61 protein-coding genes (2 of these 61 only partly in view) are annotated in these 56,752 nt (G+C 58.2%); 24 read left to right on the plus strand and 37 right to left on the minus strand.

Features of this window, described 5'->3' with window-relative positions; all coding sequences use genetic code 11:
- The 8 genes from GH663_RS14425 to GH663_RS14460 all read left to right on the plus strand — a co-directional run.
- Positions 1–306, plus strand: partial view of a flagellin N-terminal helical domain-containing protein gene (locus tag GH663_RS14425; protein ID WP_153132418.1) — the 3' portion only. The gene continues 507 nt to the left of window position 1, outside the view; only the last 306 of its 813 coding nucleotides appear in the window; its start codon lies off the left edge, out of view; the stop codon is at positions 304–306.
- A gap of 93 nt (positions 307–399) precedes the next feature.
- A complete protein-coding gene (locus GH663_RS14430; protein WP_153132419.1) occupies positions 400–777 on the plus strand; it encodes a flagellar protein FlaG in 378 nt (125 codons plus the stop codon).
- Between the two features lie 32 nt (positions 778–809).
- Complete coding sequence (gene fliD / locus GH663_RS14435) at positions 810–2,216, plus strand: flagellar filament capping protein FliD (RefSeq protein ID WP_153132420.1); 1,407 nt, start codon at positions 810–812, stop codon at positions 2,214–2,216.
- 3 nt (positions 2,217–2,219) lie between these two features.
- A complete protein-coding gene (fliS, locus tag GH663_RS14440; RefSeq protein WP_153132421.1) occupies positions 2,220–2,624 on the plus strand; it encodes a flagellar export chaperone FliS in 405 nt (134 codons plus the stop codon).
- Positions 2,625–2,627: 3 nt separating this feature from the next.
- Complete coding sequence (locus GH663_RS14445; RefSeq protein ID WP_153132422.1) at positions 2,628–2,906, plus strand: flagellar protein FliT; 279 nt, start codon at positions 2,628–2,630, stop codon at positions 2,904–2,906.
- 3 nt (positions 2,907–2,909) lie between these two features.
- On the plus strand, positions 2,910–3,986 hold the full coding sequence (fliK, locus tag GH663_RS14450; protein WP_153132423.1) for a flagellar hook-length control protein FliK: 1,077 nt from the start codon (positions 2,910–2,912) through the stop codon (positions 3,984–3,986).
- Positions 3,967–4,260: an EscU/YscU/HrcU family type III secretion system export apparatus switch protein gene (locus tag GH663_RS14455; RefSeq protein WP_153132424.1), complete on the plus strand. Its 294-nt coding sequence runs from the start codon at positions 3,967–3,969 to the stop codon at positions 4,258–4,260. Before fliK ends, GH663_RS14455 begins: the two co-directional genes overlap by 20 nt.
- 103 nt (positions 4,261–4,363) lie before the next feature.
- Positions 4,364–5,149, plus strand: coding sequence for a flagellar brake protein (locus GH663_RS14460; protein WP_153132425.1), 786 nt, complete (start codon positions 4,364–4,366; stop codon positions 5,147–5,149).
- A 58-nt stretch (positions 5,150–5,207) separates the two neighbouring features.
- Here GH663_RS14460 and fliE read toward each other — a convergent pair whose 3' ends face one another.
- The 3 genes from fliE to GH663_RS14475 are packed head-to-tail and all read right to left on the minus strand — an operon-like array spanning position 5,208 to position 8,077.
- Positions 5,208–5,528, minus strand: a complete 321-nt coding sequence (fliE, locus tag GH663_RS14465) for a flagellar hook-basal body complex protein FliE (protein WP_066884114.1) — start codon at positions 5,526–5,528, stop codon at positions 5,208–5,210.
- A gap of 55 nt (positions 5,529–5,583) precedes the next feature.
- Positions 5,584–6,954, minus strand: a complete 1,371-nt coding sequence (locus GH663_RS14470; protein ID WP_153132426.1) for a sigma-54-dependent transcriptional regulator — start codon at positions 6,952–6,954, stop codon at positions 5,584–5,586.
- Positions 6,947–8,077 (minus strand): ATP-binding protein, encoded by a 1,131-nt coding sequence (locus GH663_RS14475; RefSeq protein WP_246181593.1) that lies wholly within the window; start codon positions 8,075–8,077, stop codon positions 6,947–6,949. Before GH663_RS14475 ends, GH663_RS14470 begins: the two co-directional genes overlap by 8 nt.
- 247 nt (positions 8,078–8,324) lie before the next feature.
- On the opposite strand from GH663_RS14475, the gene fliF reads away from it, so the two are divergent.
- The 13 genes from fliF (at position 8,325) to fliR (ending at position 19,002) form a co-directional block, all read left to right on the plus strand.
- Positions 8,325–10,004, plus strand: coding sequence for a flagellar basal-body MS-ring/collar protein FliF (fliF, locus tag GH663_RS14480; RefSeq protein ID WP_246181594.1), 1,680 nt, complete (start codon positions 8,325–8,327; stop codon positions 10,002–10,004).
- A complete protein-coding gene (gene fliG / locus GH663_RS14485; protein WP_153132429.1) occupies positions 9,997–10,998 on the plus strand; it encodes a flagellar motor switch protein FliG in 1,002 nt (333 codons plus the stop codon). Before fliF ends, fliG begins: the two co-directional genes overlap by 8 nt.
- A gap of 15 nt (positions 10,999–11,013) precedes the next feature.
- The gene (locus tag GH663_RS14490; protein WP_153132430.1) at positions 11,014–11,721 is read left to right on the plus strand and encodes a flagellar assembly protein FliH; all 708 of its coding nucleotides are present in this window, start codon (positions 11,014–11,016) and stop codon (positions 11,719–11,721) included.
- Positions 11,718–13,121, plus strand: coding sequence for a flagellar protein export ATPase FliI (gene fliI / locus GH663_RS14495; protein WP_281349785.1), 1,404 nt, complete (start codon positions 11,718–11,720; stop codon positions 13,119–13,121). The genes GH663_RS14490 and fliI overlap by 4 nt, the downstream gene beginning before the upstream one ends.
- Positions 13,122–13,127: 6 nt before the next feature.
- On the plus strand, positions 13,128–13,580 hold the full coding sequence (fliJ, locus tag GH663_RS14500; protein ID WP_153132432.1) for a flagellar export protein FliJ: 453 nt from the start codon (positions 13,128–13,130) through the stop codon (positions 13,578–13,580).
- A 60-nt stretch (positions 13,581–13,640) separates the two neighbouring features.
- Complete coding sequence (locus tag GH663_RS14505) at positions 13,641–14,654, plus strand: flagellar hook-length control protein FliK (protein WP_153132433.1); 1,014 nt, start codon at positions 13,641–13,643, stop codon at positions 14,652–14,654.
- Positions 14,655–14,685: 31 nt separating this feature from the next.
- Positions 14,686–15,249, plus strand: a complete 564-nt coding sequence (locus GH663_RS14510; RefSeq protein ID WP_153132434.1) for a flagellar basal body-associated FliL family protein — start codon at positions 14,686–14,688, stop codon at positions 15,247–15,249.
- A 6-nt stretch (positions 15,250–15,255) separates the two neighbouring features.
- Entirely contained in the window at positions 15,256–16,272 is a 1,017-nt protein-coding gene (fliM, locus tag GH663_RS14515) for a flagellar motor switch protein FliM (protein WP_153132435.1), read from the plus strand.
- Positions 16,265–16,708 carry a flagellar motor switch protein FliN gene (gene fliN, locus GH663_RS14520; protein WP_369334272.1) on the plus strand — a complete coding sequence of 148 codons (444 nt, stop codon included), beginning with the start codon at positions 16,265–16,267 and terminating at the stop codon, positions 16,706–16,708. Before fliM ends, fliN begins: the two co-directional genes overlap by 8 nt.
- Before the next feature lie 97 nt (positions 16,709–16,805).
- Positions 16,806–17,213: a flagellar biosynthetic protein FliO gene (gene fliO / locus GH663_RS14525; RefSeq protein ID WP_153132436.1), complete on the plus strand. Its 408-nt coding sequence runs from the start codon at positions 16,806–16,808 to the stop codon at positions 17,211–17,213.
- Positions 17,206–17,949, plus strand: a complete 744-nt coding sequence (fliP, locus tag GH663_RS14530; protein WP_153132437.1) for a flagellar type III secretion system pore protein FliP — start codon at positions 17,206–17,208, stop codon at positions 17,947–17,949. The genes fliO and fliP overlap by 8 nt, the downstream gene beginning before the upstream one ends.
- Positions 17,946–18,215 carry a flagellar biosynthesis protein FliQ gene (gene fliQ / locus GH663_RS14535; protein WP_153132438.1) on the plus strand — a complete coding sequence of 90 codons (270 nt, stop codon included), beginning with the start codon at positions 17,946–17,948 and terminating at the stop codon, positions 18,213–18,215. Before fliP ends, fliQ begins: the two co-directional genes overlap by 4 nt.
- A 1-nt stretch (position 18,216) precedes the next feature.
- On the plus strand, positions 18,217–19,002 hold the full coding sequence (gene fliR, locus GH663_RS14540; protein ID WP_153132439.1) for a flagellar biosynthetic protein FliR: 786 nt from the start codon (positions 18,217–18,219) through the stop codon (positions 19,000–19,002).
- Here the strand turns inward: fliR and GH663_RS14545 are convergent.
- The 12 genes from GH663_RS14545 to flgB all read right to left on the minus strand — a co-directional run bounded on the left by GH663_RS14545 (position 18,996) and on the right by flgB (position 29,341).
- Positions 18,996–19,478: a hypothetical protein gene (locus tag GH663_RS14545; RefSeq protein WP_066884143.1), complete on the minus strand. Its 483-nt coding sequence runs from the start codon at positions 19,476–19,478 to the stop codon at positions 18,996–18,998. The genes fliR and GH663_RS14545 overlap by 7 nt on opposite strands.
- Positions 19,475–20,422, minus strand: coding sequence for a flagellar hook-associated protein FlgL (flgL, locus tag GH663_RS14550; RefSeq protein ID WP_153132440.1), 948 nt, complete (start codon positions 20,420–20,422; stop codon positions 19,475–19,477). Before flgL ends, GH663_RS14545 begins: the two co-directional genes overlap by 4 nt.
- A 22-nt stretch (positions 20,423–20,444) precedes the next feature.
- Positions 20,445–22,121 (minus strand): flagellar hook-associated protein FlgK, encoded by a 1,677-nt coding sequence (gene flgK / locus GH663_RS14555; RefSeq protein ID WP_170291432.1) that lies wholly within the window; start codon positions 22,119–22,121, stop codon positions 20,445–20,447.
- 51 nt (positions 22,122–22,172) lie between these two features.
- Positions 22,173–23,084, minus strand: a complete 912-nt coding sequence (flgJ, locus tag GH663_RS14560) for a flagellar assembly peptidoglycan hydrolase FlgJ (protein WP_246181595.1) — start codon at positions 23,082–23,084, stop codon at positions 22,173–22,175.
- A 69-nt stretch (positions 23,085–23,153) separates the two neighbouring features.
- Entirely contained in the window at positions 23,154–24,248 is a 1,095-nt protein-coding gene (locus GH663_RS14565; RefSeq protein WP_153132443.1) for a flagellar basal body P-ring protein FlgI, read from the minus strand.
- 23 nt (positions 24,249–24,271) lie between these two features.
- The gene (locus tag GH663_RS14570) at positions 24,272–24,928 is read right to left on the minus strand and encodes a flagellar basal body L-ring protein FlgH (protein WP_153132444.1); all 657 of its coding nucleotides are present in this window, start codon (positions 24,926–24,928) and stop codon (positions 24,272–24,274) included.
- A 9-nt stretch (positions 24,929–24,937) separates the two neighbouring features.
- The gene (gene flgG, locus GH663_RS14575; protein ID WP_153132445.1) at positions 24,938–25,720 is read right to left on the minus strand and encodes a flagellar basal-body rod protein FlgG; all 783 of its coding nucleotides are present in this window, start codon (positions 25,718–25,720) and stop codon (positions 24,938–24,940) included.
- Between the two features lie 13 nt (positions 25,721–25,733).
- Complete coding sequence (locus GH663_RS14580; protein ID WP_153132446.1) at positions 25,734–26,477, minus strand: flagellar basal body rod protein FlgF; 744 nt, start codon at positions 26,475–26,477, stop codon at positions 25,734–25,736.
- Positions 26,478–26,496: 19 nt separating this feature from the next.
- Complete coding sequence (gene flgE / locus GH663_RS14585; RefSeq protein WP_153132447.1) at positions 26,497–27,807, minus strand: flagellar hook protein FlgE; 1,311 nt, start codon at positions 27,805–27,807, stop codon at positions 26,497–26,499.
- 15 nt (positions 27,808–27,822) lie between these two features.
- The gene (locus GH663_RS14590) at positions 27,823–28,497 is read right to left on the minus strand and encodes a flagellar hook assembly protein FlgD (protein ID WP_153132448.1); all 675 of its coding nucleotides are present in this window, start codon (positions 28,495–28,497) and stop codon (positions 27,823–27,825) included.
- Positions 28,498–28,509: 12 nt separating this feature from the next.
- On the minus strand, positions 28,510–28,923 hold the full coding sequence (gene flgC, locus GH663_RS14595; protein WP_066884162.1) for a flagellar basal body rod protein FlgC: 414 nt from the start codon (positions 28,921–28,923) through the stop codon (positions 28,510–28,512).
- Positions 28,924–28,933: 10 nt separating this feature from the next.
- Complete coding sequence (flgB, locus tag GH663_RS14600) at positions 28,934–29,341, minus strand: flagellar basal body rod protein FlgB (RefSeq protein WP_153132449.1); 408 nt, start codon at positions 29,339–29,341, stop codon at positions 28,934–28,936.
- A 16-nt stretch (positions 29,342–29,357) separates the two neighbouring features.
- Here flgB and flgA point away from each other — a divergent pair, with 16 nt between their 5' ends.
- The 3 genes from flgA to GH663_RS14615 all read left to right on the plus strand — a co-directional run bounded on the left by flgA (position 29,358) and on the right by GH663_RS14615 (position 30,999).
- A complete protein-coding gene (gene flgA, locus GH663_RS14605) occupies positions 29,358–30,188 on the plus strand; it encodes a flagellar basal body P-ring formation chaperone FlgA (protein ID WP_246181596.1) in 831 nt (276 codons plus the stop codon).
- 62 nt (positions 30,189–30,250) lie between these two features.
- Positions 30,251–30,535, plus strand: a complete 285-nt coding sequence (gene flgM, locus GH663_RS14610) for a flagellar biosynthesis anti-sigma factor FlgM (protein WP_066884168.1) — start codon at positions 30,251–30,253, stop codon at positions 30,533–30,535.
- The gene (locus tag GH663_RS14615) at positions 30,535–30,999 is read left to right on the plus strand and encodes a flagella synthesis protein FlgN (RefSeq protein WP_153132450.1); all 465 of its coding nucleotides are present in this window, start codon (positions 30,535–30,537) and stop codon (positions 30,997–30,999) included. The genes flgM and GH663_RS14615 overlap by 1 nt, the downstream gene beginning before the upstream one ends.
- A 43-nt stretch (positions 31,000–31,042) precedes the next feature.
- Here the strand turns inward: GH663_RS14615 and motD are convergent, their stop codons facing one another.
- The 22 genes from motD to motB all read right to left on the minus strand — a co-directional run.
- Positions 31,043–31,825 carry a flagellar motor protein MotD gene (gene motD / locus GH663_RS14620; protein WP_153132451.1) on the minus strand — a complete coding sequence of 261 codons (783 nt, stop codon included), beginning with the start codon at positions 31,823–31,825 and terminating at the stop codon, positions 31,043–31,045.
- Positions 31,825–32,565 carry a flagellar motor protein gene (locus GH663_RS14625; protein WP_153132452.1) on the minus strand — a complete coding sequence of 247 codons (741 nt, stop codon included), beginning with the start codon at positions 32,563–32,565 and terminating at the stop codon, positions 31,825–31,827. The genes motD and GH663_RS14625 overlap by 1 nt, the downstream gene beginning before the upstream one ends.
- Positions 32,558–33,310 (minus strand): RNA polymerase sigma factor FliA, encoded by a 753-nt coding sequence (locus GH663_RS14630; RefSeq protein ID WP_153132453.1) that lies wholly within the window; start codon positions 33,308–33,310, stop codon positions 32,558–32,560. The genes GH663_RS14625 and GH663_RS14630 overlap by 8 nt, the downstream gene beginning before the upstream one ends.
- The gene (locus GH663_RS14635) at positions 33,310–34,197 is read right to left on the minus strand and encodes a MinD/ParA family ATP-binding protein (RefSeq protein ID WP_153132454.1); all 888 of its coding nucleotides are present in this window, start codon (positions 34,195–34,197) and stop codon (positions 33,310–33,312) included. The genes GH663_RS14630 and GH663_RS14635 overlap by 1 nt, the downstream gene beginning before the upstream one ends.
- On the minus strand, positions 34,190–35,656 hold the full coding sequence (gene flhF, locus GH663_RS14640; RefSeq protein WP_153132455.1) for a flagellar biosynthesis GTPase FlhF: 1,467 nt from the start codon (positions 35,654–35,656) through the stop codon (positions 34,190–34,192). Before flhF ends, GH663_RS14635 begins: the two co-directional genes overlap by 8 nt.
- The gene (flhA, locus tag GH663_RS14645) at positions 35,653–37,737 is read right to left on the minus strand and encodes a flagellar biosynthesis protein FlhA (RefSeq protein ID WP_153132456.1); all 2,085 of its coding nucleotides are present in this window, start codon (positions 37,735–37,737) and stop codon (positions 35,653–35,655) included. The genes flhF and flhA overlap by 4 nt, the downstream gene beginning before the upstream one ends.
- Positions 37,738–38,871, minus strand: coding sequence for a flagellar biosynthesis protein FlhB (gene flhB, locus GH663_RS14650; RefSeq protein ID WP_153132457.1), 1,134 nt, complete (start codon positions 38,869–38,871; stop codon positions 37,738–37,740).
- A gap of 177 nt (positions 38,872–39,048) precedes the next feature.
- The gene (locus tag GH663_RS14655; protein ID WP_211371162.1) at positions 39,049–40,971 is read right to left on the minus strand and encodes a chemotaxis protein CheA; all 1,923 of its coding nucleotides are present in this window, start codon (positions 40,969–40,971) and stop codon (positions 39,049–39,051) included.
- 12 nt (positions 40,972–40,983) lie between these two features.
- Positions 40,984–41,826 (minus strand): protein phosphatase CheZ, encoded by an 843-nt coding sequence (gene cheZ / locus GH663_RS14660; RefSeq protein ID WP_153132458.1) that lies wholly within the window; start codon positions 41,824–41,826, stop codon positions 40,984–40,986.
- Between the two features lie 5 nt (positions 41,827–41,831).
- Positions 41,832–42,227, minus strand: a complete 396-nt coding sequence (gene cheY, locus GH663_RS14665; RefSeq protein ID WP_066884186.1) for a chemotaxis response regulator CheY — start codon at positions 42,225–42,227, stop codon at positions 41,832–41,834.
- A 25-nt stretch (positions 42,228–42,252) separates the two neighbouring features.
- The gene (locus tag GH663_RS14670) at positions 42,253–43,191 is read right to left on the minus strand and encodes a chemotaxis protein (protein WP_066884188.1); all 939 of its coding nucleotides are present in this window, start codon (positions 43,189–43,191) and stop codon (positions 42,253–42,255) included.
- Positions 43,192–43,210: 19 nt separating this feature from the next.
- On the minus strand, positions 43,211–44,182 hold the full coding sequence (locus GH663_RS14675; protein ID WP_153132459.1) for a chemotaxis protein: 972 nt from the start codon (positions 44,180–44,182) through the stop codon (positions 43,211–43,213).
- Positions 44,183–44,354: 172 nt separating this feature from the next.
- Complete coding sequence (locus GH663_RS14680; protein WP_153132460.1) at positions 44,355–44,660, minus strand: STAS domain-containing protein; 306 nt, start codon at positions 44,658–44,660, stop codon at positions 44,355–44,357.
- 80 nt (positions 44,661–44,740) lie between these two features.
- Positions 44,741–45,793 (minus strand): protein-glutamate methylesterase/protein-glutamine glutaminase, encoded by a 1,053-nt coding sequence (locus GH663_RS14685; protein ID WP_153132461.1) that lies wholly within the window; start codon positions 45,791–45,793, stop codon positions 44,741–44,743.
- Positions 45,794–45,848: 55 nt separating this feature from the next.
- On the minus strand, positions 45,849–46,454 hold the full coding sequence (gene cheD / locus GH663_RS14690) for a chemoreceptor glutamine deamidase CheD (protein WP_066884197.1): 606 nt from the start codon (positions 46,452–46,454) through the stop codon (positions 45,849–45,851).
- A 20-nt stretch (positions 46,455–46,474) separates the two neighbouring features.
- Positions 46,475–47,380: a CheR family methyltransferase gene (locus GH663_RS14695; protein WP_153132462.1), complete on the minus strand. Its 906-nt coding sequence runs from the start codon at positions 47,378–47,380 to the stop codon at positions 46,475–46,477.
- A gap of 2 nt (positions 47,381–47,382) precedes the next feature.
- A complete protein-coding gene (locus tag GH663_RS21375; protein ID WP_281349786.1) occupies positions 47,383–50,226 on the minus strand; it encodes a methyl-accepting chemotaxis protein in 2,844 nt (947 codons plus the stop codon).
- A 28-nt stretch (positions 50,227–50,254) separates the two neighbouring features.
- Complete coding sequence (locus tag GH663_RS21380) at positions 50,255–52,654, minus strand: methyl-accepting chemotaxis protein (protein WP_153132463.1); 2,400 nt, start codon at positions 52,652–52,654, stop codon at positions 50,255–50,257.
- 25 nt (positions 52,655–52,679) lie between these two features.
- Positions 52,680–53,180 carry a chemotaxis protein CheW gene (locus tag GH663_RS14710; protein WP_153132464.1) on the minus strand — a complete coding sequence of 167 codons (501 nt, stop codon included), beginning with the start codon at positions 53,178–53,180 and terminating at the stop codon, positions 52,680–52,682.
- 22 nt (positions 53,181–53,202) lie between these two features.
- Positions 53,203–55,536, minus strand: a complete 2,334-nt coding sequence (locus GH663_RS14715) for a chemotaxis protein CheW (RefSeq protein WP_246181597.1) — start codon at positions 55,534–55,536, stop codon at positions 53,203–53,205.
- A 99-nt stretch (positions 55,537–55,635) separates the two neighbouring features.
- Positions 55,636–56,001, minus strand: a complete 366-nt coding sequence (locus GH663_RS14720) for a response regulator (protein WP_066884208.1) — start codon at positions 55,999–56,001, stop codon at positions 55,636–55,638.
- A 218-nt stretch (positions 56,002–56,219) separates the two neighbouring features.
- Positions 56,220–56,752, minus strand: the 3' portion of a protein-coding gene (gene motB / locus GH663_RS14725; RefSeq protein ID WP_066884210.1) for a flagellar motor protein MotB. The gene runs 415 nt beyond the window's last position; the window shows 533 of its 948 coding nt (coding positions 416–948); its start codon lies off the right edge, out of view — the gene reads right to left on this strand; the stop codon is at positions 56,220–56,222.

Consider the following 56,752-nt stretch of genomic DNA (forward strand, 5'->3'; position numbering starts at 1 on the left):
TCCTTCGGCAGCATCAGCTCCGCTGCAGGTGCAACCGGTGCCATGTCGGCCCTGGACACCGCTATCGACAGCGTCAGCTCCTCCCGCGCCGACCTGGGTGCTCTCCAGTCCCGCTTCGAGGGTGTACTGTCCCAACTGTCCTCGGCCAAGGAAAACACCGAAGCAGCCCGCAGCCGCATCATGGATACCGACTACGCTGCAGAAACGGCCAACCTGAGCCGCTCGCAGATTCTGCAACAAGCCGGTACTGCAATGCTGGCCCAAGCCAACGCGCTGCCGCAGAACGTTTTGTCACTGCTGCAATAAGCTTCAGCAACTCCCAGAGTTAGCTAAAGCCAAGGGGCGCGTCAGCGGTAACGCTAACGCGCCCGCTTCCACATTAGGAAGGAGCGTTTGATCATGAGTATTTCGTCTTTAGGCATGAGCCCCGGCGCAGCCGCCCCCCCCTTGACTTCACCCTCCGATAAATCGGTGGCATCAGGAAAAGGCTCGCAAGCAGCATCTTTTGGCACGCAACAATCCGCTGCAGGTCAAACGAAAAATGAAGAACCGTCATCCAAAGATGTTCAGGATGCCGTGAAGAGCATGAATGACTTTGTTGGCACTATTAATAACAGCTTGAAATTTAGCGTTGACGACGAGACCGGCAAAACGATCGTCAAGGTCATGGATATCGAGACAAAAGAGGTCATCAAACAGATTCCCTCCGAAGAAATGATCGCCATCGCCAAAGCGGTAGATCAGCTAAAAGGATTGCTAGTACAGCAAAAGGCGTAAGATAAGGCAGTTAAGCAGCAAGGAGGCAGAAAATGGCCACAATTACATCATTGGGCACCGGCTCGGGGCTTGAACTCGAATCATTGGTTACAAAGCTGATGGCCGCGGAGAGCGTGGCACTGACCACGCTTCAGACCAAGCAATCCTCCTATGAAACAAAGATTTCTGCCATGGGGTCTTTAAGGAGCGTGCTGGCCTCTCTGCAAACGGCAGCCAAGTCAATGAGTACAGACCCCTTGCAGACGGCTACTGACAAGTTCGCCTCCTACACAGCCGCTGTTACAGATACCAAAATTGCCAGCGCAACAGCTTCGACTGGTGCCGTGGCGGGTAAATATTCCCTTGAAGTCACTACGCTGGCTGAAAGCCAACGCCTGACCAGTTCTTCCTTTGCCAGCAGCGCCACCAGCATCACCGCGAGTGGCGGCTCGATCACATTGGATCTGGGCACCCTTAGCGGAGGCACATACACTGCCGACAGCAGCCGGAGTTACACGCTCAACCTTGCAGCAGGTGCCACGCTGGCAGACCTCCGTGATGCCATTAACGAGTCGGATGCAGACGTTACCGCAACGATCATCAACGGAACAAGTGGCGCTCAACTAGTCCTGTCCGGAGCGGAGGGAACAAATAATGTAATGCGCCTCTCCAGCGGCGACATTACCGGCTTCAACTTCAACCCAGAAACAGCCGGCACCCAGGACTGGTCGGAAGATCAGCCAGCCGTCGATGCTGCATTCAAGCTCAACGGAATCTCCGCTACCAGCCACTCCAATACGGTAACGGGCGCCCTTGATGGCGTGACGCTTGAACTGACTGCCACCAACACTGGTAGCCCAACCACACTGAAAATTACGGAAGATTTGTCGACCAACGTCACGAAGGCACTCCAGTCCTTTGTTTCGGCCTATAACAGTGCATCTTCAGCAATGACCGCCTTGGGCGCCTACAACCCCGACACCAAGGTTATCGGCAACCTGCAGGGCAACAGCACCCTCCGGTATGCGATGGGCCAGGTTCGCCAAACTGTTTTTGGCACGACATCCGACAACGCCTCATCGCCCTACCAGACTCTGTCAAACATTGGTGTAACGATCAATGCCAGCGGTCAATTATCAATTGACACAACCAAGCTGAATGCCGCAATCAAGGCCGATCCATCGACAGTTTCCAACTTGGTCACCAAAGTTGGCGACGCCTTTGACACAACCGTCGAGAACCTGATCGGCACAACCGGTTCGGTTACAATTGCCACCAGTGGCCTGACAAAAACTGTCAGCGACCTGGAAAGTCGACAGGAAAAACTTCAGGACCGCCTTGATGCGATCGAAAAGCGATACAGATCCCAGTTCGGCGCACTGGATACGCTGATTTCCTCTCTCTCCAGTACTGGCGACTTTTTAACCAGCTTCATCTCAAGCCTTTCGAGTAACAAATAGCCCATGTTTGGAAGAAATCTGAATCCGGTTGCCGCCTATGCTGAGGTTGGTATTGGTGCAAAAGTTAAATCGGCCACGCCACATCAACTAATCCTCCTCTTATTTGAGGGTGCGGCATCGGCGATTACCGTGGCAAAACTCCATATTGAGCGCGGTGAAGTGGCGCAAAAGGGAAAATTGATTTCCCAGGCCATTGACATCATCACCAATGGCCTAAAGGCCAGCCTGAATCTGGAAGCCGGCGGCAAACTGGCTGAACAACTGGCTGCTCTTTACGACTATATGGCGAGACGTCTGTTGTCTGCAAATCTAGAAAACAATGTTGCCGCACTTGATGAAGTAAGCAAACTGCTGGATGAAATCCACACCGCCTGGATTGAGATCACCCCCAAAAGCGGCCAGCCCTGAAGCATGCAAACAAACAGCGTATTAAGCGAGATCGATCGCCTAACCCAAAAAATGCATGACCTCGCTCGCTCCGAGGATTGGGATGGGCTGACCAGCCTTGAAAATGCTCGTCGTACGCTGTTAGTCAAAATTGATGCGAAAGCAGCACGAGCGCCTAACAATCAAGCGCTTGTACAAAAGATCGTAAGCAACAACGAAATAATCATGCACCTTGCCCAAAACCGCAAAGAGGATATTGGACTCTTGCTGGGTGCCTTTGGTGGCCCAAACGCTGAGAATTGATTCATGATTCCGGTTGACGTCGCCAGCCGTCTAAAACTGGCGGTTCCGGATCAACCCGCTGCTACGCAGCCGGTCACCCCATTAAAAAACCTTCCTGACGTACTATCCGACCTTGTTCCCGGCCAGCGGGTCATGGCAGAGATTCAGGCACTTTTGCCCAACGGATCGTACCGAGCCGTCGTCGCCCAACGCGACATTACGCTGGCCTTGCCGTTTTCGGCCAAAAAAGGGGACAGCCTCGAACTGGAGGTGGTCGAATCCGATGGCAAACTGACGCTGGCGGTCGTAAATAGCCGCTCAGGCAGCACCCCGGCCGGCAACATGCCGGAGTCTGTCTCAACAAGTTTGAGCAATACCGGGAAACTGATTGGCGATCTTCTCGGCGGAGTTGGTGACCAAGGAAGACGTGCTGCGCCGGCATCATTGAATGGCAACCAACCCCTTGTGGACGATCTACCCGGCAGTGCACCTCTACTCGCGCCAATTCTTAAGGATGCACTGAGCAAGAGCGGCGTTTTCTACGAGGCGCACCAAGCCCGATGGGTGGCAGGCGAACTACCTACTGACGCGCTAAGACAGGAGCCGCAGGGAAAGCTATCGTCGGCAACGCCCAATGCAACAATCGACTCTAAAAACACCGATCCGGCACTAACCTCCGTCGCAGCACGAGCGGAATCATCCCCCCAAGCCGGCACCGTAATTCCTCGCGATCTGACACCGATCGTCCAGCAGCAACTAGATGCACTGGCCACCCAGAACTACGCTTGGCAAGGCCAAATCTGGCCAGGGCAGCAAATGCAGTGGGAAATCACCGAGAATCCCGAGAATGCCCGCTCCACCGATAGCGAAGCCGCAGGCCGCTGGCAAACCCGCCTGAAACTGACTCTACCGATGCTGGGCGGCATCGACACCGTTCTTCGCTTGCGACCGAACGGAGAAGTCGACATCTTGATGACCACCGATTCAAAAAATAGTGAAAGCCGTCTGCGTGATGGCTCGACAGCACTACGTAATCAAATGGAAGCAGCCGGCCTCAACCTCACCCAACTGCTGGTCCAGCATGGCGAAGCGACCGGCTGACTCGACTCGCGAGGCGATCGCCCTTGCCTATGGCCAAACCGATGCCGCGCCCCGTGTGGTCGCCAAAGGCAAGGGACTAATTGCCGAGCAAATTATCGCTCGCGCTCGTGAACATGGCGTATATGTACATGAGTCACCGGAACTGGTCGCTTTGCTGACTCAGGTCGATATCGACGAACATATCCCCCCCCAGTTGTACATGGCAGTTGCCGAATTACTGGCCTGGCTTTACCGAATAGAGCATGGCGGCACGACTGCTGAGCCACCACTCTAGTGGAATGAAACCCAACGCCTCTTTCCGATCCAAATCCAATCGAATGGCATTTTTCTGGCGATGACCTACCATTGCGTAGCCTGCCCATGCCCGAGAATTATCCATGACCGAAGAATCTTCCATCCCCGACTTTGAAATTGACCGCCACGACGAATTTGCCCAGTTCTTTCTGAGCAATCGGAGTGAAATTCTCCTTTACCTGAGCCTACTCGCCCGGCGACATTGTCTTGTGACGGCTTATATAGACGAGGGCAGAAAATTCTTTCAGACGTCGGTCATTGCACTCGATGAAGCGGCAGGCGCCTTGCTCTTGGCACCACCGCAAACATTGCCCCCCAGCCCTGAGCTGACAAACGCCAGCCGGATAACACTGATGACCAATCTTGATAGTGTCAAAATCCAGATTCGGCTGCCCCAGGTTTCATCGGCGATATACCAAGGCCAAGACGTCCTGCTATCAACCATTCCTGAAGCTGTTCTACGTCTGCAACGACGCGACTTCTTCCGCCTTGAGCCCCCCGCCTCCACCCCGATTCACTGCAAACTGGCCGCACTCTCGCCAGACGGAACGACGAGAGTCTTCGAGTTGCCGCTTTCCGACATCAGTGGCGGCGGCGTCAGCCTGATCGCATCAACCGAAATTGCCGCTTATTTTCCGGGGGACGCCCTGTTTCGACAATGCCGCCTGGAGATCCCCAACGATGGCGTCGTTCAGGTCAATTTGCGCGTCAGGAAGACCGTTGAAATGTCATCTATCAATGGTTTGCACAGCCTGCGTATCGGCTGTGAATTCGTCAATTTGCCCGGCAGCAGCCAAAGCTTTATTGAACGGTATATCGCACGCATTGAGCGCGAGAGAAAAGCAAGGGATTCTGGTCTGGTGGACTGAGACCAATTGCCGTACCTGACTATTGCAGAGTAAACGAGGCCTCGGGTTTGGATGCAGCTTAAACCTGCATATTCATCACGTCCTGATAGGCCGTGACGAGCTTGTTGCGCACCTGCACCATTTCCTGGAAGGAAACGCTGGCCGTCTGCAGTGCGATCATCACTTCATGCAGATTCTGGCTCGTATCGCCGGCGGCAAGTTTTTCCGCCATCTGATCGGCCTGCTGTTGCGTCTGGTTCACCTTGTCGATGGAGCCTTTGAGAATATCGGCAAAATCGGGCGCCCCGGCCGCAGGCGTGCTCTCCGCCGCTTTGCCGGTAGCCTGTGCGGCGGTGGACCGCAGCACGCTCAACATTTGTTCGATTCCTTGGGTGTCCATTTTCAGCTCCTAAAACATCAGCCATTTACAAGCAATTCCCAGGCCAGAAATCGGCCTATTCCTTGAAATAGCCTTCATCCCGATATTGCTGCAACTTGTAACGCAAAGTCCGTTCGGAAATTCCAAGTCGCTCAATCGCTTGCTTGCGGGAACCGCCGACTTCGGCCAGCGTACGAAGAATATGTTCGCGCTCCAAGTCTTTCATATTATCGGCCCTTTTTTCGACTTCGGGCAGTGCAACGTTCTCCGCAAACGACACCTGCGGCGCGGGGACAAGAGGTGCGCCGGCCAAGGGACGCGGCACCAGGTTCAGGTGCTCCGGCCCGATGCTGCTGCCGCTAGAGAGAATCAGGGCGCGCTGGATAACGTTCTCAAGCTCCCGCACATTGCCCGGCCAGGCATGGGCGATCAGCGCTGCTTCGGCCGCCGGCGAAAGCGAAACACCGGAGCGCCCAAGGCGCCCGCCATGCTCGACCACGAAATGCCGGGCAATGGCGACGACATCCTGCGGCCGCTGCCGCAAAGCCGGGATGGCCACCGGGAAAACGTTGAGCCGGTAGAAAAGATCCTCGCGAAAGACTCCTTTGGCGACTGCTTCGGCCATGTCACGATTCGAGGTGGCAACGACGCGGATATTCAGCGCCACCGGCTTTTTGCCGCCAACCCGCTCCACCTCGCGCTCCTGCAAAACACGCAACAACTTGGCCTGCAGCCCCATCGGCATCTCGGTGACTTCGTCGAGCAGCAGCGTGCCATCCTGAGCCTGTTCGAACTTGCCGGCCTGGGCTTGCTGGGCACCGGTAAAGGCGCCCTTTTCGTAACCGAACAGGGTGGCCTCAAGCAGGCTATCCGGGATCGCCGCACAGTTGATCGCCACAAACGGGCCGTCCTTGCGCCCGGAATTACGGTGAATGTAACGCGCCACCACCTCTTTGCCGACACCTGATTCGCCGGTCAACAGCACGGTAGCATCGGTTTGCGCGACCCGCTTCGCCATCGCGAACATGTCGCGACTGACCGGGTCGTTGGCGACCACCCCGGCCGACTCGCCCGTCTCCGGCAATTCATATTTGTTGATATGGGCCAGCAAAGCCCGTGGCTCAAACGGCTTGAGCAGAAAATCACAAGCCCCCGAGCGCATCGCATCGACCGCCTTATCAACTTCGGCGTAGGCCGTCATCAAGACCACCGGCAAATGCGGCAAACGGACACGAATCTCCTTGAGCAGGCTGATGCCATCCATCGGCATCATCCGTACGTCGCTGACGACAATCGAAAAGGCCTGCTCGCCGAGCACCTTGAGCGCCGCCTCGCCCCCATCGACTGCCACGTAGGGGCGGCCGGCCAGTTCCAGCGTATCGCCAATCGCCTCGCGCAGGCTCGGATCATCTTCAACCACCAGAATCGGCAAACTATGCTCAGCCATTACTTTCCATTTCGCTAAATTCGCTATCCACCGGCCCGACCGGCAATGTAATGACAAACTCGGCCCCGGCACCAGGCTCGGAGAACAACTCGATCCCGCCGCCATGCGCCCGCGCCACACCGAGGGCAATCGCCAGACCTAGACCGGTGCCCTGCCCCTTGGTCGTAAAGAATGGCTCGAATACTCGCGACTGGGTCTCGCGGCTAATCCCCGGGCCGCTATCACGGACACCGATCGCCAACAAATCGCCGCGCCGTTTGCCGGACAGGCAAATTTTGCCGCCTGCCGGCGTTGCCTGCATGGCGTTTTCCAGCAAATTGACCAGCGCGCCAAAGAGCGCCTTGCGGCTGCCGATGATTTTTGCCCCTTCGCAGCCGTCGACCGCAGCAAATTCCAGGCCGTGCTCGCGCATCAGCGGCTCGACTGTCTGCGCCGCCTCCAGCAACAGGTCGCCGGCTGGAATCACATCACGGCCGATACTTTCACCGCGGGCAAACAGCAGCACATCCTGAATCAGCCGCTCGAGGCGCCGCAACTGCCCGCTCGCCTTATCGGAAAACTTCGCTCTCGCCTCATCCGGCACGCCGGGCTGCCCCAGATTGGCGGTATACAGCAGCGCCGCCGCCAGCGGCGTCCGTAACTGATGCGCCAGCGAGGCCGCCATTTCACCCATTGCCGCCAGACGCTGATTGCGCTCCAGCTCGGTTTTCATCCGGTGGGCGGCCGTCACATCATGAATCAGCAGGATTTTCCCACCCGCCGAGGCCAGCACGCTTTCGGCAATCGAGACCCGACCCTGGCCAAGCAACCACTCGCCCACCGTCAAGGTCGGCTCGAGAAAGGCGCGCACGACATCGCCCCAATGGCGGCCGACCATGTCGGTACCGAACATCGCCATCGCCGCCGGGTTGACCGCGGCGACAATGGCGCCCGAATCAAGCAACACCACCCCGGCCGGCAAAGCGTCGAGCAGCGACGACAGGCGCTCCGACAAGGCCTCCTTTTCCTGATACTGGCGACGCAACTCGCCATTGGCGATCGCCAGTTCCTCAGTCAGCGAAGTCACCCGCGCCTGCAGCGCCTGATAGGCCTGCGTCAACTCGGCCGAAACCTGATTGAACATGGCAAAAGCCCGTTGCAATTCGGCGGCTTTGGAATCCGGGTCGGTCGTCTCTGGAGTGGCCGTGGAAGCGGCTTGGGAAGGGGGCATCGAAAAAAGTTAGGGTGGATTCAGCGCGGGTAATAGTAGAATATTTCTAGGAAAATTTGGCTTCTCAATTGATTCTTCTTCTGTTTCATCGAAATTCAACCGGGCATTAATGGCAGCAACAACTGAAACGACGGCAGGTCCCGCACCGGATTTAAACTCCGTGGAGCGCCTGCGCGAGGCGTTCAACCGGCTCGGCAATCAACAGAAGATCTTTTTCATGGTGGCGCTGGCCGCCATTGTGACGGTCATCATCGGCACCATGCTGTGGAGCCGCCAGCCAGACTGGAAAGTACTGTTTTCCAACCTGAACGAAAAGGACGGCGGGGCCATCGTCGCCATCCTGGAACAACAGAACGTTCCGCACAAATTTAACGAAAGTGGCTCCTTGCTGGTTTCCAGCGACCGGGTACACGAGGTTCGGCTGAAACTGGCCTCGCAAGGCCTGCCACGTGGCGGCATGGTCGGCTTTGAACTGATGGAAAACCAGAAGTTCGGCACCAGCCAGTTCGCCGAGCAGGTCAATTATCAGCGCGGCCTGGAAGGGGAACTGGCACGCACCATCCAGTCGATCGGCGCGGTGCAGAGTGCGCGCGTCCATCTGGCCATTCCCAAACCGTCGGTTTTCGTCCGCGAAGAACAGAAGCCAACGGCCTCGGTGCTGCTCAATCTCTACCCCGGTCGCACTCTCGACAACGGCCAGATCGCCGGCATCGCCCACCTGATTTCCTCCAGCGTGCCACAACTGCCGATTTCCAACGTCACAGTCATCGACCAGAACGGCTCCCTCCTCTCGCAGTTGAAGAGCAAGCTGACTGAGGCCGGCCTCGATCCGGCGCAAATCAAGTACGTGCGCGATGTCGAGGACAGCATCATCAAGCGCATCGGCGAGATCCTGAAGCCGGTGCTGGGCAGCGAAAACTTCAAGGTGCAGGTGGCCGCCGATATCGACTTTTCGCAAAGCGAACAGACCGCCGAAAGTTATCGGCCGAACAACACGCCGGAAAGCACCAGTATCCGCAGCCAGCAGAACAATGAAACAGCCAGCGTCAATCAGAGCGCAGGTGGCGTTCCTGGGGCGCTGACCAATCAGCCGCCAGTGCCGGCGACGGCGCCGCTGACCCAACCGGCAACCGGCAACCCCGCCGGTCAACCGGCCAAAACGACCGAATTGCCGGGCAAGCTCGATGCTGCCGGTGTCACCGCACCGCTCAATGCCGCCGGTCAACCGATCAGCACGGCGAAGAACGCAACGATCAATTACGAAGTCGACAAGACGATTCGCCATACCCGGCAGGCCATGGGCAATGTCCGCCGCCTTTCTGCCGCGGTCGTCATCAATCACCGCCGGGATATCGGCAAGGACGGCAAGGCGACGACCAAGGCCATACCGGAAGCCGAGATGAAGCAGATCAACGATCTGGTTCGCGAGGCGATGGGCTACAGTAAGGAACGCGGCGACACCCTATCGATCGCCAACTCGCCCTTTACTGCCAGCGAAAAGCTGGAGGCCGAACTGCCGGTCTGGAAAGATCCGGAAAACATTTCCTACGCCAAGGATATTTTCAAATATCTGCTGCTGGCCGGCATCATCGCCTTCCTCTATCTGAAGGTCATCCAGCCGTCACTGAAGGTCATGTTCCCGCCGCCACCTGAACCGGAAAGCACGATCGAAGGTGTCGCCGGCGCCGCCGGACACGTCGCCATTGCCGGCGAAGAAGGCGAAGATCACGTTCAGATCGACCACTACGCCGCCAAGGTCCAGAAGGCACGCGATATTGCCCAGAGCGACCCCAAGGCTGTAGCCAACATCATCAAGGACTGGATGGGCGCCAATGGCTAATCCCGACGAGGGCCTCGAAAAGGCCGCAACGCTGCTGATTGCGCTGGGGGAAGACCACGCGGCGGAAGTTCTCAAGCACTTGGGACCGCGTGAAGTGCAAAAGATCGGGCACGCCATGGCCTTACTCAAGTCGGTCCCGCGCGCAAAAGTCGAGGCTGTTCTCGACGATTTCCACAAGACAGCCGAAGAAAGTGCCGCGGTTCACGTCGACACGGACAACTATATTCGCTCCGTGCTGACCAAGGCGCTGGGCGACGACAAGGCCTCGAACCTCATTTCGCGCATTCTGCAAGGCGGTGAAACCTCGGGTATCGAAGGCCTGAAGTGGATGGATGCGCCGACGGTCGCCGATCTGATCAAGAACGAGCACCCGCAGATCATCTCGACCATCCTGGTTCACCTGGAACACGACCACGCCAGCGAAATCCTCAACCACTTCACCGAGCGCCTGCGCAACGACGTGGTCCTCCGGATCGCCACGCTGGAAGGCATCCAGCCGGCCGCCTTGCGCGAGTTGAACGAGGCGATGATGCGCATTCTGTCCGGCTCGGCCAGCGTCAAACGCACCGCGATGGGCGGCGTCCGGACGGTGGCCGAGATTCTCAATTTCATCGGCACTGCCAACGAAACCTCGGTGGTCGATGCCATCCGCGAATACGACCCGGATCTGGCCCAGAAGATTCTCGACGAGATGTTCGTCTTCGAGAATCTGATGGATATCGACGACCGCTCGATCCAGCTCATCCTGCGCGAAGTGCAATCCGATTCGCTGATCCTCGCCCTCAAGGGTGCATCGCCCGATCTGCGCGAGAAAATCTTCAAGAATATGTCGCAACGAGCCGCCGAAATGTTGCGCGAAGATCTCGAATCGAAAGGCCCGGTCCGCCTCTCCGAAGTCGAAGCCGAGCAGAAGGAAATCCTCAAGGTCGTCCGCCGCCTGGCCGACGAAGGCCAGATCGTCCTCGGCGGTGCCGGTGGCGAACAGATGCTTTAAACGAGCCCGCCCAAGATGTCCGGCTTTATCCCCAAGGAAGAAACAGGCAGTTACCAGCGCTGGCAGATCGGCTCCTTCGACAGCCCGAAGCCCGCCGCAGTGCGCCCATCGCCGTCGACAACGCCAGCCAGCCCCGTTGCCGCCAGCGAAATCGACGAGCCGCCACAGCCATTGATCAACCTGCCGACCGCCGACGATATCGAGCGGATACACGAAGAGGCGCGGAGCAGCGGTTATCAGGCAGGATACGACGAAGGCCTGCAAGCGGCCACGCTCGCCGGCCGCGAAGCTGCCAACGCCGAGGCTCAACGCTTTCTGGCACTCGCCGACAACCTGCAGAGCGCGCTCGCCGAACTGGATCAGACGGTTGCCGAACAATTGCTGGCACTGGCCACCGAAATTGCCGCCCAGGTTGTCTGCGGCAGCATCGCCGTCAAAGACGATCTGCTGCTGCCGATCATCCGCGATGCCATTGCCGCCCTGCCCGTGCACCATGCCCATCTGAGCATTCGCCTGAACCCGGCCGATGCGCACCAGGTACGGACGCATCTGGGCGAGCAACTGGCCCAAACCGGAGCCCAGATTATTGAAGACAGCACCATCAGCCCGGGCGGCTGTCTGGTCCGTGCCGGCTCCAGCGAAGTGGATGCAACAATAGAAACCCGCTGGAAACGCGTCCTCGAAACCATTGGTGCCGCCCCGCAGGAATGGCTGAATCGATGAGCCCGTCACTGCCCGACCATACCGGGCGCTGGCAAGACTTTCTCGACAACTGTCGCATGGCCGCCAGCAATGCACAGCCGCTCTGGCCGATCGGCCGGCTGACCCGGATCAACGGACTGGTCATGGAAGCGGCCGGCCTCAAACTGCCGCTCGGCAGTTCGTGCCGCATTTACCCGCTGAGCGGCGCCCCGGTTGAAGCCGAAGTCGTCGGCTTTGCCGGCGAAAAACTGTATCTGATGCCGTCGGACGACGTCTATGGCCTCGCCCCCGGCTCCAAGGTGGTCGCCTTTGAAACAGCGACGCCTCCGCCACAAATTGGCGGCCCGCCACCGTTTCGCCGCCGCGCCATCGACCGCGCCAAACAAGTCCCGGTCGGCGAGGAATTGCTCGGCCGGGTGCTGGATGGCGTCGGCCGGCCGCTCGACAACAAGGGGCCGGTCAACACCGCGCAGTCGCGCTCGCTGCAAAGCCGGCCGGTCAACCCGATGTCGCGGGCGGCCATTCATCAGCCGCTTGATGTCGGTATTCGCGCCATCAATTCGCTGCTGACCGTCGGCCGTGGCCAACGGATGGGGCTGTTTGCCGGCTCCGGTGTCGGCAAATCGGTACTACTAGGGATGATGGCCCGCTACACCGAGGCCGAGGTCATCGTCGTCGGGCTGATCGGCGAACGCGGGCGCGAGGTCAAGGAATTCATCGAGCAGATCCTCGGTGAGGAAGGCATGCGGCGCGCCGTCGTCGTCGCCGCGCCGGCGGACACCGGCCCGTTGATGCGCCTACAGGGCGCCGCCTACGCAACGACCATTGCCGAATATTTCCGCGATCAGGGCAAGCAGGTCTTGCTGATCATGGATTCACTGACCCGCTACGCCATGGCCCAACGCGAAATCGCCCTGGCCATCGGTGAACCGCCGGCCACCCGCGGCTACCCGCCGTCCGTCTTCGCCCGTCTGCCGCAACTGGTCGAACGAGCCGGCAACGGGCCGGAAGGCGGCGGTTCGATCACTGCCTTCTACACGGTCCTCGCCGAAGGTGACGACCAGCAGGATCCGATTGCCGACTCGGCCCGGGCAATTCTCGACGGCCACATTGTGCTGTCGCGGACGCTGGCCGATGCCGGGCACTACCCGGCCATCGACATCGAACAGTCGATCAGCCGGGCCATGGTCAATCTGATCGCGCAAACCCACCTCGACCAGATCCGTCGCTTCAAGGTGCTTTTTGCCCGTTACCAGCGCTCGCGCGACCTGATTGCGGTCGGTGCCTACGCACCGGGCTCCGACCCGGTGCTCGATCAGGCGATCAGCCTCTACCCGCGCATGGAGAGCTTCCTGCAGCAACAACTGGTTGAACAATCGAGTTTCACCGAGAGCACCACCGCCCTCGGCACCCTGTTCTGATAAGCCATGTCCCAGCCTTTTTCTTTACAGCCGCTCCTCGAAATCATGCAGACCCGCACCGACGATGCGACGCGCAAGCTCGGCCAGCTGATTGCGGCAGAGCAAAGCCAGCGTAGCCGGCTGCAGATGCTCGAACAGTATCGCGAGGAATACGCCCAACGCATGCGCCAAGCCACCGCAGAAGGCATCACGCGCCTGGTCCTGCACAACTACCAGGATTTTCTTGGGCGGATTGACGAAGCCATCGAACAACAGCGCATTGCCGTACGCAACTCCGAAGACAGCACCAAGGCCGGGCAAGAGCAGTGGAAAAGCCAGAACAAGCAATTGAAAGCCATCGATACGCTATCGCAACGCCACGATGCGCGCGAACGCTACCGGGAAAACAAGCAGGACCAGAAACTGCAGGATGAATTTTCAACACGAAAATACGGCACGGCCGATCCACAAGATCAATAAGCCCCTTGGGCATGCGTATTGCTAGACATGACGCAGCGCACTGTCTAACAAGGGTTCAAAATGGGCATTACCGTAATTTCATCTCCCAGCATGTCGACCGCAGCAGTAAGCAGCCCGCTGCCCAGCGCAGGCTCGCCCGATGCTCCATTATCAGGATTTGCCGCCCTGCTCTCAGGGCAACTTGGCCTGGAAGTAACAGCCGAGACTTCAGGAATCACATCCGCCGAAAAAGAACTCGACCCCCAAGCGGCGCTTACGGAAGAGCCTCCGCTCGACCCGGGATTCGCCTTCCTGATGGCAGCGCCCGCCATACCGCTCGCACCACAGACAAAGATCGAGAGCACCGCCGGCGATAGCATTGATGTCATGGCGAATGGCGACCGCGCCCTGCTTGGGCAAACCGGGCTCAGCGACGACCGGCTCGTCGACCTGGCAAGGCGCTCGGCCGGTTCATCGGAAACAGAAAATGGCGCACTCGGCACAGCCGCCAATCCATTCGAGGCGGCTGCGGCAAAAGCCAAGGGACAGGCATTCGAGACGGCAAATATTGCCGCCGAAACCGTTAACACCGCCGCCTCGGCCGCCACCTCCACTCAGCAAGCAAGCAATGCGTCGGCCAACGCCCAGATCAGCAGCAAGCTGGAAACGCCACTACACAGCAGCAACTGGACGCAAGACTTTGGCGAAAAGATCGTCTGGATGGCCAAGAACGATCACCAATCAGCCCAACTAAACATCAACCCGCCACAACTGGGTCCTGTGCAAATTACGCTCCAGATCAACGGCGACCAGGCCTCGGCCATTTTCGCCTCACCACACCCCGAGGTCCGGCAGGCCATCGAGTCCTCGCTGACGCAACTGAAGGAAATGCTTTCCAGTGCCGGTATCAATCTCGGCCAAACGGATATCGGCGCCAATCTGGCGCAACAAAACCGTGACACGCCATTCCAGAGCGCGAACGGAAACCGTTCCACAGACGAAAACGCTATACTCCCGGGCATTGGAAATGCAACGGACAATGGGCATTCTTCCCCGATTCAGCGGGGTCGCGGCTTGGTTGATCTGTTTGCCTGATTGAACACCGGGGTAACAGGAGAGGAAACGTATGGCCAAGGATGCCAAGCCGGCCGCAGAAGGGGCAGAAGCCCCCAAAAAAAGCAAGAAGCTGTTGATCATCATTCTCGCGGTCGTGCTCGTCGTCGTCCTCGCTGGCGGTGGTGCCGCCTTCATGCTGATGAAGAAGGGCGATCACGCCGAAGATGACGAAGAGGCTGCGGAAGAGACCGTCAAGAGCAAAAAGAAAGACAAGAAGAAGGATGCCCACGCCGCCCCCGTTTTCGTCAACCTTGACCCGTTCACCGTCAACCTGATCCCGGAGACTGGCGACCAGTATCTGCAGGTCGTACTGTCCCTCGAACTTGACGAAGCCCTCTCCGAACCGCTGCTCAAGGCGCAGATGCCGAAAATCCGCAACAACATCACCTTGTTGCTGTCAGCCAAGAAGGCTTCCGAGCTCTTGCCCAAGGAAGGCAAGGAGCATCTGGCCGAAGGTCTGAAGGATGAGATCAACTCGGTCATCGAACCGCCCAAGAAGAACAAGAAGGGTGAGTTGATCATGCCTGAAGGTCCGGTCAAGTCCGTTTTGTTCACCTCCTTCATTATTCAGTAAGGAGTCATGGCGGGCGACTTTCTTTCCCAGGACGAGGTTGATGCCCTACTCAAGGGCGTCACCGGGGAGGCTGACGAACCCGAAGAGGCGGCGGGCGAAGGGGCCGGCGTCCGCTCCTACAACCTCGGCACCCAGGAACGCATCGTCCGTGGGCGTATGCCCACGCTTGAACTGGTCAACGAGCGCTTTGCCCGTTATCTGCGGATTGGCCTGTTCAACTACATGCACCGCAATGCCGAAATTTCGGTCGGGCCGATCCGGGTTCAGAAATACAGCGAGTTCATCCGCAACCTGGTCGTGCCGACCAATCTGAACCTGGTCATCGCCAAGCCGCTGCGCGGCACAGCCCTTTTCGTCTTCGACCCCAACCTGGTTTTCCTGGTGGTCGATAACATGTTCGGCGGCGATGGGCGTTTTCATACACGGGTTGAAGGGCGCGACTTCACGCCCACCGAGCAGCGCATCATCCAGGGGCTGCTCAATGTCGTCTTCACCGAGTATGGCAAGTCTTGGAAACCGGTGCACGACATCACTTTCGAATACATCCGTTCGGAAATGAATTCGCAGTTCGCCAATATCGCAACGCCTTCCGAAATCGTGGTGTCGACGACGTTTACGCTGGAGTTCGGCGGTGCCACCGCCGACATGCACATTTGCTTCCCGTACTCGATGCTGGAGCCGATTCGCGACCTGCTCTACAGCACCATGCAGAGCGACCAACTGTCGACCGACAAGCGCTGGATCGGCACATTGCGCAAGCAACTGCAAGGCGCCGAAGTTGAAATCGTGGCCCAACTGGGTTCCGGAAAGATCACCCTCGGCCAGATTCTGAAACTGAAAACAGGGGATGTCATTCCGCTTCACATTCCAGATAAGATTCCGGCCCTCGTTGATAGCGTGCCGCTGATGGAATGCACTTATGGCCAGTTGAATGGCCAATACGCACTGAAAGTCGACCGATTCATCGCATCACCACCCGAGGTTGTGGGTCTTGAGTCGGCGCAGGGAGAGAAAAATGGCTGACGAAATGGAAAACATCGAAAACATGGCAACCGAGGACGACGGCCAGATCAGCGAGGATGACTGGGCGGCCGCGATGGCTGAACAAGTCTCGGATTCGGCAATGCCACAGGCGGCCGCCCAACCGGCAGATATTTTCCCTTCATTCGGCGGCAACACCGGCAGCGGCGGGATGATGAATGAACTCGACATGATTCTGGACATTCCGGTCCAGATCACCGTCGAACTGGGCCGCACCAAGATCACCATCAAGAACCTGTTGCAACTGGCGCATGGCTCGGTCGTTGAGCTGGACGCCATGGCCGGTGAGCCGATGGATGTCCTGGTTAACGGGACGCTGATCGCGCAAGGCGAGGTGGTCGTCGTCAACGACAAGTTCGGTATCCGGTTGACCGACATCATCACGCCCTCGGAACGCATGCGTAAGCTGAATCGCTGAAAATCGACCTTTTTCAGCAGTCGACCGCAGCAGTCCGGTCAGACTGCTTTCGGTTTAAGATAGCGGCCTGTTTGACCTTCACCTCAGGCCACTTTCCTTGTTTCGCACCTTCCCCCTCCTGCTTCTATCTTTACCAGCCCTCGCCAACGAGGCACCCGCCCCCGGGATATCCGGTAGCACCTATATCCAGGGCGGTCTGGCGCTGGCGCTGATCGTCGGTCTTATCTTCGGCATGGCCTGGCTGGCCAAAAAACTATCAGGCGGCAAAGGATTCGGGCAAGGCGGCATGAAGATCGTTGGCGGCGTAGCCCTCGGGCCGCGCGAGCGTATCGTGCTGGTTGAAATCGGCGAGGATTGGCTGGTCATCGGGATCGTGCCGGGCCAGATCCGCACCCTGCATCGCCTGCCGAAAGGCAATCCCTTGCCGACGGACCTTGCCGAGAACGGCGACAAGCCTTTTGCCCATTGGCTAAAGACGGTGACCGAGCGTGGCCGCCATGAATAAACGCCTCGTCGGATTATTCGCCATGCTGCTGCCAGCCAGCCTGGCGTTTGCCCAGGCAGCAGGCCTACCAGCGATCACCAGTACGCCGACTGCCGGTGGCGGCACCTCGTACACGCTGACCATCCAGACCCTGCTGTTGATGACGGCGCTGACCTTCATCCCAGCGGCAATGCTGATGATGACCGGATTTACCCGGATCATCATCGTGCTCTCGCTGCTCCGCCATGCGATGGGTACGCAAACTGCACCGCCCAATCAGGTACTGGTCGGTCTGGCACTGTTCCTGACCTTTTTCGTGATGTCACCAGTACTGGACAAGGTCTACAACGACGCCTATCTGCCGCTCGCCGAAAACCGGATCAACATCATGCAGGCCGCCGAACGCGCCGCCATACCGATGCGCGGCTTCATGCTCAAGCAAACCCGGGAGTCCGACCTGGCCATGTTTGCCGGCATCGCCAAAATCGACCGCCTTGAGAAGCCCGACGACATTCCGCTCCGCATCCTGGTCCCTGCCTTTGTCATCAGTGAACTGAAGACCGCCTTCCAGATCGGCTTCATCATCTTCATTCCCTTCCTGGTCATCGACATGGTGGTCGCCAGCATCTTGATGTCGATGGGTATGATGATGATGTCCCCGGTGATGATTGCGTTGCCATTCAAGCTGATGCTATTCGTCTTGGTCGATGGCTGGCACCTGGTCATCGGCTCGCTGGTTCAGAGTTTCGGCACATGACCCCGGGCACCGTCATGGAAATTGGCCGTCAGGCCATCGAGGTTGCGCTGACGATTTCAGCACCGATGCTGTTTACCGCACTGGTCGTCGGTCTGATTGTCAGTATTTTTCAGGCAGCAACCCAACTCAACGAAGCCACACTGCAATTCGTTCCCAAGCTGGTTGTCATGCTCATGGTTCTGCTGCTGGCCGGCCCCTGGATGATTCAGTATTTAATGGACTACATCCAACGTCTCTTTGAAAGCATTCCGCAGTTGATCGGCTGAGATGATCAGCCTGACCTCCGCCCAAATTGATGCATGGATTGCGGCCTTCATCTATCCGCTTGCCCGCATTCTCGCTTTCATTGCGGCAGCACCGCTGTGGAGTACCGCAGGCATTCCACGCCGGACACGGCTAATTCTCGGGATAGCCATCACGGTCGCCATCACCCCCAGCCTACCCGTCATGCCCAATGTTCAACCGGGCTCCCTGAACGGGCTTTGGCTGCTGTTTCAACAAATGACAATCGGTATCGGGATGGGATTTGCGGCAAAAATCGTTTTTACCGCGGTTGACCTGGCCGGCGAACTCATTGGCTTGCAAATGGGCCTGGGCTTTGCCACCTTCTACGACCCTCTCAACTCCTCGCAAACCCCGGTCATCGCAGAGTTTCTCGGGCTAATGTCGCTGCTCACCTTTCTCTCACTGAATGGTCACCTGATCTACCTCGCAACGCTCGCCCAGAGCTTCAATGCGATCCCGGTCAGCGCCGTTCCGCTGGGTGCGGACAGTTGGCTGAACCTCGTCGAACTGGGAGGAAAAATTTTCTCGACCGGCCTGCTCCTCGCACTGCCGATCATCGTTGCACTAATGATTACCAACGTTGCTCTGGCCGTCCTGACCAGAGCGGCCCCCCAATTGAACATCTTCGCGCTGGGTTTTCCGCTCACCTTGAGTGGCGGCTTTATCGCCCTCGCAATCAGCCTGAATTACCTTGCCGCACCACTGCAGGCACTCTTTGAATTCGGGATGAGCGCCCTGCTCGGCTTTGCCGTTCCCGCCGCTCAGTAGCGTTCGTTCTGCATGAAGGAGTCAGCCTGCTGACGCTGGACCAACTTGATCGTCCCTTCGGCCATCCGGCGAGCCCCCAGCGTCTGCGAGTCAATCCCCTCGGTGTACTCCATCAACAGGTAAGCGGCATAGCCCTGCTGCATCTGCAACTGGCTGGCCCGGCGCTTCAGAATCTGGATCGACTCACCGGCACCACCGGTGTGATAGCGCTTCATTTTCAGCGAAAAGCGATAGGTGTCCTCATTGATCCGCGCTTCCTCGATCTCCCAGTTCGGCGCCAGCGGATCGTAGTACAAGTGTATTGCACCGATAATCAAGGCACCGGTGACCACATTGGCAAGCGATACCGAGGTCGTCGCAGTCAACTGGATGATCTTGTCCGGGACCAGGGGCGAAGCAGTACTGCCTGGCGAAGAGCATCCGCTCATCATTGCCGCTGCCAGCAGGCAAAGCGGCAAGGTCGAACGATATTTCATATGTAGTTGAATAAGGATAGCTTCGACGTACTGGCAAAAGTTGCTTGAGCTGCTTCCAGTTGAATTTTCTTCTGGGAAACATCGGTCAACGCCTTGGCGTAATCAAGATCCTCCAGATTCGAGAGTTGGGTTTTGTATTGCAAAGCCCGGTCACTGGCCGTGTTGGTCATGCTTTCGAGTGAGGAAAGACGGGCGCCAACGGTTGCTCTGGCACGTGAAACCGTTTCCATGGAGGCATTGATGCCATCCAGCGCGGCCGAATAAGTGACAGTTCCTGAGCCACGAAGGTAATCCACCATATTCTTGACCGAGTCAAAAATGCTGCCCCCAGTCAGATTGCCAGTGGAGTCACGAACATCGGTGAACACGTCATTACCGGGAATATTGGTCGCGAGGCTGAAACTGGCAGTGACCTGCAACTGCTGTTGCCCTTGGTCGCCGTTATATTGGATGTACTGATTGGCACTTGAAAATGGCCCGGTCGCATTTCCGGTCAGTGAAAATGGACGAGTCGTACTATCAAAGCCGGCAAAGACATAGCGTCCGGTACCATCCTGGGTGTTTGCCAAGCCAACCAGACTGTTCAAGCGCTGTTCCAGCTCTGTCGCAACTGCGGCACGCTCGCTCGCCGAATAACTGCCGTTACCCGCGGCGACAGATTTTTCGTAGATATTCTGCAGTTCTTCGTTGACGCCATGCAGCGTGCTGTCAAGGGCCGACAATTTGGTGTCCGCCGACGCCTGGTTCTTGATGTACAACTCATTCACTGACTTGGACTGAGTCACCACCAGAGCCTGCGCGGCACCGACCGGATCATCCTTGGGGGTAACGATACGCCGCCCGGTGTCGATCTGGTTTTGCAGGGTATAAAGGCTGCTCTGCAACTGCTGAATACCACCAACACCGGCGCTATAGAGTTGGGCTGTACTGATTCTGAGACTCATGGGTGACTCCTTCAATTACCTGTCAGAGAGCAAGCAAGGTATCGAACAGACTGGATGCAATTTCGAGCACCTTGGCAGATGCCTGATAGGCCTGCTGATACTCAATGAGCTTTGCTGCCTCTTCATCGCGATTGACGCCGGAGACCGCCTCTTTTGCCGAATAGGCCTGTTTATACAAGGCTGTTTGGGCCTCTGAGGAAATTTCAGCTGATGCGGTCTTGTTACCGATGTCGTTAACGAAGGCAGCATAGTTATCCTGAAAAGTGGCCTTGCCGCCCGAGGTGGTGTTTTGAATTTGCAGATTCCCAAGCTTCAGGGCATTACTGCCATCCTCTGCACCTGTAGATCCACCAACCGAAGCGGCGGCGATGCCTTTTGGATTTGCCGCAATGGTCGCATTGACGGAAAAAAGTCGGGCAATATCCTTGGTTGGCTGGATCGTAAAGCTATCTCCGGAGGCCGGAGCCCCTGATAAAGAGAATCCCTGCGTTTGGGCCTGGGTATTGATGTTGGCAAATGAACTATCGACCCATGACTGGTTATCGGACAAGCGCTTGAGCGTGTAATTCGTGCCGTCATAGGACAGTTGATAATCACTCGCCGTTACATTGGTATAAAAATTGGTCCCGTTGTTCGGCGGCGGTGTGACCCATGTGGCGCTGAGCGTGCCTGAATTAGTCGATTTCCCGATCACGGTAGGATCGCTGATCGAGAAGAAATCATTGGCTGGTGCGTTCCCATCCAGATCCAGGCCCTGGTCGTGCTGGGCATTGAAAGTCAGGGCCAGCGAAGTTGCCATCAAACCCAGTTGATTGAAGGCCGTATCCAGTGCCTCGGTACGAAAGCTGAGCAACCCGCCAAGTTGGCCACCGGTAACCAGGGATTCAGGCAGTTCCTGAACGTTGCCCGTGGCACCTTTCAGACCGACAACGATACGGGACTGGTCTGCCGAAGAGTTGAGCGCAACCATTTCGGTGACGCGCGTGCCAATGACGAGTTGCTGCCCGGAACCGACAAACACGTTATAGCTTCCGTTGGTATCCGTGGTCGTCGTTACCTTGACCAACTCATTTAGTTTGGAAACCAGCTCATCGCGCTTGTCGAGCAAATCGTTGGCCGGTTGCCCATTCAACGCGCTAGCCGAGATGATCCGTTGGTTCAAGCCGGCAATTTCCTTGGTGTAGCTATTGATCGACTCGACTGTACTGCTGATCTGCGAATTGACGCCGGCCTCAAGTTCAGCCAGCCGGCTGTACATGCTTTGAAAACCGGTAACCATGGTCTCCGCCGCAGAAATCATCGATTGGCGTGACGAAATCAGCGATGGGGTACTGACTACCGACTGAATACCATTGAAAAACTGCTGCATCAACGGCGTAATCCCGGCGTCCTTGTCGGCCAGCATGTTGTCGATCTGGGAAATCTGGGAGTAGTAGGTATCCAGCGAACTGACGCTGGTCTGAGCGCTCAAGACCTGCTTGTTCAGCGCTTGGTTATACATGCGCTCAACCGTCACGACATGCGTGCCCTGACCGATACCGCCTGCCCCGGTCATGACCGTCGGATTCGAGGCCTGAACGATACGCTGCCGCGTGTACCCTTCGGCGCTCATATTCGCGATGTTGTTGCTGGTCGTCAGCAGGCCTGTTTGCGCCGCGTTGATGCCAGTCATTGCAATGCTGATTAAGCCGCTTCCCATTTCCATCTCCTTCCCGTTTGTTAACGGCACAAACGGGATTAACTTGATTCTTTAGCCGACCAGCGCCATGCGCAAACTGGGACCATTGATGATTTTGTTCAACTTGTCGGCGTAGCTTGGGTCGGTTGCATAACCGGCCCGCTGTAAACCTTTAGCAAACTCCGCGCCATCCTGAGAGCCGATCACACCGCTGTAACGCGGATTGCTGCGCAACAGGGATGCATAGTCGCGGAAGGCCTCGTCATACGACGAATAGGCACGGAATCGTTCGACGCTCTGCTGCGCCTGACCATCGACATATTCTGTGGTTGTCGCGTCCACCGTTGCGCCATTCCAGCTTTTACCGGCCTTGATCCCGAACAGGTTGTAGCTCGATGAGCCATCGCTCTTGCGAATTTCACTACGCCCCCAGCCGCTCTCCAATGCGGCATGACCGACCAGAAACTGGGGTGGAATACCGGTCGACCGCGAGGCTTCGACCGCCTGCGGCCAGATGCGATTGACGAACTCCTTCGATGAAGTCGGCGCCTCGGTATTGCCGGAAGCCGCGCCGGAGTTGGTCGAAGAGGCAACGCTGGCATACGCCGCCGATGTTGGCAAAGCGCTTGGCACCGGCGTGTATTGCAGATGCCGGGCATCGGCAGCGATCAGCGGCAAGGCACTGCCGGCAGCATTTGCCGGTGCATTCAAACCAGCCTGCGCGTCGGCACCGACCAGATTGCGGCCAAGTTGCTGCTCGATCAAACGGGCGAAACCAATACCCTTGCCGCTCCCGGCAATATTCTGGGCCATCTGCTGATCCAGCAAGCCCGTATAAAAGCGGGACTGATCGCTATTGAGCAAGCCATCCTGCGGCGTCGCGTCGCGCATGCTCTTAATGACCTGTTGCAGAAACAAGGTCTCGAACTGTTGGGCAGCCGCCTTCAGCCCCTGCTGCGGATCTTTCTGAAACTGGCTGCGCAAGTCCTGCGCGGACTTGACGTCAAATGCTGCCCGGCTGGGGCTGTCCTGAATCTTGACTGACATTGCGGATCAGATAATTTCAAGGTCGGCACGCAAAGCGCCGGCTGCCTTCATGGCCTGCAGGATGGCCAGGAGGTCGAGCGGGTTGGCGCCCAGCGCATTCAATGCCTTGACCACATCCGCCAGATTGGCGCCTGCCTTGACGTTCATCAGGCTGCCATTATCCTGCTTGACCTGGATATCGGCGCCTTGGCCAAGTTGGGGTTGTGCGGCATCGACCACGACGGAAAGGCTGCCATGGGCGACCGCGCAGGCTTCCAAGGTCACTTTCTGGTTCATCACCACCGAACCGGTACGCGGATTCACAATCACCTTGGCCAAACCGACGACCGGCTTGACATCGAGATTATCGATCCTTCCCAGGAAGGAAACCCGGGCATCGACATCCTCCGGTGCGCGCACCGCGATCCGTCGCCCATCGACCGCCTGCGCCGTGCCCGGCCCCATGCTTTTATTGATGGCGTCGACGACATTCTGGGCGGTACCGAAATCGGTGCTGGACAGTTCGTAATAGACAAAGCCGCCTTGGCCCAAGCCCGATGGCACCGCACGCTCGACCGTTGCTCCACTGGGGATTCTGCCCGCAGAAAGATGGTTGACCGTAACCTTGGAGCCGCCGGAAGAAGCCCCCACGCCGCCGACCAGCACATTGCCCTGGGCAATGGCATAGACCTGGCCGTCAGCCCCCTTCAGCTGAGTCATCAGCAAGGTACCGCCGCGCAGGCTTTTGGCGTTACCCATCGAAGAGACGGTCACGTCGATCGGCTGACCGGGCTTGGAAAAGGCCGGCATATTGGCGGTAATCATCACCGCTGCGACATTCTTCAGCTGGAGCTTCTGCGCCTGCTCCTGGGTCAGATTGACCCCCATCTGCGATAGCATGTTGCCGATCGCCTGCGTGGTAAAGGGTGTTTGCGTCGTCTGGTCGCCGGTATTGTCGAGACCGACCACAATGCCGTAGCCGATCAACTGGTTGTTACGCACCCCTTGAATACTGGCCAGGTCCTTGATCCGCTCGGCAAGCACCGGCTGGCTCCAGAGCGGCAACAGACAAGCGGCCACAATTGCCGCCTGCCGGTATACCTTGCCGCTATTCGTCTTCATGATGCGCCTCCGCGAGAATTTCCCTAGAACGGCATCACATTAAGGAAGAAACGTGCCAGCCAGCCCATGATCTGCCCCTCGCTGATCTGGCCAGCCGATTTGTACTCGATCCGGGCATCGGCGACCTTGGAAGACTCGATTGTGTTGAAGGCATCGACAAAGCTCGGGTTGATGACCCCGGAAATCCGGACGAACTCCTGCTCATGACCAATCGCCAGTTGCTTCTCGCCCGACACCAACAGGTTGCCGTTGGGCATCACATCGATCACCGTCACCGTGATATTGCCGGTAAAGACATTGTTGTTGGCCGCCTCACCCTTACCGCTGAAGGCATTGGAACTCGATGCATCGAGGTCGAGGCCAAGCAGGCCCTTGCCGGGCAAGCCGCTCAGTGCGGAAACCGAGGCCTTCGAGGTGTTCGACTTGTCCAGTTTGCTGTTGGACTTGGCGGAAGCCGTCGTGCTTTCGGTAATCTTGACGGTAATCGTATCGCCGACAAAGCGGGCGCGCCGGTCTTCGAACAGCGGCCGGCTGTAGCCGACCTGATAGATCGAGCCGTTGCCGCTGGCCATATCGAAACGTGGCGTCGGCCTCGCCGTCATCGGCTGATGCACATTGGTCGGCGGCACGGTCGTGCATCCGGCAATAGCCAGCATGGCGATCAAAAGAATGCGTTTCATGGCATTACCTCACAACTGGGTCAGGCGCCCCAACATGGCATCCGATGTCGATACGACCTTGGAGTTGAGTTCATAGGCGCGCTGGGTCTGAATCATCGTCACCAATTCCTCCGCCACATTGACGTTGGAGGTTTCGACATAGCCCTGATTGACGGCGCCGGCACCATTGGTACCCGGGGTATTCGGCGTCGGTGTGCCGCTCGCCGCGGTCTCCTGAAACAGGTTCTGCCCGATGCTCAGCAGACCGCCCGAATTGATGAAGGTGGCAAGCTGGATGCTACCGATCTGGGTCGTCGCAGCGTTGCCAGCCTGCGTGATGGAAACAGTGCCATCGGTCCCGACGGTGACCGACAGGGCATCGGCCGGGATGGTGATATTGGGCTGTAGCGGATAGCCATCGGAGGTGACGATCTGCCCCTGGTTATCCTTCTGGAAGGCGCCATCACGGGTATAGGCGGTTGTCCCATCGGGCAGCAGCACCTGGAAAAAGCCGTTGCCCTGAACCGCGATATCCAGCGTTCCATCGGTCTTCTGCAGGTTACCCTGGGTGAAGATCCGGGCAGTCGACACCGGCCGAACCCCTGTTCCCAACTGCAAGCCGGTCGGAATCTGCGTCTGCTGCGATGACTGCGCACCGGGCTGACGCAGGGTCTGATAGAGCAGATCCTCAAAGACAGCGCGCCCGCGCTTGAAGCCATTGGTGCTGACGTTGGCCAGATTATTGGAAATGACATCCAGCTGAGTTTGCTGGGCATCGAGGCCGGTACGGGCAATCCACAGGGAACGGATCATGATTCAGGTCCTATCAGGAACTCATGGAGAGCAGCTGATCTGCCCGCTGGGCATTGGTATCGGCTGTCTGCAACATCTTCACTTGCATTTCAAACTGACGGGAAAGACTGATCAGATTGACCATGGCATCCGTCACATTCACATTACTGCCTTCCAACGTACCCGAGGTCAGCTTGACCCGCTCATCGGCCGGCGCTGGCTGGCCATTACGCATTCGGAACAGGCCATCGGCACCGCGCACCATGTCGGCCTCCGGCGGATTGACCAGCTTGACCCGACCAATGGCATTGGAAATATTCGGCGTACCGAAAGTCGGAACAATCGATACCGTACCGTCCGGTGCGATTTCAATATTATTGTCGGGCGGGATATTGATTGGCCCGCCATCGCCAGCCACGGCATAGCCGCCCTTGGTTTGCAGTTGACCGGTCACATCCACATCCAGGCTACCGGCCCGTGTATAGGCTTCGCTGCCATCGGGCAACTGAACCGCGAGCCAGCCTTTGCCATTGACCGCAACATCCAAGTTGCGCCCGGTAAACATCAAGGGGCCCTGATCCATCACATCACTGACCGAAGCATCGACCACGAACGCCCGCGTCGGCATACCTTCACCCTGGATCGGCACGGCGCGGAAGCGATGCTCCTGCGACTTGAAGCCGATGGTGCTGGCATTGGCAAGGTTGTTCGCCGTCCCGGCCTGTTGCATGAAAACATGCTTGGCGCCGGTCATCGCGGTGTAGATCAGACGATCCATTCAATCAGCTCCGTGCGGCTTAGCGGATATTGACCAGGGTCTGCATGATCTGATCCTGGGTCTTGATCGACTGTGCATTTGCCTGGTAATTACGTTGCTGAACGATCATCGCGACCAATTCGCCGGTCAGGTCAACGTTGGACTCTTCCACCGCACCCGACTGCAGGACGCCGAGTGTCCCGGTATCAGGCGTTCCCACCATCGGCTGGCCAGAAGCGGCGGTCTCGATCCAGGCGTTGTTGCCGATGGCCATCAAACCATTGGGATTGATGAAGTTAGCCAGAACGATCTGGGCCATATTCTTGGTCTGGCCATTGCTGTAGTTGCCCTGGACGACACCGTCCGGTCCAATGGAAAGGCCTGACAGGTTGCCGGAGGCATAACCGTCCTGGGTCAGCTTGTCGACACTGAAATCACTGCCGTATTGGGTACATTCACCAAAATTGATGGTGAACGCCAACGGAGAAGTTGCACTATTTGTCTGGCCATTGGCGGTCATCACCGCGTTAAGATTGACACTGACGTTGGTCGGCGTTGCCGTCGTAGGAGACACAATCTTGCCATTGGTGTCGAACTCGAGGCGAGTCGGTGGAATGCCATGGGCGCTCTGATTTGTCCCATCCACTTGATAGCGGACATCCCACACACTATTTCCAGCAGTGGCCGGTGGGTTAGCCACAGGATCCAGCTTAACGAAATACATTGTCAGGGTATGAGGATTACCCAAGGTATCGTAGATAGTCAGAGCGGTTGAATAGTTATAGCTATTCGTATCGGGTGCGGTAGTTGCTGTTGCCGGGTTCACCCATGTTTTGACTGATTCAGTCGAATCGAGTTGCAGCCCAGCCGTTACGCCATCCGATGTCGAGCCGGTGACCTTGGGCGGAATGCTCGCCGTCGAGATCTGCAGCGCAGTCGGCGTCGTCGGCGTGATCTTCCCGGAAGCATCGGCCATATAGCCGGTCAGGTTATCCTGCGAGTCATTGACGATGAAGCCGTTCGAATCGACGTGAAACTGGCCGTTTCTTGAGTAGGTGACGGCACCATCCTGAGTTAGCCGATAGAAGCCCGAGCCGTTGATCGCGACATCCATCGAGTTGCTGGTGGTCGTAATATTGCCCTGCGTGTACTGCTGGACGATGGCCGCCGCGGAAGTACCGATCCCGACTTGCGAAGCACCACTACCCGACAGCGAGGCGGCGTAAACATCCGCAAAATGTGTGGATGCCCCCTTAAAGCCGACGGTACTTGCGTTAGCAATATTGTTGCTGGTCACATCCAGCGCCCTGGATGAAGCGTTGAGGCCACTCAGCCCTTGTTGGAATGCCATTACAGTCTCCCGGAATTACATGAATTGCAGAACGTCATTGAATGCCACCGTTTCGCCTGAATTCAATTCCAGTTCGAAACTCGATCCGTTCTTAACGACAGCAGATACCGTGCCAACCTGAATCGGCGTGGCGGTGACCTTGGTTCCTGCCTTGCTGGCCTCAATCGAGAAGGTGTATTTGCCATCGGCAAGCTGTGTACCGCTGGCGTTCTTGCCATCCCACGCGAAGGCGACGATACCCGCCGACTGCTTGCCCAGGTCCTGGGTCTGCACCACGGCGCCGGCAGCGTTCTTGATGGTGACGGTGACCTTGTCGGCAGCACTGCCGAGGCTGACACCACCTTGGGTTACCCCCTTGGAGAGGACCAGGTTCGAGCCTTCGGTCAGTACTTGCGAACCAATAGCGCCGGCGGCCTGCAGCGCCTGGGAGGTGTTATACGAAGAAAGCAGTTGGGTCAGCGTGGTATTCAGCCCCTGAATTCCTTCCAGCGTACTGATCTGAGCCAGTTGCGAGGTCATCTGGGCGTTGTCCATCGGATTCAGCGGATCCTGGTTCTGCAACTGGGTAGTCAGCATGGTCAGAAAACTGTTCTGCAGATCCTGGGCTTTGTTCGTGGAAGATTTGCTGTTTGTGCCATTCAGTGCCGCAATAACATCAGCATTCGCTTTGGTTGAACTCACTGTGCTCATTCGAATCTCCGGTTAGTTTTGGCCAATGCTCAAGGTACGCAGCATCATGGTCTTGGCGGTATTCATCACTTCGACGTTTGTCTGGTAGGAACGCGAAGCAGAAATCATGTTGGTCATTTCCTCGACCACGTTGACGTTTGAAAACGCGACGTAGCCCTTTTCATCTGCAGCCGGGTTCTTGGGGTCATAGACCATGCGCGGCGGCGAGGCATCCTCGACGATCTGGCGCACACGAACACCTTTTGAACTCTCGCCCACATTGCCCATCGGCGTCGCCTCGAAAACGACCTGTTTAGCCCGGTAAGGCTTGCCGTCGGCCGAAATGACGCTATCGGCATTGGCCAAGTTGGAAGCGGTTGTATTCAGGCGCATCGACTGCGCCGTCATGGCGCTGGAAGAAACCTTGAAAACATTGAAGAGACTCATTTAAGACTCCTTAGCTCGAAGTATTCGCCAGGGCACTACGAATACCCTTGAGCTTGTCACTAATAAACTGGCTGACGATCTGGTACTGCAGGGCGTTTTCAGCAATCTGGGAGCGCTCGACGTCCATATCGACCGTGTTGCCATCTGCCGCCGATTGGGTTTCGGTCCTGAACTGCAGGGTCGCCCCACCAGCCATACCACTGCCCCTCTGATGGCCCGATGCAGTTGTCGCCAGGGCAATGCTGCCGTTGCCACGACCGGCCATGGCGTTCTGCATGGCCTTGTCGAAACTGAAGTCGCGAGCCTTGTAATTGGGGGTATCGGCATTCGCGATATTCGACGCCAGTACCTGATGACGTTGCGTACGCAGGTTCATCGCCTGGCTATAAACCGAAAGGTGTTGTTCAAGACTACTCATGCCGGACTCCCAAAGAATGCTGACCTTTAAAAGCAGACTTCATGCCACTCTAAAATGCCTGATAATCGGCAAAATCCGGCAATGGCTTGATGTCCATTCGGCAAAACTTGCCGCCATTGCCAGGCAATTAATTGCCCCATGCCCGAGCAGCGTCGGGCAAAATGTCGAAATGCCCTCCAGAAGCCTTCTCTTTGCCCTGCTGCTTGCCATCGCGCCCCCCCTGCTTGGCGTCGAATTTGACCCGGTCATGGACACTGCCGAGCGCTATGTTCGCGCCCAAACACAAGGCTCGCCTGGCAAGGTAACGATCGCAATGGGCAAGCTTGGCGCCAGCAGATTGCCGCCATGTACTGCCCATGAGGCGTTTTCGCCCCCGGGCACGCGTATGATCGGCAAGACACACGTCGGCGTCCGCTGTCTCGGCCCCAACATCTGGAGTGTGCTGGTCCCCGTCCAAATCTCGGTCACTGGCAATTACGTCAGCACCGCCCGTGCTCTGGCGGCCGGCCAAGTTATCCAGCCGGGAGACCTGGTCAGCAGTGCGGGCGACTTGAGTACGCTACCCGCCGGTGTTGTTGCCGACCCGGCCCTCGCCATCGGTAAAACCTTGCGTAACTCGCTAGGCGCAGGGCAACCCCTCCGCGACAATCAACTGCTCGCACCGATGGTCATTCGCCAGGGACAGACCGTTCGTGTGCTCTCAAAAGGCTCGGGATTCGCCGTCAGCAGTGAAGGCAGGGCTCTTTCCAACGCCAGCGAAGGACAGATTGCCCAAATCCGCATGCCATCCGGACAGACCGTCAGCGGTATCGCTAAAAGCGACGGCAGCATAGAAATTTCTTTTTAAGCTAAAGTTTCAGCTAAATTGGTCGTTATCCGGATTGAGTTCTAAAGTATTGCGAGATCAAAATGAAAATCGACAGTTCATATATACCTACGACACCGCCCGTAACGCAGCGTCAGACGGCAACCCCTGCCGCCAGCACTGGCTCGGCGCAAGAGGCGGTCAGCCTCAGCCAACTGGCCGGCAGCCTGCAAAGCAGCGAGAAGCCGCCGGTCAACACGGCAAAAATTCAGGAAATCAAGCAGGCCATCTCCGAGGGGCGTTTCAAAATCAATCCGGAGGCCATTGCCGACCGGCTGATCGAATCGGCACGCGACCTGGTCAACTCCAGCAGCAAACGTGAAGCCTGATGCATAAGCTGGCCGCGATTGCTGCCCGGGAAACCGCTCAGCTAACCGAGTTCATCGCATTGCTGAAGCTTGAGCAGGATGCGCTGAAACGAGCGGATGCGAGTGCCTTGCCGGCCATCAGCGAACAAAAGCTCCGCTTGGTCGAAGCGCTGAATGCTATCGAGCAGGAGCGCGGCGCGGCACTTGGCGCCGACGCGGGGGAGAATGCCCGTTCAGCAATGACGCGCTGGCTGGCCGCCAACCCCGAGCAGAAAAGCATCGCCGCTGGCTGGAAAAATCTGATGGATTTGGCTCGCGAAGCCAAGCAGTTGCACGAACTCAACGGCCAACTGATCAAGATGCACCTGCATCAAACCGGGGAGTTGCTGGCTGCACTAACCCAGCAATTTCAGAAGAACACGCTTTACGGCAGCGACGGGCAAACCTCGTCAACTTCAGGTAGCCGTATCGTCGACTCAGCCTGAGCACGTTGCCTGACAGCAAGGCTGGCGTAGCCTTGCCTTGTGCTCATTGATTGCCCCGCCCTTCCTGAATTTCCGTCGGCTCTTCCGGACGATTTGAATCGATCAGGATGCTGACCCGTCGATTGCGCGCACGGCCTTCGGCTGTCACATTGGTTTCGACGGGACGCGTCTCGCCATAGCCGATGGCGGTCAGTCGCTCCGCACCGACACCACCATCATTGAACAGGCGCAGTACGGTCGTTGCCCGCATCGCAGACAATTCCCAATTCGACGGGAATTGCGGGGTTGCGATCGGCACGTTATCGGTATGACCTTCGATGGTGATCGGAAAATCCGAGGCCGCCAAGACCTGCGCAATGGCCAGCATGGCATTAATTGATGCCGGCTGCAGCTTGGCCTGACCGGCCGGGAACAGAATGCTATCGTTGATTTCAATCGTGACGCCCCGACTGGTTTCGAGCAACCGAACTTTCCCCTGCGCCACCAGCGGCTGCAAGGCCTCCATGAGTTTGCCGGCAACGTTTTTCATTTTCCGGCGCTGCTCCAGCTTCTTCTGATCAGGCAACTTGTCCGGCTTGGCGATCGGCCGCGGCGAGGTCGGCGGCACTCCTTGAATGACAGCAATCGGCTGCCCTTCGGGCTGACCAGTCACATTCCGGAAGGCATTAGTCAGCGAATTGGATAGCACCTTGTACTTGCCTTCGTTGACTGACGAAATGGCGTACATCACGACAAAAAAAGCAAAAAGCAGGGTGATGAAATCAGCGTAGGAGACGAGCCAGCGTTCGTGGTTCTCGTGCTCCTCCTCGCGACGCTTGCGGGCCATTACAGCAGGTAGCCCTTGAGGCGGCCTTCAATGATTCGCGGATTGTCTCCGACGGCGATACCCACCAAACCGTCGATCAGCATCTCCCTGGAGGCGACCATGCGCATGATGTAGTACTTCAGCTTGCCGGCAATCGGCAGATAAATCAGGTTGGCCAAACCAACACCATAGATCGTCGCAACGAACGCAACGGCAATACCGGAACCGAGCTTGGTCGGGTCCGAGAGATTTTCCATCACGTGGATCAAGCCCATGACCGCCCCCAGAATGCCGATCGTTGGCGAATACCCGCCTGCCGACTCCCAGATCTTGGCTGATTGCCGCCATTCGTCCTCAAAGGTATTGATCTCGACCTCAAGCAGTTCACGAATACGCTCGGGATCGGCGCCATCAACCAGCAACTGCAGGCCTTTCTTGGTGAATTCATCCTTGATGCCGGGAATATAGTTCTCCAGCGCCAGCAGCCCTTCACGGCGAGATAACTGACTCCAGTTGAGAATCTGGTCGATCATGCGCTTCTGTTCAATTACCGGCGGCGCCCAAACCCACTTCGCCATCCACACGCCACGCTTGAAAATATGCAACGGACTTTGTAGCAGCACCGCCCCCAGCGTACCGCCACAGACAATCAACAAGGCGGTCGGCTGCACCAGGGAGCTGACATGACCACCTTCCAGCACTTGGCCACCGACAATAGCAACCAGACCGATTGCCAGACCGGCCAAACTGATCTTATCCACCGGTTTTCTCCTTGCCTCGCTTCTTGGCAAGCGACACATCACCAACCAACTGACTGCGCAGACGCGCTATTGCCTGACTGTGCAACTGGCAGACACGGGATTCAGTAACCCCCATCACTTCGCCGATTTCCCGCAGATTAAGCTCCTGCTCGTAATACAGGGCCATCATCAGCTTTTCCCGCTCGGGCAAGCGACCAATCGCCTTAACCAGCAATTCCTTGACGTTCTTGTCCTCGAATATGCTTGCCGGGTCGGCACTATTGTCAGTGAAATGGCGCTCAAGAAAATCCTCGTCGCCTTCACTGCCAAAATCATCGAAATAGACCAGTTGATGGCCGCGCGCATCGTGCAGGGTCTTCTGATAATCGGCCAGCGACATGCCAAGCGCCTCAGCCAGTTCGCGCTCCGACGGGGCCCGGCCATGCTCATGCTCCAACTGATTGATCGCCGCCTCAATCCGCCGCAATTCCCGGCGTAGATTACGCGGCAACCAATCATTTTCCCGCAGGCCATCGAGCATGGCACCACGGATACGCTGGGTCGCGTAGGTTTCGAATTGAGCGCCGAAACCGGTCTCGTAACGATCCATCGCGTCAAGCAAACCGAGCATGCCATTCTGGACCAGGTCTTCGAACTGAACGCTGGCCGGCAAGCGGGCCATCAAATGGTAGGCGATGCGTTTCACCAGCGGCACGAAGCGCTGAACCAACTGATCCCTATCAGGCTGCCCGGCAGCGGTATACATCAGGCTCGGAGTACGTTCGGGGTTATACGTTGGCTCAAGTGTAGCAGTTGCTGCATGAATTGCTCGACACCTCCGGCCTCGCTGTCGCTGCGCTGCCAATAGAGCAAGTCGGAAGCGATATCACGGAAGGCATGAGCAGAGGGTGAATCCGGTGCTTGCACAAGAACCGGCCGACACAACTGCGCCGACTGACGCAGCGATTCATCCAGCGGAATGGCACCGGCGTAGTCCAAACGGGCAACACCCCGCTGCGCGGCAACCTGGGCGATGTTCTCGTAAATCGACCGGGCATCAGGCTGGCTGCGAACCTTATTCACCAGGATCCGAAAGTGCTTGCGGGCAAACGCATGGCTGACTTTCTTGATCAGCGAATAGGCTTCGGTAATTGAGGCGCCGCTCCCGGACAAGACGACGACCGCCTCCTGGGAAGCCAGACCAAACGGCGAGAAACCATGTGGATGCGCCATGCTGGCATCGACCAAGATCACATCCACCGGCCTTTCAAGGCCCGACATCGCATCCAGCAAGGTCTGCTGCTGCGGCAACGAGAGACGCCCGAGCGTCTTGACCGCCTTGGCCGCCGGCAAGATCCGCAAGCCACTCATCGGCTGCAGCAGCACTTGCGGCAGGTCAAGTTCACGCTGAACGACGTTCAACAAGTCGTAGCGAGCCAGCAAACCGAACGTGGAGGCAATATCGTCACGCGAGCTATGCTCGTCGATGATCAAGACCTCCTTGCCCAGACGAGCAAGCGCCACGCCAATATTGGCGACTGCGACACTACGCCCGACGCCCTCACAGCCCGCGACGAAGGTGACGACCTGCAACTGCCCGCCACCAAGGAGACGACGCAAGCCCGCCGCCTGGTCAACCCGAAAATCAGCCACGGCGCGCTCCAGCCGCGATCATGCCGGCGTTGGCCATCATCAGGCCAGGTTCGACACCATCATATTTATGTGGCGAACTTTCCGGCACATCCCTGAAGGCGCGATGCAACAGATAACCGCGATTTGGCAAATGCAGATCTTCCGGCACGCGCTGCCCGTTTGAAACGTAGTGCAGTCTCAAGCCATGGCGCATGATCACGTCAAGCGGTGTCGCCAGACTGGCAGCCTCGTCGATTTTGGTCAGGATGCAACCAGCGAGGTTATCCCCTTCGTAAGCCCGAACCACATCATCCAGGGTGTCGCCGCGCGACGTTGAGGACAGCAGCAGCAAGCGCTGCACATCACAGCCGGCCAGCATGTCAGTCAGTTCAGGAACCAGCTTATCCTTCTGACTCATCCCCATCGTGTCGATCAGAACCATGTGCTTATGCTGCAGTTCGACCAGGGTCTGACGGAGTTCTGCGGCATCCTTAACCAGGTAAACCGAAACACCGAGGATACGACCGTAGATCCGCAGTTGCTCGTGCGCACCAATCCGGTAGCCGTCGGTAGTAACCAGCGCCACCTTGCTTGGACCATGGCGGAGAACACAACGGGCGGCAAGTTTGGCCGTCGTGGTGGTCTTGCCAACACCGGTCGGACCGACCAGAGCGTAGATCCCCCCACGATCGACGATGTCACTTTCGTTGCCTATCGTAAACAACGAGCGGTCTGCCGCCCCCTTGACCCAAGCCATTGCCTGCAGACCATCCATCTCCATCGGCAAATCTGCCAGCAGGTCGCGGGAAAACTGCGGAGAAAAGCCAGCATCCAGCATTTGGCGCAAAACATCTGTCTTCACCGGCTCGGATCGAGCCGCCTCGCCCCAGGCAAAGCCGGCCAGATGTTGCTCGACAATCTTGCGCAGGGAACGAATCTCATCCATCACCGCCATCGGCACTACTTCAGCCTCAGTCCGCCGCGGCGTACTGGCTTGCGCCTGGACGCGCGGCGCCGGTGACGGCGCCGACTTTTGCACCGGTGGCGGGGTAAATGCTGCGGACGACTGCTGTGGACGTGCCATTTCCAGATTACGCAAGCCCCCCGTTCGCGGGATCGCAGCATTCACCGTTGCCGCCGGACGCGGCGCGGCGGGCGGCGCGACAGACCGCGCCGCGATCGGTGCCGACTGCGGCTGAATGCGCGGCGGCACGCCTTGAGCCGCCTGAGCACGGGCCGAACTCAGGGAAACCCGGTAATCGTCATCAGCTTCCGCAATCGCCGGTCGCCGATCGGGAGGCGTCGTATCGGCCACCTGGGTCGGGACAATCATCGCCATATCGCGGGCGGCGACAGCCATGATCTCGACCCCGCCAGGAATCCCGCGATTGGACAAAATGATCGCATCGTTACCGAGCGTTTCCTTCACTTTCCTCAAGGCATCCCTTGCATTGGCGGCGATGAATTTTCTGACGTTCATGTTCTACCTCCGATTATCGAGGTCACCTTGATAATTCGTGTTTCTGGAACTTCGTTATGGGCCAGCACCTTCAACTGAGGCACGGTGCGGCGCAGGAAGCGGGAGAGCAGCAGGCGCAGGCTGGCTGGCACGAGCAATACTGCCGGCAGACCAAGCGTTGCCTGGCGCTCGGAAGCGGCGGCGGTTTCACGGACCAGGGTATCAGCCAGGCCCGGCTCAAAACTTGTATTTCCCGTACCACCGGCCACGGCCTGCGCCAGCAGGCGCTCCAGTGCCGGGTCGAGGGACATCACCTGCATTTCGCCAGCCCCCGGGAACAGTTGCTGCACGATGGCACGACCAAGCGCATTACGAACCTGCGTGATCAGTTCATCAGCATTTTGCGTACGGGTCGCGTGATCGGCCACTGTTTCAATGATGGTCCGCATATCGCGGATATGGACACCTTCGTCGAGCAGGCCCTGAAGAACCTTTTGCAGGGTACCCAGCGGCAACACCTTGGGAACCAGGTCCTCGACCAGTTTGGGCATTTCCTTGGCCAAGTGCTCGAGCAACTGCTGGACCTCCTGACGGCCCAGCAATTCGGAAGCGTGGGTCAGAATCAGGTGATTGAGATGGGTAGCCACCACGGTGGACGCATCAACCACGGTATACCCATAAGCCTGTGCTTGATCGCGCTGGCTGGCATCGACCCAGGTGGCCGGCAAACCAAAGGCCGGGTCCGTCGTCGTAGTACCGTTCAGCGTCCCGGCAACGCGCCCGGGATTGATGGCGAGGAACTGGCCAGCATAAGCCTCCCCGGCACCAACCTCGACGCCCTTGAGGAGTATCCGGTAGGCATTCGGCTTCAGTTCGAGGTTGTCGCGAATATGGACCGGCGAGACGAGGAACCCCACCTCCTGCGCGAATTTCTTGCGAATCCCGCGGATGCGGCGCAACAACTCGCCATCCTGCGACTTATCGACCAAGGGAATCAGGCGGTAACCAACTTCCAGACCCAGCACATCCAACGGCGCAACATCGTTCCATGTCGCCTCGACGGTTTCCACAACTGGTGCTGGCGCGACCTTGACTGGAGTTTCGACGATCAGTTTTTCCTTCTCCAGCATCTTCCAGGCAAACCAGCCCAGTAACGATGCCAGCGCCAGGAAAACCAGATTCGGCATCCCCGGAATCAGGCCAAGAAAACCGACGATTCCGGCCGTAATCGCAATGGCCCGGCCATTCTTGAACATCTGGCCCACTACCTGCTGTCCGATATCGCGATCGTCAGAGACACGGGTCACCACCATACCTGCGGCGATCGAGATGATCAGCCCCGGAATCTGCGCCACCAGACCATCGCCGATGGTCAGCAGGGTGTAATTCTTGGCCGCCAAGGCGAATTCCATGTTGTGCTGAACAACTCCAACCACCAGACCACCGACCACGTTCAAGAGCATGATGACAATGCCGGCCACGGCATCGCCACGCACGAACTTCGAGGCACCATCCATCGAGCCAAAAAACTCGGCCTCACGGGCGATATCGGAACGACGCTTGCGGGCATCCTCTTCACCGATCAGGCCGGCATTCAAATCAGCGTCGATCGCCATCTGCTTGCCGGGCATCGCATCGAGCGTAAAGCGCGCCGAGACCTCGGCAACCCGTCCGGCGCCTTTGGTAATCACGACAAAGTTGATGACCGTCAGAATCAGAAACACCATGATACCAACCGCGAAATTGCCACCGACCAGGAAGTGACCAAAGGCCTCGATCACCTTGCCGGCCGCATCCGGCCCGGTATGGCCTTGCAACATGACGATCCGCGTCGAGGCCACGTTCAGCGAAAGACGGAGCAGCGTGGTCACCAGCAGCACCGTCGGAAATACAGAGAAATCTAGGGTTTTCTGGGTGTTCACCGCAACCAGCAGGACCAGCACCGAAATGGCAATATTGAACGTGAACAGCAAATCCAGTGCAAAGGCCGGCAATGGCAGAACCATCATGGCCAGAATCATCAGGATCAGCACCGGCGCAGCCAGTTGCGTCACATTCAGACGGCCAAACAGATCCTGCATCCTGAGCGAAGAGCTAGCCATTTACGGCGCCTCCGGCACGAGTTCAGGCGGCACCGGCAAATTGCTCGGCTGCACCGGGTAGGCACCACCAACCTGGCGCCAATTGGCAAGCTGGTAGATATAAGCAAGAACCTCCGCGACTGCGTTATACAGGGCGGAGGGAATTTCGGCATCCAGTTCGGCGTGTTTATATAGCGCTCGCGCCAAGGGCGGCGCCTCCAGCAGAGGCACCGCATGTTCCGCGCCGACCTCCCTTATTTTCAGGGCGATCGCCCCCTGCCCCTTGGCCACCACTTTGGGTGCAGCCATTCCGGCCTGGTAGGACAAAGCCACAGCAAAATGGGTCGGATTGGTGACGATCACGCTTGCCTGCGGCACTGCGGCCATCATCCGCTTGCGAGCAGCCTGCATCTGAAGGCTGCGGATGCGTCCCTTGACATGTGGATCACCCATCATTTCCTTCATTTCCTGCTTGACCTCTTCCTTGGTCATCTTCAATTTGTGGAAGTGTTGCCAAAGCTGGAATGGGACGTCAGCGGCGACCACCAGAACAAGTGCCGCGACCAGAATCAGGAAGGAATAGCTGATCAGATTGCCGGCGTGCGCCAGACCCGCGTCCAGAGGTTGCGCGAGCAAACCGAAAATCTCGTCGCGCTCTTTCCAGATCAGCATGGCGGCAATCCCCCCGACCAAACTCGCCTTGAGTACCGCCTTGCCTAGCTCCATCAGGCTGTTCCAGGATAACATGCGAGCAATCCCGGTCAACGGGCTGAGACGCCCCAGATCAGGAACCAGCGCCTTGACTGAAAACACCCAGGCATTGAGGAAGAAAGGCGGCAAAACTGCTGCCAGCAGCAACAGAGCCAACAATGGGGAAAAAACGAGCACTGCATCCAACGAGAGATCAGCCAGTCGCGGCAGCATCAAGGCCGGCTCATGCATATGCCGCACTTCCGGGGTAAGACCCTTGCGGGCCATCGCGATGACGCCCTCAGTCAACCAGCCCCCCATCATCCAGAATGTGGCGCCCGCGACCATCAAAACCAGAAACGTGCCAAGTTCACGGGAATGGGGCACCTGCCCCTGCTCGCGGGCCTGCTCGATTCGCCTACCACTAGGCTCTTCTGTTTTATCGAGGTCGCTCTCTTCCGCCATAGCCGTCTTTGGGTGTAGGTGCGGCTATTATAGGAAAAACCAAGGAAATTAAATAGGTACGCGTGTTTATTTAGCTTGTTTCTCAGATGCCAACCGCAAACACATGACAAAAGAGTAAACATTAGAAAGCAAAAGAGGGGGCAAGCCCCCTCTCAAGTAGTTGACCGCAAACGGGAATCAGGCGAAATCGAGCGCCCGCAACCCGGAGCCGATATCGGAATGCTGACCGAGATCGGTCAACAATTCTTTCATGTCGAGAATCAAGACAATTTGCCCATTGGAAAGTGTCGTCACCCCAGCCACGCCCTTGGGCCTAAAGTCTTCAAGCGACTTGATCACCGCATCGTCACGACCAGCAAAGCTATCGACCCCAAGAATGAAGCTGCGCTCCGCCGTCTGCATGAAAACGCCGTACTCAGGGGACTGCTGCAACGGCCAGCCAAGCAAGCGAGCCAAGGTAATGACCGGCAGCACCTCACCACGCACTACCAAGGTTTCCTTGCCGCCGACCTCCTGAATCCGGTTTTGCTCGATCGGCAAAATTTCTCGGACCAGCGACAACGGTAGCGCAAACGGCTGATCTCCCAACAAGACCAACAACACCGGCAGGATCGCCAGCGTCAATGGCAGGGAGATAATGAACACCGAACCTTTGCCGGGTTCGGAGCGTATTTCGATCGAGCCGTTCAGCTTTTGAATATTAGTCTTCACCACATCCATGCCGACACCGCGCCCCGAGACATCGGAAATCTGCGACTTGGTAGAGAAGCCCGGCAGGAAAATCAGATTCAGACTTTGCCGTTCGTCCAGCGTATTGGCCTCTTCCTCTGAGATCAGGCCCTTCTCGATGGCCTTGGCACGAATTCGTTCCGCGCTCATGCCCTTGCCGTCATCAGCGATGATCAGAACGATATGATCGCCCTCTTGGCGCGCTTCGAGACGAACCAGACTCTTCGTTGGCTTGCCTGCCGCCTGACGCTCAGCCGGCATTTCGACCCCATGGTCGACGGCATTGCGAATCAAATGGATCAGCGGATCGGCCAGATCCTCGATCATGGTCTTATCGACCTCGGTTTCTTCGCCAGCCAGCACCAACTCGACATCTTTACCCAACTGACGGGCCAGATCGCGAGCAATTCGCGGATATTTCTGGAAGAGGCGGCCAATTGGCTGCATCCGGGTCTTCATCACCGAGTTCTGCAAGTCCGAAACCAGCAGATCCAGCTGGCTAACTGCTTGATCAAGGGCATGCAGGGTTTCGGAATCATTCTTACCGGCAAGAATATCGGCACGCAAACTGGTCAGGCGGTTCTTTGTCAGGCCAATTTCGCCAGACAAGTTCAGAACCTGGTCAAGGCGCGAAGTATCCACCCGAATCGTATTTTCGCGACCGCGCTCCTCCGAACGCCGGGCAGACGTCGGCTGCCCCCCCGGACGATCCGTGGTGCGTCGGCCAAACGGCGATGGCGCAGGCGCCTGCCCGGCCGGCGTTAGTTGCGTAGCAGCATCTGCAGCGACGGGCTTGGTCGCAGGTGGAGTCGCCGCATCGGTTTCGGCTTTGGTAATCACCTCACCCTGCGTCGGCGCAGGCTGGCCGGTCACAGCGGCATGCAACGCATTCCAGTCCGGTTCGCCGGCAACTGCTTGCGGCGTGGCAGATGGCTGGACTTCCACAGCATCAGGAGGAACCGGCTCAGCACCAGGCAACTCGCCATTGAGCGCCCCCTGGAGCGCAGCAATGACCTCTGCATCGGCCGGCTGCGGCTGGCACATCTGCCCCAACTCGCCAAACATGTCACGCACCCCTTTGGTGGCCGCCATGATGACATCCATCAACTCGGGAGTCAGCTCCAGTTCGCCGTTACGCAAACGGTCAAAGAGGTTTTCCGTCAAGTGACAGAGCGTCACCAGTTCGGTGGCATTGAGGAAGCCTGCCCCTCCCTTGACGGTGTGAAACCCGCGGAAGATATCGTTCAACAGGCTGCGATCATCCGGCATTTTCTCAAGATCAACCAGCTTGTTGTCCACATCCGACAACAAATCGTGCGCTTCTTGCAGAAAATCCTGCAAAAGGTCTTCCATTCCGCCAAAATCGCTCATTTTCGACCCTCCTCAGAAACCGAGGCTATCCAGCAAATCATCAACCTGCTCCTGGTTAACGACGACGTCGGTACGACCTTCGGCGTTAACCACGGGCCCGTTCATCAGACTATTAACTTCCTCGGTGCGCTTGGTATCCGGCAACACCTCAAGCAACACACCCATCAAGCCGGTTTCGAGATCCTGGGCAAGGCTGACGATTTTCTTGATGACCTGACCGGTCAAATCCTGAAAATCCTGAGCCATCATGATCTCGGTCAATTGGGCATGCGCCCCCTTGGTCTTCTCAGGTAATTGCCCATTGAGGAAGGCACGCGTATCAACCGCCAGCGCCTTGAAATCCTGCGGACCAAGCTGATTGGCGAATACTTTGTCCCAGCGTTCACCGAGTGCACGGGCGCCATTCTCAATATCATCGACCAGCGGACAGGCGATATCGGTTGCATTGAGCACGCGACACGCCGCCTGCTCAGTCAAATTGGCAACGTAGGCAAGGCGGTCCTTAGCATCAGGCAAGGCTGATACAGTTTGCGAAAGCAACTTGTCATAGCCCAGTTGCCCCAGAGTATCGTGCAGTAGTCGAGCCATATGACCGATACGGTTGAACACTGCCTCCTGCCGGGGCCACTCCTCGCCAGCGGTTTCCTCTGCAACGAGGCCTGGAGCCTCGGCCTTCGCCGCTTGCGTCTCGGCGGCAACGCTGTCAAACAGCGCCTGCAAGTCATCACTATCATCGGTGACCGGCGCCTTTGCCACAGCAGCGGGCGCGGCGGCAGGCTTGGCTGCAGGAGCAAAATCGCCGGCTATCGAATCGAAGAGCGCCTCGAGGTCGTCGGAATCATTGGTTGCAGTCATGGTAATCAGGCCTGCCCCATCTTTTCGAAGATCTTGTTCAGCTTTTCTGACAAGGTTCCTGCCGTAAATGGCTTGACGATGTAACCGCTTGCCCCGGCCTGAGCCGCAGCGATGATGTTTTCCTTCTTTGCCTCGGCCGTAATCATCAACACCGGCAGATGCTTCAACGTCGGCGTTGCCCGAATCGTTTGCAATAGCGTCAGACCGTCCATATTCGGCATATTCCAGTCTGTCACCACGAACTCGAAGCCACCACCCTGCAGCTTTTGCAGTGCAATCGCTCCATCTTCAGCCTCATCCACATTGGTGAAGCCAAGCTCCTTGAGCAAATTACGGACAATACGGCGCATAGTGGAAAAATCGTCCACCACGAGAAATCTCATTTTCGGATCAGCTGCCATGCAGAACTCCAGAGCTTGCTTGTTGTTATCGTTCGATCAACGGACGCAGCGTATCCGCCAGCGCCTCGGCATCAAATTTGGCGACATACGCGTCCACCCCGACTGACTTGCCCATCGCACGATTGGCCTCGGAAGAAAGCGAGGAGTGCATGACAACCGGCACGCCTTCGAAGCGCGGGTCGGACTTGATATTCTTGGTCAGGACGTAGCCATCCATTTCCGGCATTTCCGCATCAACCAGAATCAGACGGATTTCGTCACGAATGCTCCGACCAATCTGCAGGGCATGGGCGGCGATTCCTTGCAGACGCGTCCACGCCTCCATGCCGTTGGTCGCATGCTTGTGGCGCACGCCAAGCTTGTCCAGCACCTCGGATATCTTGCGGCGAGCGACGATCGAATCGTCGACGAAGAAAACGCTGGTCTCAGGATCAACGCGCGCCGGATGAATATCGACAATCATCGCTTCGCCGAAGGCATTTGCCAGGATCTGCTCGACGTCGAGAATCGACACCAAACCACCGCCTTCCAGCTCAATGACGGCAGTGATCAAGCCTTGATTGGCCGACAATACGCTTTCCGGCGCTTTGACCCGTTCCCAGTCGACCCGAATAATCCGGTCAACTTCATGCACCAGGAAACCCAGGGTGCGCTTTGAATACTCGGCGACCATCATGGTCTTACCAAGACCGGGCGGCACACCTTCGAGGTGCATGAACGGCGCCAGCGAGAGAACCGGGATGACATTGCCCCGCAATGAAATCAGCCCCTCGACGCCACGCGGCATGTTCGGAGTCTTGGTAATGCGCGGGGTACGCCCGACCTCACGCACCTTGAAGACATTGATGCCGAATATTTCGCGCGTCCCCAGCGAGAAAAGCAGGATTTCCATTTTATTGGAACCTGCCAGACGAGTACGGGCATCGACGCTATCGAGAAGGTTTTTGCTTTCAACAAGATCCATTGTTCTCTCCGACTAGCGCTCAGGCAATTTTGGCGAGTGTCGCGGCGTCCACGCCCAGGCGGCGAGCCAGGGTTTCCGAAAGACGCTGCGGTTCAAACTTGGGGACATACTCGTCAACGCCAACCGATTGGCCGAGTTTCTGATTGGACATACCTGACAGCGAAGAATGCATCACAACCGGAACACCATTGAAACGGGGATCAGACTTGATTTTCTTGGTCAGGATATAGCCATCCATCTCGGGCATTTCGATGTCGGTCAAGACCAGGTTGATCAGCGCGGAGGCTGGCTTACCAACTGATTGCGCATAATTCGCAACCTTCTCCATCTCTTCCCACATCTGACGCCCATTGACCGCGACCACCCCCTTGACGCCCATTACTTCAAGGGTGCGCTGGATCTGTTTGCGAGCCACGCTGGAGTCGTCACAATAAAAAACCGTCACATCCGGACGATCTACCGGCACGACACCGCGGAACATGATCTCATTGTCGATGCTGGTCGTCTCGGAAAGCACTTTCTCGACATCCATCATCATCACCAGACGGCCATCAACAAGTTCAGTCACAGCGGTGACCAGGCCGCCGGTCTGTGCCGTCAGCATTTCCGGCGGCACCCGCATCTTGCTCCAGTCCAGTCGGAGGATGGTATCGACCCCCTCCACCAGGAAACCCTGCGTATGGCCGTTGTACTCCGTCACGATCATGATCTCGCGCGGCGTTTCGGCGGAAATCCCGGAGTATTTCGCAAGGTCGATGACGGGAACCAAGGCGCCACGCAGGCTGACCATCCCCTCGACCGAGGACGGCATATCAGGCGCGGCGGTAATCAGCGGCGTGCGCATGACTTCGCGAACCTTGAAAACATTGATCCCGTAAGTCTCGCGGCGACCAGTGCGCTGATCCACGCCAAGGAAGAAAAGCAATATTTCGAGCTTATTGGTGCCGGCCAGCTTGGTCCGCGCATCAATATTCTTCAGCAACTCCGACATCGTCATCCCCTCGCAATTCGTGCAATCGGCTTGTTTTCATGGCTATGGCGCCGAGGCGAACCTAGGATACACGCTTTTCTATGAGCTTCAAACCGCGCTCCAGCCAACCATTTCGGGCAAATCCAAGAGCTGCCCGGACTCATTCAAAGTATCGGCCAATCTCGGGCCGACTTTAGCAAATCTGGAACAACTTGCCAAAATTGGCAATATCCAGCACTTGTTTAACGTTACCACGAACACCACTCAAGCCGACCTCCTTGTTAGCGCCACCCATCTTGTCGCGCAACATCAGGAGCATGCCCAGGGCCGAACTGTCGAGATAGTCGACCGCCGAGAAATCGACGGTCACAGCCCGAACCAGCGCATCGGCAACCAGCGGTTCGTAGGCGCCCCGGAATTCACGGTGGGTATTGAAATCGAAACGACCGCTCAACTTGATGGTCGCCTTGGCGCCATCCTTGATCACGTTTGCTTGCATGGCTTTTCCTATCGAAAAATCGAGGTTAACTTTTTCTAGTGTAATACTTTAGCAATAGGCGGCAAACCGCCACCATGCGATTAGCGACTCACAGCCAGCAATGTTCGACGCGCCATCTCGTCAAGCGGACACTGCTCTTCGACAGCCCCGACCAGAAACGCTTCGCGCGGCATGCCGTAGACCACGCAACTCGCTTCGTCTTGCCCGAGTGTCCGGGCGCCCGCCTGACGCATGCGCATCAGCCCCTGGGCGCCGTCCTTGCCCATGCCGGTCAGGATCACCCCCACCGCCTGCCGGCCAACTACTGCCGCCGCCGAGTCGAAAAGCACATCGACCGAAGGGCGGTGCCGATTGACCGGCGGCGTGGCGAGCAGTTCGGTAACCAGGCCGGAGGCCGAGCGCCTGACCTGCAAATGCGAATGGCCCGGGGCGATGAAGACCTTGCCTGGCTCCAGTTTTTCGTTGCCTTTCGCCTCGATGACCGTCGGCTGGCAAAGGCTGTCAAGCCGTCGGGCGAAGGAACCGGTAAAAGACTCCGGCATGTGCTGGACGATCATGATGGGCGGGCAATCGGCGGGTATGCCGAGGAGGAACTCCTTGATCGCCTCGGTGCCGCCGGTCGACGCACCGACAAAGATGATTTTCCCGCTGCTGGCGGGACGCCCGGCCAGGGAGGTGCTGACAGACGGAACAACGGCGGGCGTGATCTCTGACTTCATAACCTGACGGCGCAGGCGCGCCCCTTTGGCAGCACGGATTTTTTCGACCAACTCTTCGGCATAGATCTCCATCGTCTTCGCGCTGTCGGCCCGCGGCTTCCCGATAAAGTCGATGGCCCCCAGCTCGAGTGCCTTCAAGGTCGTGTCCGAGCCGGCCTGGGTGTAAGCCGAAACCATCACGACCGGCATCGGCCGCAGACGCATCAGGCGCTCGAGGAATTCCAGGCCGTCCATTTTTGGCATCTGAACATCGAGCGTCAGCACATCGGGATTCAATACCTTGATCATTTCCCGGGCGGTTGGTGCGTCGGGAGCCGCCCCGACCACCTCCATGTCTGGCGCGGAATTGATCATTTCGGTCAGCAAACCGCGCATCAGCGCAGAGTCATCAACGACCAGAACACGAATCTTCATTGACATCAATCCGGCACAAATCCATCAAAAAGAGATGCGAAGGCAAACGCCCGCATCAAATAAACAACTCGACATCGCCTTCAACCTTGGTGACGGACAGGCGATCCTTGTAGTCCCGCTCGCGACTGAACAGCGTTTCGTTATGCACGCGATGCAGTTTTTTGACCAGAACCCGACCGGTAGTCGGGAAATAGTAGACTTTTCTCGGATATGAATCCAACAAGTCCTTGGCCACCACCGGGATCTTTTCGGTTTTCAGATAATCCAGCACAAATTCGGCATTCCGGGCCCCGACATTGCTGCTCGACAAGCTGGCCAGCACCGCACCGCCCCCAAATACCTTGGCTTCCAGACGATTGCGGCGCGCCCCCATTTTCAGCAGATGGTTGATCAGCACTTCCATGGCGTAGGTGCCATAGCGGGCAGATGAACTGACATGGCCCCGCCCGCCGTCATCCGGCAACATGAAGTGATTCATGCCGCCGATGCCGGAGTCGGTATCCCGAATGCAGGCAGCGACGCAGGAGCCGAGCACGGTAACCAGCAACATGTCCTGATCGGAGACGAAATATTCGCCCGGCAGTATCTTCGCCGCGGGGGCGTCGAAATTCCGGTCGTAGTAACGGTTACTGGACAGGTGCTCGTCGTAGGCGTGCTGCACAGGGCTCCCTGAAGCGAGGATTAACGGGACTTGCTCAGGGCATAGACCGTCTTGCCCAGAGATTTGAAGAGATCGGCGGCATGCAGGAAGCTTTCGGAATGGCCGGCAAACATCAGGCCATCCGCCTGCATCATCGGCGCAAAGCGGGAAAGGATCTTGTACTGGGTCGGCTTGTCGAAATAGATCATCACATTCCGGCAGAAAATGATGTCGAGCGGCCCTTTCACCGGCCAGTTCGGCTCCAGCAGGTTGATCCGCTGAAACTCGATCAGGCGCTTCAGTTCCGGGCGCACGGCGACGTAACCGTCCTGCGTCCCGGTGCCGCGCAGGAAAAACTTGCGCAAGCGTTCGGGCGAAAGCTTCTCAACCCGGTCCAGCGGATAGACGCCTTTTTGCGCCGTCGCCAGCACATTGGTATCGAGGTCGGAGGCAATCACCGAAACATGCGAAGTATTGGCCCCGAAGGTTTCGGCGATGGTGATGGCGATCGAATAGGGTTCTTCGCCGGTCGAGGCGGCCGAACACCAGACCCGGATCGGCCGCGAACTGCCCAGTTTGCGCAGATGCTCGGCAAAAATCGGGAAGTGATGCGGTTCACGAAAAAACGAGGTCAGATTCGTCGTCAAGGAATTGACGAAGCGCTCCCATTCATCACCGCCATTCTTTTCCAGCGCATCGAGATACTCGGCGAAGCTTTGCTTGCCGGTGGCGCGCAACCGCCGGGCCAGGCGGGAATAAACCATATCCTGCTTGACCGGCGACAGCGAAATGCCGGCATGTTGATAAATCAGCTTTCTGACTCGCTCGAAATCCCCCGTCGAGAAGGAAAACTCGCGCAGGCTTGTTTCCCGTGCCGGTAGCGGACGCGCTGCGCCCAGTCCGGATGCGGTGATGCCGGTCGTGCCCGGCTTGCGTATTTCAGCCATGATCAGAACTCTTCCCACTCATCGTCAAGCGAAACGGGCAGTGCCGCCTTACGCATGCTCAGCCGCTTGGCGGCAGGCGCCTGCTTTCTCACCTCGGTTTTTTGCACTTCTGGCGGGGTCGACCGCAGCAGTGGGGTATTGGCTGCCTCCTGCCCGACCCGGAACACGGCCACCGACTCGGCCAGTTGCCGCGCCTGCTCTTCCAGGCTTTCGGCTGCCGCAGCCGCCTCTTCGACCAGCGCGGCATTCTGCTGCGTCACCTGATCCATCTGCCCGACAGCCAGGCTGACCTGCTCGATCCCCGAACTCTGCTCGCGGCTGGCGGCAGCGATATCGGCCATGATGCCGGTGACCCGCTTGATGCTGGCCACCACCTCGGCCATCGTGCGACCGGCCTGATCGACCAGTCGATTGCCGCGCTCGACCCGATCCACCGAATCCGAAATCAGCCCCTTGATTTCCTTGGCAGCCGTCGCGCTGCGTTGGGCCAGATTGCGCACTTCGGTCGCCACCACGGCAAAGCCGCGGCCTTGCTCGCCGGCCCGTGCTGCCTCGACTGCGGCATTGAGCGCCAGAATATTGGTCTGGAAAGCGATACCGTCGATCACCCCGATGATGTCGGCGATCCGTGTGCTGGCCTGATGGATCGAGGCCATGGTCTCGACCACCTGGCCCACCACCTCGCCGCCTTTCTCCGCCACGCTCTGCGCCGAGCCGGCCAGGCCGTTGGCCTGCCGGGCATTTTCGGCATTCTGGCGGACCGTCGCCGTCAGCTGCTCCATGCTCGAAGCCGTTTCCTCAAGGCTGCTCGCCTGCTCTTCCGTCCGGCTCGAGAGATCCTGATTGCCCGAGGCGATTTCCTTGGCCGCCGTATTGATCGCGTCGGCCGACCCCTGGATGTCGCCGACCAGTTCGCGCAGGCGGGTCACCGTCTCGTTGGCATCGTCGCGCAGCTTGGCAAAGGTTCCCTGATACTCGGTATCGACGGTACAGGTCAGATCGCCGCCGGCCACTCGTTCAAGCAAGCCGGCGATTTCGCCGATCGCCGAACCGCTGGTCTCCAGCAGGCTGTTGATGCCGCTGCCGAGTTCCTTGTAAAAGCCTTCCAGCGTATCGGTGTCGAGCCGCGCTTCCAGGTCACCGGCCGACGCCTTGCTGATCAAGGCGGCGACCGAACGCTGGGCATTCAACTCGGCGGTCCGGTCCACCCACTCGCCGACCGTACCCAGGCGCTGGCCGCGCTCATTGACGATCGGGTTGGTCAGGACGTTGTAGATTCGCCCACCGATATCCATTTCCGTACTGCGCGTCTGCTGCAATTCACGCAGCGACTGCAGCGCGGCGGCCGGATTGTCGTAGAAGCTGCCGATATTGCTGCCGATGAAACGGTCGACCGAGAAATCCGGCTGCTTTTGCCGCAGGCCATCCTCGATGCTGCGCAAGGTATTCAGCAGGCCGCGGTTGGCGTAGATCACCGTCCCGTCGTCATCGGCAATCCGCAGATTGGCCGAGACGCAGTCCAGCGCAATGCGGATGCGCAGATTGTCGTTGGCCAGGCGGATGCTCTCGGCCACATTGAAGCCCTGCTGGATCTGCATCGACTGCAGGCCCTGCAGCACCTTGCCCATTTCGTCATTGCGCGAAATATCAACATTGCGTGTGAAGTCGCCATTGGCCAGCGACTGCATGGTCTCAATGGTGGCGGCAATCGGCCGTGTCACCGAACGAATGATCAGCCCGGCGATCACCACCCCGGCGGCACAGGCGGCGGCAACCAGGAGCAGCACCCAGAGCCGCAACTGGGCCAAGCCCTCGTTGCTGGCCAGCAATTGCGCCCGGCTCAACTCGTTTTGTTGCTGCAGCAGTTGGTCCGCCTTTTTAGCGGCTTCTACGTACAACGGATTGATCCGCTTGAGCAGGATCTCATTGGCCTCGCCGAACTTGCCGTCAGCCAAGGCCGCCCGGGCTGCCAGCAAACCGTCGCTGACAAAAAGCTGGCGGGCTTGCAGGTACTCATCGGCCAGGGCTTGCTGCTCGGTCGAGGCAACGGCCTTTTTATACGCTTCCCACTGCCGGCCGATCTCGGCGATATTTTTGTCGATCGCCCCGAGATGGAAATCCAGGGTGTGATCGTGCGCCTTGGCGTAAGCCCCGCTCGGGTCGTGCTGCAAGGCGAGCAACACCTGCGACCGGTTGTCGGCCATCAATTTGCCGATCACGGCCAGCGCCTGAACCGGTTCGAGGCGATCGTGATAGAGCTCTTCCACGGCATCATTACTACGCCCGACACCCCACAGCCCCATGCCGGCGACCACGACCAGCGCCAGCAGCAAGGCGGCAAAGCCGGCCACCATGCGACTTTTCAAGGAAAGGCCAGCGAGCGGGCCGGGACCACCACTGACCACCTGGCCGTGGCGGATCTGCGAACGCCCGGCCCGTTTCTCGCGGAACAGCCGATAGGCGCTGTCTGCCTCCGCAATCTGCGCCTGGCTCGCCTTGCGGCGAACCGACATGTAGCCAGTGACCTGGCCGTTTTCAAGGATCGGGGTCGCCGTCGCCAGCACCCAGTAAAAATCGCCATTCTTGCAGCGATTCTTGACCAGACCGGTCCACGGTCGTCCATCCTTCAAGTCCCGCCAGAAATCAGCGAACGCCTCGACCGGCATATCAGGATGCCGGACAAGGTTGTGCGGCTGGCCAAGGAGTTCAGCCTGAGTGAAGCCGCTGATATTGATGAAGTCCTTGTTGATATAGGTTATCTGGCCCTTGAGATCGGTTTTCGAGACGATCAGGGTATCTTCGCCGAGGATCACCTCGACATTGCTCACAGGAAGATTGGTTCGCACGTTCGCTCTGTTGGTCTGGTGATTGTTGTTAGAACTCGGCCCATTCGTCATCGCCACGCGCGATGCTATCCGGCACTTTCGCCGGGCTGGCACGCCCCCCCAGGCGGACCGGCTCTCGATACGGCAAAGCGGCCGGGGCCTTGCGGGCCGGTGGCTCGCTGTGGCACGGCTGGGCAACGCTCCGTTCGACATTGTTCGTCAAGGCAAAGACCGAAACGGACTGCGCCAGACTGCGCGCCTGCTCTTCCAGGCTTTCGGCAGCGGCAGCGGCCTGCTCGACCAGCGCGGCATTTTGCTGGGTGACCTCGTCCATCTGACTGACCGCCAGACTGACCTGCTCGATACCGGCGCTTTGCTCCCGGCTGGCGTCGGAAATATCCGCCATGATCTTGGCGACGCGCTTGATGCTCGCCACCACCTCCTCCATCGTCCGCCCGGCCTGGTCGGCCAGTCGGTTGCCGGCTTGCACCTTGTCGACGGAGTCTGAGATCAGACCCTTGATTTCTTTCGCGGCCGCCGCACTGCGTTGAGCCAGATTGCGCACTTCAGTGGCAACCACCGCGAAACCGCGTCCCTGTTCACCAGCCCGGGCGGCTTCCACGGCCGCATTGAGGGCGAGGATATTGGTCTGGAACGCGATGCCGTCGATGACACCGATGATGTCGGCAATCTTGTTGCTCGACTGGTGGATGGCGCTCATCGTCTGCACCACCTGACCGACGACTTCACCGCCCTTGACCGCAACTTGCTGGGCGTTGCCGGCCAGTTCGTTGGCCTGCCGCGAGTTGTCGGCATTCTGCCTGACCGTGCTGGTCAGTTGCTCCATGCTGGAGGCCGTTTCTTCCAGGCTGCTCGCCTGCTCTTCGGTCCGACTCGACAGATCCTGGTTGCCCGAAGCGATTTCCTTGGCCGCCGTATTGATCGAGTCCGTCGCATCCTTGATCGACAAAATGATCTCCTGCAGGTTGTCGACCGTAACGTTGGCGTCATCCTTCAACTTGCCAAGCATGCCTTGATACTGGGTATCGATTTTTTGCGTCAGGTCGCCGCGCGACATCCGGGCGAGCATGGCACCGACATCGTCGAGGGCACGGGTATTGGCCGCCAGCAGGTTGTTGATGCCTTCCGAGATTTGCTTGAAGAAGCCGGTCATGTGCCCTGCATCAAGACGCTTGCTGAAATCGCCGGCCACCGCGGCATCGATAATATCCGAGACTTCCTTCTCGATAGCCACTTCGGCCGTGCGATCTCGCCACTCGACTACCGTCCCCAGGCGTTCGCCCCGTTCATTGACGATCGGGCAAGCAACCAGGCTGAAATAACGGCCGCCGATGTCCATTTCGGCGCGGTGCATGCCCTTCAAACCGGCCAGCAGATTGCGCTGGTGGCTTGGCTGCTTGTGATAGATGTCGAAGTTGGAGCCGAGCATGGCATCGGCCCGGAAATTGGGCAGTTGCTTGCGCAGATCGCTCTCGGCGGCCCGCATCATTTCCAGCACCGCCGCATTGCAGTAGATGATCTTGCCGTCCGGGTCCGCCACCATCACGTTGTTCGAGGTGACATCCAGCGCCACCTTGATGCGCAGCGTCTCATCCGCCACTCGGCGGTCGGCCTCGATGCGTGATTTAAGTTCAGAACGCATCTTCTCCAAGGCACGCATCAAATCAGCCACCTGATCGCTACCGGAAATTTCGATTCCTTGCTCGAGATCGCCGGCCGCAACGGCATCGGCCACCTTGACAGCGCGAGCCAGCGGCAAGGTGATGCTGCGGGCGAAGACAAAGGAAAACGCCGCAATCAGTGCGGTAACCACAATGGCCAGCGCCAGCATCAACTTGGCAGTCGAGTCGTAGGTCTGCTGCGCGCCGAGATGCATGCTCTTGCCACTTTCTGCATAGTACTGGCGCAGCGCATCAGCCGCCTCGCTCGCCTTGGCATAGGCCGGACGAACGGTTTCGGCATAGACATCCGCCGCTTTGTCAAAATCGCCGGCCTGCAAGGCGGCACTGGCGACCATCAGGCCATCCTTGACGAAGACGGCGCGCGACATCTCATAAGCTTCAGCCAGCTTCTGCTCCTGCTCGTTGAGCTGCCGCGACTTGAACTGCGCCCAGAGTGCGGTAATCGTGTCCCGATTCTTGGTCACCTGATCGGTATGCAAGCTGATCGGATGTTCATGCCGGGCCGCCTGCTTGCCGGCCGGGTCATGTAGCAACCCGCTAACGATCTGCAGGTTATTTTCCGCCATCAGCGTCTGAATCCGCAGGACAATCGCCCCCGGCTCCAGCTTGTCGCTATAGATCGACTCGGTGGCCCGGTTCAGATCGCGCATGTAGGTCATCGCCACGATCACCAATACCGCAAACCAGAAGGCCATGCCGAGCGCCTGCCAAAAGAGCCGGCTACCAATCCGCATATTGTTCAGCATCTTCACTCTCCTTTGCCGCACACCGTCAGGCGCTTGCGTTGTCGATCAGTTCCATGTCGGCGCTGGTCATCAGGCGCTCGATGTCGGTGACGATCATCATTCGGGAATCCATCGAGGCCAGCCCCAGGATGTACTTGGTATCGAAGGTCCCGGAAAAATCCGGGGCCGGGCGAATTTGCGCGGCAGTCAGCGAAATGACATCGGAAACGCTATCGACGACCACGCCGATCACCCGCCCTGCCACATTCAGGATAACGACGACGGTAAAGGGGGTGTATTCGATCTTGCCCAGATTGAATTTGATGCGCAGGTCGACAATCGGCACGATGATGCCGCGCAGGTTGATTACTCCCTTGATGAAGGGCGGCGCATTGGCAATCAGCGTCGGTGGCTCGTAGCCGCGAATCTCCTGCACCTTGAGAATGTCGATTGCATATTCTTCGTTGCCCAGCGTAAAGGTCAGATATTCGCTGGCAATCAGGTCGTCTTCGCCGGTTGTCGCCCCGGTATGCGTCATCGCTTCCATTGTCTGCTCCTTGTTGCGGCCGTCAGCCGGCTTTCTGCATATTCGATTTGGCCATGCCGGCTATGGCCGACACGTCGAGAATCAGGGCGACATGCCCGTCACCCATGATGGTTGCCCCGGAAATCCCGTTCACCCGGCGGTAATTGGCCTCCAGGCTCTTGATCACCACCTGGTGCTGGCCGAGCAGGGCATCGACGAACAAGGCGGCCTTGGCGCCATCAGCATCGAGCACGACCATGATCCCCTGCGTCAAATCGGTCCAGCCCGACTTCAGGTTGAAGACTTCGTGCAAAACCACTACCGGCAGATACTCGCCGCGCACCTGTATGACCCGCGCCTGGTTGGAGAGCGTTTTGATATCGTCGACTTCCGGCTGCAGCGACTCGACGACATACGAGAGCGGCAGGATGTAGGTCTGATCGCCGACGGCTACCGACATCCCGTCCAGGATGGCCAGCGTCAGCGGCAAGCGGACGGTCATCCGGGTGCCGACGCCGAACATCGACTCGATCTCGACCCGCCCGCCCATTGCCTGGATATTGCGACGTACGACATCCATGCCGACACCGCGGCCAGAAACATCGGTGACCTGCTCCGCAGTCGAGAAACCGGCCTCGAAAATCAGATTGAAGACTTCGCTATCAGTCATCTGATCGGACACCTGCAGGCCGCGTTCCCGGGCCTTGGCCAGAATCTTCTGGCGCGGCAGGCCGGCACCGTCGTCGCCCACTTCGATGACGATATTGCCGCCCTGATGATAGGCCTTCAGCGTGATCGTCCCGACCGGGTTCTTGCCTGCGGCAATGCGCTTTTCAGGCAGTTCGATACCGTGATCGAGACTGTTGCGAATAAGGTGGGTCAGCGGGTCGGCAATACGCTCGATCAGGCTCTTGTCGAGCTCGGTCGTCTCACCGGAGGTCTTCAGTTCGACCTGTTTGCCGAGCTTGTTGGAGAGATCGCGGACGACCCGCGGGAAGCGCGAGAAAACGAAGGAAATCGGCATCATCCGGATGGACATCACCGACTCCTGCAAGTCACGCGTATTGCGCTCGAGCTGGGCAAGGCCGTTCAGCAAGCGCTCCGGGGCACTCTCCTGCATCTGGGTCGAGGTCTGCAGCAGCATGGCCTGGGTGATCACCAGTTCGCCAACCAGATTGATTAGCTGATCGACCTTCTCGATGCTTACCCGAATTGATGAGTCGCTGGCGGCCGCGGCGGATGCCGCCGAACGTCCGGCCCGCGCCGGCTCGCGGGCAAGGCTGGCGACCGCAGTCGGCACTTGGGCCAGGGCAAGCGGAGCCGGCTCGGAGGACTCGACAACAGTTTCAGGTAACTGCGCCGGCAAGGGCACAAAAAACCCATACCCCTCACCCTCGTCAAGCACCGGTGGTACAAGCGGATCGCCACCGGCAACAGGCAGGGGGGCAAAAAACCCGTAGCCATCACCATCGTCCAACAAAGCAGTGGGTTCGGTTACCTGTGCTGGCGTTACCGCTGGCAGGGGCTCGAAAAAACCATAACCATCATCGCTCGCAGTGTCGACCGTCGCCGCGATCTCACCCAAAGGGCGCTCGGTGAGCGGCTCGAAAAAGCCATAGGCCTGCTCTTCATCCGGCGCTCCGGGCGCATCGGCAAAAAAACCGAATTCGTCAGCCGTCGCTGCCGACTTGTCTTCGGAAACCCGCCAGGCGCCATTGTCGGCGACAAAATCGATCTGATCGGTGAAGTCGCTATCAACGCCGGCCGTCGTCAGACGCAGTTGCCAGAAGCCGACGCCATGCGGCGCATCGTCCGGCTGGCTGAGAATATCCAGCTGACCAAAAGCCCGCAGGTCCTCCAGCAAATTGACAACGCCATCGCCTTTCGCAGATGCCTCGGTCGGCACAAACTGAATATCGAAAACACGCGTGCTGGCAACGTTGACCGCAGGCGTCGCCTCGCCAGATGGCACTACCGGCACTTCAGCGGCGACTACCGCCTCGTCGGCCGACAACTGGCGCAAGCGGGCGCAGATCGCCTCGACTACCGCCGGGTCCACCGCCCCCCGGCCCTGGTGAGCCTCCAGCATGTCGCGCAATACGTCGCCAGACTCGAGGAACGCGTCCACCATATCGGCGCGCAATTCCAGTTCCTGCTTGCGAATACGATCGAGAAGATTCTCGAGAATGTGCGTTGTGTCGGCCAGATCGGTGAAACCGAAAGTTCCGGCACTCCCCTTTATCGAATGCGCGGCGCGGAAAATGGCATTCAGTTGCTCCGTATCCGGATTCTCGATATCCAGATCGAGCAGGAGCGCTTCCATTGCCGCCAAGTGCTCCGCCGACTCCTCGAAGAACACTTGGTAGAACTGACTCATGTCAATAGCCATGCTACCCCCTAAGCACGGCCGCCATTAGCGCGGCAGCCGGAAATCGAATGCAACGAACACCCGCCAATAGCGGTGCTGGTGTCAGCTTCAGCCGATTACCTTGCGCACGACTTCAATGAGCTTCTGCGGATCGAAGGGCTTGACCAGCCACCCCGTCGCACCGGCCGCGCGGCCTTGCGATTTCATGGCATCGGAGGACTCGGTGGTCAGCATCAGGATTGGCGTCGAGGCGTATTGTGGGATACCGCGCAAACTCTTGATCAGGGTCAGGCCATCCATGCGCGGCATATTCTGGTCAGTCAGCACCAGGTTGACGCTTTTGGCCTTGGCCTTGTCCAGCCCATCCATCCCGTCTACCGCCTCGATCACCTCATATCCGGCACTCTTCAAGGTAAAGGAGACCATTTGACGAATGGACGCCGAGTCATCTACTGCAAGTATGGTTTTAGCCATGTTTTCCTCTAGTGCACATCAGAACAACTCGACATCACCGCTGGCGCTGCCGGATTGCCTGACAGGATTGTTATCCATGCCCTTTTTCAGGGCCCTTAATTTTGCGACAGCGGATCGACGTGTGCACGCAAGCCCGTCTGTTTCTGCAGCGTAGCGATCAGGCTGCTCAAGTCGCGCCGGGCACTTGCCATTACCCACTCCGCCTCGAGCGCCTACAACTAACCTGCGGTTCCCTTGCCGACATTGGGCAACTTCAGCCCTTCCGGCACCGCCTCCTCGTTGGGAACCTCGGACTCCGGCCCTTCTTCCTGGAGGATCGCCATTTCTGTTTTCTGGTTCAGCACGACAATACTGATCCGCCGGTTCACCGAATTCAGCGGATCATTTTTATCAAACAGCACGGTCGAGGCCAATCCGACCACCCGCAACACCTTACTGTCATCCATACCGCCCAGCACAAGCTCGCGTCGCGATGCGTTGGCACGGTTGGCCGAGAGCTCCCAATTGGAAAAGCCACGTTCGCCACCGGCAAATTGTGCGGCATCGGTATGCCCGGCCAGACTGACGCGATTGCTGACGCCATTGAGGGCCTTGCCGATCTGGCGCAGGATATCCCGCGTGTACGGTTTGAGATCGGCGCTGCTCGAATCGAACATTGGTCGGTTCTGCTCATCGACGATCTGGATGCGCAAGCCCTCGGACGTGATGTCGAGCAGCATCTGCTTCTTGAACTGGGCTAGTTGCGGGCTCT

Origin of the sequence: Dechloromonas hortensis (assembly GCF_009469765.1) — a bacterium.
Lineage (GTDB): Bacteria > Pseudomonadota > Gammaproteobacteria > Burkholderiales > Rhodocyclaceae > Azonexus > Azonexus hortensis.

Excerpts from the sequence above, each read along its gene's own strand:
- flgL (WP_153132440.1), bottom strand. The coding sequence starts at position 20,422 with ATGAGTCTCAGAATCAGTACAGCCCAACTCTATAGCGCCGGTGTTGGT.
- cheY (WP_066884186.1), bottom strand. The coding sequence starts at position 42,227 with ATGGCAGCTGATCCGAAAATGAGATTTCTCGTGGTGGACGATTTTTCC.
- GH663_RS14590 (WP_153132448.1), bottom strand. The coding sequence starts at position 28,497 with ATGAGCACAGTGAGTTCAACCAAAGCGAATGCTGATGTTATTGCGGCA.
- GH663_RS14475 (WP_246181593.1), bottom strand. The coding sequence starts at position 8,077 with ATGTTCAATCAGGTTTCGGCCGAGTTGACGCAGGCCTATCAGGCGCTG.
- GH663_RS14670 (WP_066884188.1), bottom strand. The coding sequence starts at position 43,191 with ATGGATCTTGTTGAAAGCAAAAACCTTCTCGATAGCGTCGATGCCCGT.
- fliR (WP_153132439.1), top strand. The coding sequence starts at position 18,217 with ATGATCAGCCTGACCTCCGCCCAAATTGATGCATGGATTGCGGCCTTC.
- flgG (WP_153132445.1), bottom strand. The coding sequence starts at position 25,720 with ATGATCCGTTCCCTGTGGATTGCCCGTACCGGCCTCGATGCCCAGCAA.
- fliI (WP_281349785.1), top strand. The coding sequence starts at position 11,718 with ATGAGCCCGTCACTGCCCGACCATACCGGGCGCTGGCAAGACTTTCTC.
- GH663_RS14490 (WP_153132430.1), top strand. The coding sequence starts at position 11,014 with ATGTCCGGCTTTATCCCCAAGGAAGAAACAGGCAGTTACCAGCGCTGG.
- fliD (WP_153132420.1), top strand. The coding sequence starts at position 810 with ATGGCCACAATTACATCATTGGGCACCGGCTCGGGGCTTGAACTCGAA.
- GH663_RS14445 (WP_153132422.1), top strand. The coding sequence starts at position 2,628 with ATGCAAACAAACAGCGTATTAAGCGAGATCGATCGCCTAACCCAAAAA.
- fliJ (WP_153132432.1), top strand. The coding sequence starts at position 13,128 with ATGTCCCAGCCTTTTTCTTTACAGCCGCTCCTCGAAATCATGCAGACC.
- GH663_RS14655 (WP_211371162.1), bottom strand. The coding sequence starts at position 40,971 with ATGAGCGATTTTGGCGGAATGGAAGACCTTTTGCAGGATTTTCTGCAA.
- flgC (WP_066884162.1), bottom strand. The coding sequence starts at position 28,923 with ATGAGTCTCTTCAATGTTTTCAAGGTTTCTTCCAGCGCCATGACGGCG.
- fliP (WP_153132437.1), top strand. The coding sequence starts at position 17,206 with ATGAATAAACGCCTCGTCGGATTATTCGCCATGCTGCTGCCAGCCAGC.
- GH663_RS14565 (WP_153132443.1), bottom strand. The coding sequence starts at position 24,248 with ATGAAGACGAATAGCGGCAAGGTATACCGGCAGGCGGCAATTGTGGCC.
- GH663_RS14695 (WP_153132462.1), bottom strand. The coding sequence starts at position 47,380 with ATGGCTGAAATACGCAAGCCGGGCACGACCGGCATCACCGCATCCGGA.
- GH663_RS14720 (WP_066884208.1), bottom strand. The coding sequence starts at position 56,001 with ATGGCTAAAACCATACTTGCAGTAGATGACTCGGCGTCCATTCGTCAA.
- GH663_RS14430 (WP_153132419.1), top strand. The coding sequence starts at position 400 with ATGAGTATTTCGTCTTTAGGCATGAGCCCCGGCGCAGCCGCCCCCCCC.
- GH663_RS21380 (WP_153132463.1), bottom strand. The coding sequence starts at position 52,654 with ATGCTGAACAATATGCGGATTGGTAGCCGGCTCTTTTGGCAGGCGCTC.
- fliG (WP_153132429.1), top strand. The coding sequence starts at position 9,997 with ATGGCTAATCCCGACGAGGGCCTCGAAAAGGCCGCAACGCTGCTGATT.
- GH663_RS14510 (WP_153132434.1), top strand. The coding sequence starts at position 14,686 with ATGGCCAAGGATGCCAAGCCGGCCGCAGAAGGGGCAGAAGCCCCCAAA.
- fliM (WP_153132435.1), top strand. The coding sequence starts at position 15,256 with ATGGCGGGCGACTTTCTTTCCCAGGACGAGGTTGATGCCCTACTCAAG.
- GH663_RS14675 (WP_153132459.1), bottom strand. The coding sequence starts at position 44,182 with ATGTCGGAGTTGCTGAAGAATATTGATGCGCGGACCAAGCTGGCCGGC.
- fliK (WP_153132423.1), top strand. The coding sequence starts at position 2,910 with ATGATTCCGGTTGACGTCGCCAGCCGTCTAAAACTGGCGGTTCCGGAT.
- flgE (WP_153132447.1), bottom strand. The coding sequence starts at position 27,807 with ATGGCATTCCAACAAGGGCTGAGTGGCCTCAACGCTTCATCCAGGGCG.
- flgB (WP_153132449.1), bottom strand. The coding sequence starts at position 29,341 with ATGAGTAGTCTTGAACAACACCTTTCGGTTTATAGCCAGGCGATGAAC.
- flgM (WP_066884168.1), top strand. The coding sequence starts at position 30,251 with ATGAAAATCGACAGTTCATATATACCTACGACACCGCCCGTAACGCAG.
- GH663_RS14570 (WP_153132444.1), bottom strand. The coding sequence starts at position 24,928 with ATGAAACGCATTCTTTTGATCGCCATGCTGGCTATTGCCGGATGCACG.
- GH663_RS14580 (WP_153132446.1), bottom strand. The coding sequence starts at position 26,477 with ATGGATCGTCTGATCTACACCGCGATGACCGGCGCCAAGCATGTTTTC.
- GH663_RS14545 (WP_066884143.1), bottom strand. The coding sequence starts at position 19,478 with ATGAAATATCGTTCGACCTTGCCGCTTTGCCTGCTGGCAGCGGCAATG.
- fliE (WP_066884114.1), bottom strand. The coding sequence starts at position 5,528 with ATGGACACCCAAGGAATCGAACAAATGTTGAGCGTGCTGCGGTCCACC.
- motD (WP_153132451.1), bottom strand. The coding sequence starts at position 31,825 with ATGGCCCGCAAGCGTCGCGAGGAGGAGCACGAGAACCACGAACGCTGG.
- fliN (WP_369334272.1), top strand. The coding sequence starts at position 16,265 with ATGGCTGACGAAATGGAAAACATCGAAAACATGGCAACCGAGGACGAC.
- GH663_RS14680 (WP_153132460.1), bottom strand. The coding sequence starts at position 44,660 with ATGCAAGCAAACGTGATCAAGGATGGCGCCAAGGCGACCATCAAGTTG.
- flgA (WP_246181596.1), top strand. The coding sequence starts at position 29,358 with ATGCTGACCTTTAAAAGCAGACTTCATGCCACTCTAAAATGCCTGATA.
- flhB (WP_153132457.1), bottom strand. The coding sequence starts at position 38,871 with ATGGCGGAAGAGAGCGACCTCGATAAAACAGAAGAGCCTAGTGGTAGG.
- GH663_RS14455 (WP_153132424.1), top strand. The coding sequence starts at position 3,967 with ATGGCGAAGCGACCGGCTGACTCGACTCGCGAGGCGATCGCCCTTGCC.
- cheZ (WP_153132458.1), bottom strand. The coding sequence starts at position 41,826 with ATGACTGCAACCAATGATTCCGACGACCTCGAGGCGCTCTTCGATTCG.
- GH663_RS14710 (WP_153132464.1), bottom strand. The coding sequence starts at position 53,180 with ATGGAAGCGATGACGCATACCGGGGCGACAACCGGCGAAGACGACCTG.
- flhA (WP_153132456.1), bottom strand. The coding sequence starts at position 37,737 with ATGGCTAGCTCTTCGCTCAGGATGCAGGATCTGTTTGGCCGTCTGAAT.
- fliS (WP_153132421.1), top strand. The coding sequence starts at position 2,220 with ATGTTTGGAAGAAATCTGAATCCGGTTGCCGCCTATGCTGAGGTTGGT.
- GH663_RS14470 (WP_153132426.1), bottom strand. The coding sequence starts at position 6,954 with ATGGCTGAGCATAGTTTGCCGATTCTGGTGGTTGAAGATGATCCGAGC.
- flhF (WP_153132455.1), bottom strand. The coding sequence starts at position 35,656 with ATGAACGTCAGAAAATTCATCGCCGCCAATGCAAGGGATGCCTTGAGG.
- GH663_RS14685 (WP_153132461.1), bottom strand. The coding sequence starts at position 45,793 with ATGAAGATTCGTGTTCTGGTCGTTGATGACTCTGCGCTGATGCGCGGT.
- fliQ (WP_153132438.1), top strand. The coding sequence starts at position 17,946 with ATGACCCCGGGCACCGTCATGGAAATTGGCCGTCAGGCCATCGAGGTT.
- GH663_RS14460 (WP_153132425.1), top strand. The coding sequence starts at position 4,364 with ATGACCGAAGAATCTTCCATCCCCGACTTTGAAATTGACCGCCACGAC.
- GH663_RS14715 (WP_246181597.1), bottom strand. The coding sequence starts at position 55,536 with ATGAGTCAGTTCTACCAAGTGTTCTTCGAGGAGTCGGCGGAGCACTTG.
- GH663_RS14630 (WP_153132453.1), bottom strand. The coding sequence starts at position 33,310 with ATGTATACCGCTGCCGGGCAGCCTGATAGGGATCAGTTGGTTCAGCGC.
- flgK (WP_170291432.1), bottom strand. The coding sequence starts at position 22,121 with ATGGGAAGCGGCTTAATCAGCATTGCAATGACTGGCATCAACGCGGCG.
- GH663_RS14615 (WP_153132450.1), top strand. The coding sequence starts at position 30,535 with ATGCATAAGCTGGCCGCGATTGCTGCCCGGGAAACCGCTCAGCTAACC.
- GH663_RS14505 (WP_153132433.1), top strand. The coding sequence starts at position 13,641 with ATGGGCATTACCGTAATTTCATCTCCCAGCATGTCGACCGCAGCAGTA.